The 56,330-nt window shown below is 71.4% G+C and carries 55 protein-coding genes and 1 pseudogene (1 of these 56 running past the window's edge); 21 read left to right on the plus strand and 35 right to left on the minus strand.

Annotation, left to right across the window (positions count from 1 at the left end; translation table 11 throughout):
* Positions 1–20: 20 nt before the first annotated feature.
* The 15 genes from ABD127_RS17640 to ABD127_RS17710 form a co-directional block, all read right to left on the minus strand.
* Complete coding sequence (locus ABD127_RS17640) at positions 21–599, minus strand: hypothetical protein (RefSeq protein WP_344203913.1); 579 nt, start codon at positions 597–599, stop codon at positions 21–23.
* A 218-nt stretch (positions 600–817) separates the two neighbouring features.
* On the minus strand, positions 818–1,948 hold the full coding sequence (locus tag ABD127_RS17645; protein ID WP_344203915.1) for an adenosine deaminase: 1,131 nt from the start codon (positions 1,946–1,948) through the stop codon (positions 818–820).
* Positions 1,945–2,409: a MaoC family dehydratase gene (locus tag ABD127_RS17650; RefSeq protein ID WP_344203917.1), complete on the minus strand. Its 465-nt coding sequence runs from the start codon at positions 2,407–2,409 to the stop codon at positions 1,945–1,947. The genes ABD127_RS17645 and ABD127_RS17650 overlap by 4 nt, the downstream gene beginning before the upstream one ends.
* A 97-nt stretch (positions 2,410–2,506) precedes the next feature.
* A complete protein-coding gene (locus ABD127_RS17655; RefSeq protein ID WP_344203919.1) occupies positions 2,507–3,793 on the minus strand; it encodes a thymidine phosphorylase in 1,287 nt (428 codons plus the stop codon).
* A complete protein-coding gene (locus tag ABD127_RS17660) occupies positions 3,790–4,875 on the minus strand; it encodes a CPBP family intramembrane glutamic endopeptidase (RefSeq protein WP_344203921.1) in 1,086 nt (361 codons plus the stop codon). The genes ABD127_RS17655 and ABD127_RS17660 overlap by 4 nt, the downstream gene beginning before the upstream one ends.
* Positions 4,872–6,056 (minus strand): cytochrome P450, encoded by a 1,185-nt coding sequence (locus tag ABD127_RS17665; protein WP_344203922.1) that lies wholly within the window; start codon positions 6,054–6,056, stop codon positions 4,872–4,874. Before ABD127_RS17665 ends, ABD127_RS17660 begins: the two co-directional genes overlap by 4 nt.
* Positions 6,053–6,496 carry a cytidine deaminase gene (locus ABD127_RS17670; RefSeq protein ID WP_344203923.1) on the minus strand — a complete coding sequence of 148 codons (444 nt, stop codon included), beginning with the start codon at positions 6,494–6,496 and terminating at the stop codon, positions 6,053–6,055. The genes ABD127_RS17665 and ABD127_RS17670 overlap by 4 nt, the downstream gene beginning before the upstream one ends.
* An 11-nt stretch (positions 6,497–6,507) precedes the next feature.
* On the minus strand, positions 6,508–7,758 hold the full coding sequence (locus ABD127_RS17675) for an ABC transporter permease (protein ID WP_344203924.1): 1,251 nt from the start codon (positions 7,756–7,758) through the stop codon (positions 6,508–6,510).
* Positions 7,755–8,864, minus strand: a complete 1,110-nt coding sequence (locus ABD127_RS17680) for an ABC transporter permease (RefSeq protein ID WP_344203926.1) — start codon at positions 8,862–8,864, stop codon at positions 7,755–7,757. Before ABD127_RS17680 ends, ABD127_RS17675 begins: the two co-directional genes overlap by 4 nt.
* Complete coding sequence (locus ABD127_RS17685; protein ID WP_344203928.1) at positions 8,861–10,366, minus strand: ABC transporter ATP-binding protein; 1,506 nt, start codon at positions 10,364–10,366, stop codon at positions 8,861–8,863. The genes ABD127_RS17680 and ABD127_RS17685 overlap by 4 nt, the downstream gene beginning before the upstream one ends.
* Positions 10,367–10,510: 144 nt before the next feature.
* Entirely contained in the window at positions 10,511–11,590 is a 1,080-nt protein-coding gene (locus ABD127_RS17690) for a BMP family lipoprotein (RefSeq protein ID WP_344203929.1), read from the minus strand.
* A gap of 122 nt (positions 11,591–11,712) precedes the next feature.
* Positions 11,713–12,879: an amidohydrolase gene (locus ABD127_RS17695; RefSeq protein WP_344203930.1), complete on the minus strand. Its 1,167-nt coding sequence runs from the start codon at positions 12,877–12,879 to the stop codon at positions 11,713–11,715.
* Positions 12,880–13,047: 168 nt separating this feature from the next.
* Positions 13,048–14,376: an MFS transporter gene (locus ABD127_RS17700; protein ID WP_344203932.1), complete on the minus strand. Its 1,329-nt coding sequence runs from the start codon at positions 14,374–14,376 to the stop codon at positions 13,048–13,050.
* Positions 14,373–14,783 (minus strand): MarR family winged helix-turn-helix transcriptional regulator, encoded by a 411-nt coding sequence (locus ABD127_RS17705; RefSeq protein ID WP_344203933.1) that lies wholly within the window; start codon positions 14,781–14,783, stop codon positions 14,373–14,375. Before ABD127_RS17705 ends, ABD127_RS17700 begins: the two co-directional genes overlap by 4 nt.
* A 175-nt stretch (positions 14,784–14,958) precedes the next feature.
* Positions 14,959–15,387 (minus strand): SRPBCC family protein, encoded by a 429-nt coding sequence (locus tag ABD127_RS17710; RefSeq protein WP_344203934.1) that lies wholly within the window; start codon positions 15,385–15,387, stop codon positions 14,959–14,961.
* A gap of 61 nt (positions 15,388–15,448) precedes the next feature.
* On the opposite strand from ABD127_RS17710, the gene ABD127_RS17715 reads away from it, so the two are divergent.
* Positions 15,449–15,784: a nuclear transport factor 2 family protein gene (locus tag ABD127_RS17715; RefSeq protein ID WP_344203936.1), complete on the plus strand. Its 336-nt coding sequence runs from the start codon at positions 15,449–15,451 to the stop codon at positions 15,782–15,784.
* A gap of 28 nt (positions 15,785–15,812) precedes the next feature.
* Here the strand turns inward: ABD127_RS17715 and ABD127_RS17720 are convergent, their stop codons facing one another.
* Positions 15,813–16,349 (minus strand): CGNR zinc finger domain-containing protein, encoded by a 537-nt coding sequence (locus tag ABD127_RS17720; RefSeq protein ID WP_344203938.1) that lies wholly within the window; start codon positions 16,347–16,349, stop codon positions 15,813–15,815.
* Between the two features lie 39 nt (positions 16,350–16,388).
* Between ABD127_RS17720 and ABD127_RS17725 the strand changes: the two genes are divergently transcribed.
* Positions 16,389–17,390, plus strand: a complete 1,002-nt coding sequence (locus ABD127_RS17725) for an EamA family transporter (RefSeq protein ID WP_344203940.1) — start codon at positions 16,389–16,391, stop codon at positions 17,388–17,390.
* Positions 17,391–17,481: 91 nt separating this feature from the next.
* Here the strand turns inward: ABD127_RS17725 and ABD127_RS17730 are convergent, their stop codons facing one another.
* From ABD127_RS17730 to ABD127_RS17740, 3 genes are read right to left on the minus strand one after another with little or no spacing between them, the layout of a single operon-like run.
* Complete coding sequence (locus ABD127_RS17730) at positions 17,482–18,234, minus strand: succinate dehydrogenase/fumarate reductase iron-sulfur subunit (protein WP_344203942.1); 753 nt, start codon at positions 18,232–18,234, stop codon at positions 17,482–17,484.
* On the minus strand, positions 18,231–20,222 hold the full coding sequence (locus tag ABD127_RS17735; protein WP_425545843.1) for a fumarate reductase/succinate dehydrogenase flavoprotein subunit: 1,992 nt from the start codon (positions 20,220–20,222) through the stop codon (positions 18,231–18,233). The genes ABD127_RS17730 and ABD127_RS17735 overlap by 4 nt, the downstream gene beginning before the upstream one ends.
* On the minus strand, positions 20,219–20,938 hold the full coding sequence (locus ABD127_RS17740) for a succinate dehydrogenase cytochrome b subunit (protein ID WP_344203943.1): 720 nt from the start codon (positions 20,936–20,938) through the stop codon (positions 20,219–20,221). Before ABD127_RS17740 ends, ABD127_RS17735 begins: the two co-directional genes overlap by 4 nt.
* 87 nt (positions 20,939–21,025) lie before the next feature.
* Here ABD127_RS17740 and ABD127_RS17745 point away from each other — a divergent pair, with 87 nt between their 5' ends.
* A complete protein-coding gene (locus ABD127_RS17745; protein ID WP_344203945.1) occupies positions 21,026–21,898 on the plus strand; it encodes a LysR family transcriptional regulator in 873 nt (290 codons plus the stop codon).
* Positions 21,899–21,930: 32 nt separating this feature from the next.
* On the opposite strand, the gene ABD127_RS17750 is transcribed toward ABD127_RS17745, so the two are convergent.
* A complete protein-coding gene (locus ABD127_RS17750) occupies positions 21,931–22,461 on the minus strand; it encodes a 2'-5' RNA ligase family protein (protein WP_344203947.1) in 531 nt (176 codons plus the stop codon).
* Positions 22,462–22,469: 8 nt separating this feature from the next.
* Positions 22,470–23,507: a tryptophan--tRNA ligase gene (gene trpS / locus ABD127_RS17755; protein WP_344203948.1), complete on the minus strand. Its 1,038-nt coding sequence runs from the start codon at positions 23,505–23,507 to the stop codon at positions 22,470–22,472.
* A 130-nt stretch (positions 23,508–23,637) separates the two neighbouring features.
* On the opposite strand from trpS, the gene galK reads away from it, so the two are divergent.
* From galK to ABD127_RS19115, 10 genes and pseudogenes are all read left to right on the plus strand, one after another.
* A complete protein-coding gene (gene galK / locus ABD127_RS17760) occupies positions 23,638–24,738 on the plus strand; it encodes a galactokinase (protein WP_344203949.1) in 1,101 nt (366 codons plus the stop codon).
* Positions 24,735–25,592 (plus strand): prephenate dehydratase, encoded by an 858-nt coding sequence (locus ABD127_RS17765; protein ID WP_344203951.1) that lies wholly within the window; start codon positions 24,735–24,737, stop codon positions 25,590–25,592. Before galK ends, ABD127_RS17765 begins: the two co-directional genes overlap by 4 nt.
* A 10-nt stretch (positions 25,593–25,602) precedes the next feature.
* Entirely contained in the window at positions 25,603–26,748 is a 1,146-nt protein-coding gene (locus tag ABD127_RS17770; RefSeq protein ID WP_344203952.1) for a GNAT family N-acetyltransferase, read from the plus strand.
* Positions 26,749–26,805: 57 nt separating this feature from the next.
* Positions 26,806–28,329 carry a DHA2 family efflux MFS transporter permease subunit gene (locus tag ABD127_RS17775; RefSeq protein WP_344203954.1) on the plus strand — a complete coding sequence of 508 codons (1,524 nt, stop codon included), beginning with the start codon at positions 26,806–26,808 and terminating at the stop codon, positions 28,327–28,329.
* Positions 28,330–28,365: 36 nt separating this feature from the next.
* Positions 28,366–29,001, plus strand: a complete 636-nt coding sequence (locus tag ABD127_RS17780) for a DedA family protein (RefSeq protein ID WP_344203956.1) — start codon at positions 28,366–28,368, stop codon at positions 28,999–29,001.
* 146 nt (positions 29,002–29,147) lie between these two features.
* A complete protein-coding gene (locus tag ABD127_RS17785) occupies positions 29,148–30,185 on the plus strand; it encodes an extracellular solute-binding protein (RefSeq protein ID WP_344203957.1) in 1,038 nt (345 codons plus the stop codon).
* Entirely contained in the window at positions 30,182–31,042 is an 861-nt protein-coding gene (gene cysT, locus ABD127_RS17790; protein ID WP_344203959.1) for a sulfate ABC transporter permease subunit CysT, read from the plus strand. Before ABD127_RS17785 ends, cysT begins: the two co-directional genes overlap by 4 nt.
* Positions 31,035–31,928: a sulfate ABC transporter permease subunit gene (locus tag ABD127_RS17795; RefSeq protein ID WP_344203960.1), complete on the plus strand. Its 894-nt coding sequence runs from the start codon at positions 31,035–31,037 to the stop codon at positions 31,926–31,928. The genes cysT and ABD127_RS17795 overlap by 8 nt, the downstream gene beginning before the upstream one ends.
* Positions 31,929–31,938: 10 nt before the next feature.
* Positions 31,939–32,595 (plus strand): annotated as a pseudogene (locus ABD127_RS17800) (sulfate/molybdate ABC transporter ATP-binding protein); the annotation flags it as partial.
* Positions 32,596–32,622: 27 nt separating this feature from the next.
* On the plus strand, positions 32,623–32,907 hold the full coding sequence (locus ABD127_RS19115) for a TOBE-like domain-containing protein (protein ID WP_425545844.1): 285 nt from the start codon (positions 32,623–32,625) through the stop codon (positions 32,905–32,907).
* Between the two features lie 12 nt (positions 32,908–32,919).
* Here ABD127_RS19115 and ABD127_RS17805 read toward each other — a convergent pair whose 3' ends face one another.
* Positions 32,920–34,152, minus strand: a complete 1,233-nt coding sequence (locus ABD127_RS17805) for an MFS transporter (protein ID WP_344203964.1) — start codon at positions 34,150–34,152, stop codon at positions 32,920–32,922.
* Positions 34,153–34,300: 148 nt separating this feature from the next.
* Here ABD127_RS17805 and nhaA point away from each other — a divergent pair, with 148 nt between their 5' ends.
* Together nhaA and ABD127_RS17815 are read left to right on the plus strand one after the other, a co-directional pair.
* Positions 34,301–35,524, plus strand: coding sequence for a Na+/H+ antiporter NhaA (nhaA, locus tag ABD127_RS17810; protein ID WP_344203965.1), 1,224 nt, complete (start codon positions 34,301–34,303; stop codon positions 35,522–35,524).
* 79 nt (positions 35,525–35,603) lie between these two features.
* Entirely contained in the window at positions 35,604–36,593 is a 990-nt protein-coding gene (locus tag ABD127_RS17815; RefSeq protein WP_344203967.1) for a malate dehydrogenase, read from the plus strand.
* 34 nt (positions 36,594–36,627) lie between these two features.
* Here ABD127_RS17815 and ABD127_RS17820 read toward each other — a convergent pair whose 3' ends face one another.
* A complete protein-coding gene (locus ABD127_RS17820; protein WP_344203969.1) occupies positions 36,628–36,918 on the minus strand; it encodes a DUF3017 domain-containing protein in 291 nt (96 codons plus the stop codon).
* Positions 36,915–37,781: a bifunctional methylenetetrahydrofolate dehydrogenase/methenyltetrahydrofolate cyclohydrolase gene (locus ABD127_RS17825; RefSeq protein ID WP_344203971.1), complete on the minus strand. Its 867-nt coding sequence runs from the start codon at positions 37,779–37,781 to the stop codon at positions 36,915–36,917. Before ABD127_RS17825 ends, ABD127_RS17820 begins: the two co-directional genes overlap by 4 nt.
* Positions 37,782–37,928: 147 nt before the next feature.
* On the opposite strand from ABD127_RS17825, the gene ABD127_RS17830 reads away from it, so the two are divergent.
* The gene (locus tag ABD127_RS17830; RefSeq protein WP_344203972.1) at positions 37,929–38,558 is read left to right on the plus strand and encodes a TetR/AcrR family transcriptional regulator; all 630 of its coding nucleotides are present in this window, start codon (positions 37,929–37,931) and stop codon (positions 38,556–38,558) included.
* A gap of 50 nt (positions 38,559–38,608) precedes the next feature.
* A complete protein-coding gene (locus ABD127_RS17835; RefSeq protein WP_344203973.1) occupies positions 38,609–39,619 on the plus strand; it encodes a DNA topoisomerase IB in 1,011 nt (336 codons plus the stop codon).
* 122 nt (positions 39,620–39,741) lie between these two features.
* Here ABD127_RS17835 and purH read toward each other — a convergent pair whose 3' ends face one another.
* From purH to ABD127_RS17850, 3 genes are read right to left on the minus strand one after another with little or no spacing between them, the layout of a single operon-like run.
* The gene (gene purH, locus ABD127_RS17840) at positions 39,742–41,319 is read right to left on the minus strand and encodes a bifunctional phosphoribosylaminoimidazolecarboxamide formyltransferase/IMP cyclohydrolase (protein WP_344203975.1); all 1,578 of its coding nucleotides are present in this window, start codon (positions 41,317–41,319) and stop codon (positions 39,742–39,744) included.
* Positions 41,316–41,963 (minus strand): phosphoribosylglycinamide formyltransferase, encoded by a 648-nt coding sequence (gene purN, locus ABD127_RS17845; RefSeq protein ID WP_344203977.1) that lies wholly within the window; start codon positions 41,961–41,963, stop codon positions 41,316–41,318. The genes purH and purN overlap by 4 nt, the downstream gene beginning before the upstream one ends.
* Positions 41,938–43,098: a cell division protein PerM gene (locus tag ABD127_RS17850; RefSeq protein WP_344203979.1), complete on the minus strand. Its 1,161-nt coding sequence runs from the start codon at positions 43,096–43,098 to the stop codon at positions 41,938–41,940. Before ABD127_RS17850 ends, purN begins: the two co-directional genes overlap by 26 nt.
* A gap of 68 nt (positions 43,099–43,166) precedes the next feature.
* Here ABD127_RS17850 and ABD127_RS17855 point away from each other — a divergent pair, with 68 nt between their 5' ends.
* A complete protein-coding gene (locus ABD127_RS17855; RefSeq protein WP_344203981.1) occupies positions 43,167–44,990 on the plus strand; it encodes a sensor domain-containing protein in 1,824 nt (607 codons plus the stop codon).
* 200 nt (positions 44,991–45,190) lie between these two features.
* Here ABD127_RS17855 and sucD read toward each other — a convergent pair whose 3' ends face one another.
* The 3 genes from sucD to ABD127_RS17870 form a co-directional block, all read right to left on the minus strand.
* Positions 45,191–46,087 carry a succinate--CoA ligase subunit alpha gene (sucD, locus tag ABD127_RS17860; RefSeq protein ID WP_344203983.1) on the minus strand — a complete coding sequence of 299 codons (897 nt, stop codon included), beginning with the start codon at positions 46,085–46,087 and terminating at the stop codon, positions 45,191–45,193.
* A 14-nt stretch (positions 46,088–46,101) separates the two neighbouring features.
* Positions 46,102–47,268 carry an ADP-forming succinate--CoA ligase subunit beta gene (gene sucC, locus ABD127_RS17865; protein ID WP_344203985.1) on the minus strand — a complete coding sequence of 389 codons (1,167 nt, stop codon included), beginning with the start codon at positions 47,266–47,268 and terminating at the stop codon, positions 46,102–46,104.
* Between the two features lie 120 nt (positions 47,269–47,388).
* Entirely contained in the window at positions 47,389–47,679 is a 291-nt protein-coding gene (locus tag ABD127_RS17870) for a hypothetical protein (protein ID WP_344203987.1), read from the minus strand.
* A gap of 197 nt (positions 47,680–47,876) precedes the next feature.
* Between ABD127_RS17870 and ABD127_RS17875 the strand changes: the two genes are divergently transcribed.
* The gene (locus ABD127_RS17875) at positions 47,877–48,662 is read left to right on the plus strand and encodes a M23 family metallopeptidase (protein WP_344203988.1); all 786 of its coding nucleotides are present in this window, start codon (positions 47,877–47,879) and stop codon (positions 48,660–48,662) included.
* Positions 48,663–48,883: 221 nt separating this feature from the next.
* On the opposite strand, the gene pcrA is transcribed toward ABD127_RS17875, so the two are convergent.
* The gene (gene pcrA / locus ABD127_RS17880; protein ID WP_344203989.1) at positions 48,884–51,211 is read right to left on the minus strand and encodes a DNA helicase PcrA; all 2,328 of its coding nucleotides are present in this window, start codon (positions 51,209–51,211) and stop codon (positions 48,884–48,886) included.
* A gap of 102 nt (positions 51,212–51,313) precedes the next feature.
* Between pcrA and ABD127_RS17885 the strand changes: the two genes are divergently transcribed.
* Positions 51,314–51,688 carry a GntR family transcriptional regulator gene (locus tag ABD127_RS17885; protein WP_344203990.1) on the plus strand — a complete coding sequence of 125 codons (375 nt, stop codon included), beginning with the start codon at positions 51,314–51,316 and terminating at the stop codon, positions 51,686–51,688.
* Between the two features lie 122 nt (positions 51,689–51,810).
* Here ABD127_RS17885 and ABD127_RS17890 read toward each other — a convergent pair whose 3' ends face one another.
* Positions 51,811–52,389 carry a TetR family transcriptional regulator gene (locus ABD127_RS17890; RefSeq protein WP_344203991.1) on the minus strand — a complete coding sequence of 193 codons (579 nt, stop codon included), beginning with the start codon at positions 52,387–52,389 and terminating at the stop codon, positions 51,811–51,813.
* 89 nt (positions 52,390–52,478) lie between these two features.
* Between ABD127_RS17890 and ABD127_RS17895 the strand changes: the two genes are divergently transcribed.
* Positions 52,479–52,877 (plus strand): VOC family protein, encoded by a 399-nt coding sequence (locus ABD127_RS17895; RefSeq protein ID WP_344203992.1) that lies wholly within the window; start codon positions 52,479–52,481, stop codon positions 52,875–52,877.
* A gap of 98 nt (positions 52,878–52,975) precedes the next feature.
* Here the strand turns inward: ABD127_RS17895 and zwf are convergent, their stop codons facing one another.
* The 3 genes from zwf to ABD127_RS17910 form a co-directional block, all read right to left on the minus strand.
* Complete coding sequence (gene zwf, locus ABD127_RS17900; protein ID WP_344203993.1) at positions 52,976–54,394, minus strand: glucose-6-phosphate dehydrogenase; 1,419 nt, start codon at positions 54,392–54,394, stop codon at positions 52,976–52,978.
* A 46-nt stretch (positions 54,395–54,440) separates the two neighbouring features.
* Complete coding sequence (locus ABD127_RS17905) at positions 54,441–55,670, minus strand: DUF7373 family lipoprotein (RefSeq protein ID WP_344203994.1); 1,230 nt, start codon at positions 55,668–55,670, stop codon at positions 54,441–54,443.
* A gap of 128 nt (positions 55,671–55,798) precedes the next feature.
* Positions 55,799–56,330 carry the 3' portion of a response regulator gene (locus ABD127_RS17910; protein WP_344203995.1) on the minus strand. The gene runs 134 nt beyond the window's last position, so the window shows 532 of its 666 coding nt (coding positions 135–666); its start codon lies beyond the right edge, outside the window — the gene reads right to left on this strand; it ends in the stop codon at positions 55,799–55,801.

The following is a 56,330-nucleotide window of genomic DNA, read 5'->3' on the forward strand; positions in this document are numbered from 1 at the left end:
ACTCCGTAACTCGACGCGGGTTACTCCTGGTGCAGCTCGGCCTCGGGGAACGTGGGCCGGAGCGCTTCGGGGTGAAGGCTGTGGACCTGGCCGTCCTTGAGGTAGCGCAGCGAGTGGTCCCAGGCCACGCCCGCGTAGACGCCGTCCTCGGGCTCGCCGAGGTACAGCACCCACGAGTCCGGCTGCAGCTCAGCCAGCATCGCTGCGCTGGTCACGTTCAGCCCGTAGTTCTCGGCCTTCGGCCCCGGGTCGCGGCCCTCGAGATCGCGTGGGCCGAGCCTCAGCTCGTACTGCCCCAGCTCGTCGACCGCGGCGGTGTACTCCGCCAGCGGCACCGCACCGCCCGACAGGTCCACGCGGATCACCTCCGCGTCCTCCCCGCCCTTGTAGACGTCCTGCACCTGGACCATGTACGTGGTGACGATGAAGCCGCCCGAGTCGACGTGTGACCCCTCCACTCCGACGACCCGTCCGGACACGACGAGACTCGAGAGCTCGCGCAGCCCGGCCGGGTCGTACACATCCACCGACCAGTCAGCGATGCTGTGAATGGGAGGCACCGCCTCCGCACCCGTGTCGGCGACGAAGTGCTCAGGCATCGGAGGCTTCTCGGTGGCCACGACCGCATCCCCCGCCGGCGGAGTGCCCTGCGGACCGCAGCCGGCCACAGCGGCTAGGACGGCGAGCACCACCGCAGCGCCTGCCAGCCGACCACGTCCCGTCATCCTCGGAACCTAGGCCTGCCGTCCGAGACTTCGCAAGCGCCTGCGCCGCCGTCCCATGACGGCGCCCAGCCCTCCGGCGCCCGAGCGAGCCCTCAGAGCGCGGCGTAGGCCGGCTTGATGACGTCGTCGATCAGGGCGAGACGCTGGTCGAACGGCAGGAACGCGCTCTTCATCGCGTTGATCGTGAGCCAGCGCAGGTCGTCGGTGCCGTAGCCGAAGGAGTCGGCCAGGAGCTGCATCTCGCGGCTCATCGAGGTGTCGCTCATGAGCCGGTTGTCGCAGTTGACCGTGACGCGGAAGCCGAGGTCGGCGAGCGGGCCGATGGGGTGGTCGGCGACCGTGCTCATGCCGGGCACCGCGTCGGTCTGCAGGTTCGACGACGGGCACATCTCGAGCGGGATGCGACGGTCGCGCACGTACGAGGCGAGCCGGCCGAGGCGCGGACCGCCGGGGGCGTCGAAGTCGATGTCGTCGACGATGCGGACGCCGTGACCCAGGCGGTCGGCGCCGCAGCGCTGGACGGCCTGCCAGATCGACGGGAGACCGAACGCCTCGCCGGCGTGGATCGTGAAGTGCGCGTTCTCGCGGCGCAGGTACTCGAAGGCCTCCAGGTGCAGGATCGGCGGGAACCCGTCCTCCGCGCCCGCGATGTCGAAGCCGGCGACGCCGCGGTCGCGGTACTCCACCACGAGCTCGGCGATCTCCTGGCCGCGGTCGGCGTGCCGCATCGCGGTGAGCAGCTGGCCCACGGCGATGCTGCGGCCCTCGGCCTGCGCCTCGGTGCGCCCCTGCTCGATGCCGACCTGCACGGCCTCGACCGCACCGGCCAGGTCGAGGCCCGCCTCGAGGTGCTGCTCGGGCGCCCAGCGCAGCTCGGCGTAGACGACGCCGTCGCGGGCCAGGTCGAGCACCGACTCGCGGGCCACGCGCGCCAGGTCCTCCGGGCGCTGCATGACCGCGACGGTGTGCACGAAGGTCTCGAGGTAGCGCGGCAGCGAGCCCGAGGACGAGGAGTCGCGGAACCAGGTCGCCAGCCCCTCCACGGAGTCGGCCGGGAGCGCGTGCCCGATCTCGTCGGCGATCTCGGCGACCGTGGCCGGACGGATGCCGCCGTCGAGGTGCTCGTGCAGCGCCACCTTGGGCGCCGCAGCGACCTGCTCGGGGGTGGCGGGCGTGCCGCCGCCGCGCTTGGTGACCTTCAGCTCGGGGGTCTCCGCCGTCACAACGCTCCACCTTCCATGAGCAGCGAGACCGTCTCGGCGACGCACGCCGGACGCTCCTCGCCGCGGATCTCTACCGTGTGGCGCAAGGTGGCACGCTGGCCCTTCTCGATCTTCTCGACCGAGAGCAGGTCGACCGTGTTGCGCACCTTCGAGCCGACCCGGACCGGTGTGATGAAACGTACCGTGTTGAGTCCGTAGTTCACCCGGGCGACGTTGCCGGCGAAGGCGAACACCTGGGCACCCAGGAACGGCAGCAACGACAGGGTCAGGTAGCCGTGGGCGACGGTCGCCCCGAAGGGTCCGTCCGTCGCCCGCTCGGGGTCGACGTGGATCCACTGCCGGTCGCCGGTGGCATCGGCGAACAGGTCGATCCGGTCCTGCGTGATCGTGAGCCACTCGCTGGAACCTAGCGTCGAGCCGGCCGCGGCGACGATCTCCGCGGCGTCGTTGAAGACCTTCATCATCCACTTCCGAGGTATCGCTGCATGACCTCTCGACCCTAACCGAGACGCGATGCGATCCCGGTCACATCCCCCGCATCCCGCGGTTTCCCACGGGTCAGTCGACGCGCCCCAGCACGACGGAGGCCGGGAGGTCGGGGGCGTCTGCGCCGATGTCGAAGGCACCCTCCAGCGCGGCCTCCGCCCGGGCGAAGCGCTCGGGAGTGTCGGTGTGGAGCTCGATCAGCGGCTGCCCCGCGCGGACCGTGTCGCCCGGCTTGGCGTGCAGCACGACGCCCGCGGCGGCCTGCACCTGCTCGCCGGGACGCGAGCGACCGGCACCGAGGCGCCAGGCCGCGACGCCGACGGCCAGCGCGTCCAGTCGACCGAGGACGCCGTCGGACGGCGCCATGATCACGTGGGTCTCCTTCGGCGCGGGCAGCGCCGCGTCCGGGTCGCCCCCCTGGGCCGCGATCATGCGGCGCCAGACGTCCATCGCCCGACCGTCGGCCAGCGCCTCGGCCGGGTCGACGTCGGAGCGACCCGCCGCGGCGACCATCTCACGGGCCAGCGCGACGGTCAGGTCGACGACGTCCTGCGGTCCGCCGCCGGCGAGCACCTCGACCGACTCCGCGACCTCGACCGCGTTGCCGGCCGTCAGGCCCAGCGGCGTCGACATGTCGGTGAGCAGCGCGACCGTGTGGACCCCCGCGTCCTTGCCGAGCGCGACCATCGTCTCGGCGAGCTCGGTGGCCTGGGCCAGCTCCTTCATGAAGGCACCCGATCCCGCCTTCACGTCCAGCACGAGCGAGCCCGTGCCCTCGGCGATCTTCTTGCTCATGATCGAGCTCGCGATGAGCGGGATGGCCTCGACCGTTCCCGTCACGTCCCGGAGCGCGTAGAGCTTCTTGTCGGCCGGGGCGAGGCCCGAGCCCGCCGCGCAGATCACGGCGCCGACGTCCTCGAGCTGGGCCAGGATCTCGGCGTTCGAGAGGTCGGCGCGCCAGCCCGGGATCGCCTCGAGCTTGTCGAGCGTGCCACCGGTGTGCCCGAGGCCGCGCCCGGAGAGCTGGGGCACGGCGATGCCGCACGCCGCGACGAGCGGGGCGAGCGGCAGCGTGATCTTGTCGCCCACGCCGCCGGTGGAGTGCTTGTCGGAGGTGGGCCGGCTCAGGCTCGAGAAGTCCATCCGCTCGCCCGAGGCGATCATCGCGGCGGTCCAGCGGCTGATCTCGGAGCGGTCCATCCCGTTCAGCAGGATCGCCATCGCCAGGGCCGACATCTGCTCCGGAGCGACGACCCCGCGGGTGTAGGCGTCGACGACCCAGTCGATCTGCTCCGGGGACAGCCGGTGTCGGTCACGCTTCGCGGCGATGACGTCGACGGCGTCGAAGGGTTCGGTCATGGGGTGCCTCCTGGAGGTGGCGGGACGGGCGGGTACGACGGAGCAGGTGCAGGCGGGTGCGCCTGCGGCGGGGAGGGGTACGGGTAGTACCCCGGATGCACAGGCGGGTAGGCCTGGGGCGGGTAGGGATACGGGTACGGGTGCGGGTACGCCGGGATCCACACGGGCGGCGGCGGGGGCTTCGGGGGCAGGGGTGGGCGGGTGCGTTGCAGCCCCGACCTGCGGACCATCCACTCCACGAGCAGCGCGAACAGGATCGAGGTCACGACCGTGGGCAGCACGTCGACCGCGCCGTACTCGTCGCTCGTCAGGGCGAACATGTTGAAGGCCTCGAGGGTCGAGAGCACGACGTTGTTCGCCACGTGCGCCGCGATGGCCGCCTCCAACCCGCCCGTGCGGATGACGAGCCAGCAGGCCAGGAGGCCGAACACCCCGACGTCGACCAGGCCCCAGAACTCGTAGACGTGGCCGGCGACGAACAACGGCGTGCTGACCAGGACGGGGATGATCGCCCAGCGGGTCCAGGACCCGATGAGCTGGAGCAGGTAGCCGCGGAAGACGTACTCCTCGGCAGCCGCCTGCGTCGGCGTCAGGAGCAGCGCCACGAGGAAGACGGCGACAGCGTCGTTCTCGAGGCTGGGCGCCGTGATCTCGCCCCCCAGGCCCATCGCGAGGCTACCCAGGATCATCGCGGTGTAGACCAGGAACGCCACGGCGCTCAGGCGCGCGAGCCATCCCCAGCGCAGGCGACCCTCCACCGACGACAGGTAGCCGACCGGTCTCGGCCCCGTCGCCAGGACGCCGAGCACGACGGCCGGCAGCATCAGTCCGATGAAGATCAGCAGGAAGGCGAGCTCCCCCGGGGAGCCCAGCGTCGTGGAGCCGGCGCCGTCGAGCCAGGAGTCGACGGCCTCCAGGTCACCGTCCGAGGCGATCAGCACGGCGATGACCCCGACCAGCACCAGGCAGACGACGGCGACGCCGTAGCCCGCCACGCCGATCACACCGGCCACGGGGAGCTTCCACCACGCGTGGTCGGGGTGCTCGCGGGCGAGCCGGTGGTACGGGGTGCTGACGCTCACGACGTCTCGGTCAGGTCGCACACGAGGCTCTCGTAGCCGCGCAGGACCCACGTGGGGCGGCGCGGCGACTCCCGGAGCTCGATCGTGCCGAACCGCGCCAGCAGGGCACGCAGGCTGATCTGCAGCTCGAGCCGCGCCAGCGGGGCGCCGAGGCAGAAGTGCAGGCCCATGCCGAAGCCGACGTGCGGGTTCGGGTCGCGCGAGACGACGAAGGCGTCGGCGTCCTCGAACGCAGCCGGGTCGCGGTTGGCCGAGCCCATGAGGCACGCCACGACCTCCCCCGCCCGCACGGCCTGCCCGTCGACCTCGACGTCGGTCGTGGCGGTGCGCTCGAACAGCTGCAGCGGGGCGTCGAAGCGGATGAGCTCCTCGAGCGCCGTCGCCACCTCGACCTCGCCCGAGCGCACGCGGGCCTCCTGCTCGGGGTGCGCCAGGAGCGCGACCAGCCCGTTGCCGAAGGTGTTGACGGAGGCCTCGTGCCCGGCGTTGAGCAGCAGCACGACGGTCGCGACGAGCTCGTCGTCGGAGAGCTTCTCGCCCTCGTCGCGGGCAGCGATGAGGTCGGTCACGAGGTCGTCGCCGGGGCTGGTGCGGCGGTGCTCGACGATCTCGCGGACGTAGGCCGCGAAGTCGGTGCTGGCCTGCACCGCGGCGGCACGGGTGGCCGCGTCGACGTCGGACTCGTACATGTGCACGATCGCCTGCGACCAGTCGCGCAGCAGCACGTGGTCGGTGCGCGGGAACCCCAGCAGGTCGGCGATCACGAAGACCGGGAACGGTTCGGCGAAGTCGGCCAGCAGGTCGCTGCGCGGCTGGAGCCGCTCGACCATCTCGGCGGCGAGCGACTCGATGCCCGGCCGCAGGCGCTCGACGTGACCGCGCCCGAACGCGCCGGCCAGCAGGCGGCGCATGCGGGTGTGCTCGGGCGGCTCGTTCTCCATGAGCTGGTTGCGGTGGAGGGTGTTGAACGGCTCCATCTCGTCGGCCGGCTCCAGGTCGGTCCAGAGGCGGCCGAAGGCCCGGTTGCGCAGGACCTGCGTGACCGAGCCGTGCGTCGTGGCGAGCCAGCGGCCCGACGGCTCGTGCCACTGCACGCTGCCGCCGGCCCGCAGGTCGGCGAGCGCCGGGTACGGGTCGGCGACGAAGCCGGGGTCGGTCAGGTCGAGGTGGCTCACGCTCACGCGGGCGGCTCCGGGGCCGCCGCGCCGGCCTGCAGGTCGGTGACGTCGAACGCGTCGGGCAGGACCTGGTCCATCGTGCGGATGCCCGCGGGGGTCTGCAGCTGCATCGTCGGGCCACCGTTCTCCCACAGCAGCTGGCGGCACCGGCCGCACGGCATCAGCGGACGCCCCTCGGAGTCGACGCAGGCGACCGCGATGAGCCGGCCGCCACCGGTCGCGTGCAGGGCCGAGACCATGCCGCACTCGGCGCACAGCGCCACCCCGTAGGCCGCGTTCTCGACGTTGCAGCCCAGCACGACCCGGCCGTCGTCGACGAGGCCCGCCACGCCCACCTTGTAGTGCGAGTACGGCGCGTAGGCGCGGCCCATGACCTCGGTCGCGTAGCGCGTCAGGGTCTCCCAGTCGATCGGGTCGTCGGCACCCTTGATGCCGAGCGACATCGTCGGCGCCACTAGCCCGCTCCCCCGCGTCTGTACGGTTTCCCGTCGGCCGCGGGCATGCGGAGGCGTTGACTGAACACCGCCAGGACGAAGAGCGTCACGACGTACGGCGTCATGCCGGTGAAGGAGGCGTCGACGGTCTCGGAGAGGAAGTACCAGACGAACGCGCCGACCGAGATGCCCGCGATCACGAATCCGGTGACCCGTTCGCCCCCGCGGACCTTCAGCACCGCGAACACCGCGAGCAGGATCGCGACGAGCAGCAGCAGCGCGTGCACGATCGCGCCACTGTTGGAGAGCAGCGAGACGCCGTCGGTGTAGCCGAACATCAGCGCGCCCGTGAGCACGCCGCTCGGGCGCCAGTTGCCGAAGATCATGGTGGCCAGGCCGATGTAGCCGCGACCGCCGGTCTGACCGACCGTGAACGACGACGACGCGACCATCGCGAGGTACGCACCGCCGAGGCCCGCGAAGGCGCCGGAGATCAGCACGGCGACGTACTTGTAGCGGTAGACGTTGATGCCGAGGGTCTCGGCGGCCTGCGGATTCTCGCCGCAGGAGCGCAGGCGCAGGCCAAACGACGTGCGCCACAGGACCCATGCCGTCACCGCGACGAGCACGAACGCCAGCACCGTGAGCACCGAGAGACGGGTCGTGACACCCGCGACCGCACCCGCCACGTCGGAGATGACGAACCAGTGCTTGTCGGCGAGCGATCGCGCTCCGTCGGCGATCAGCGGGACGGTGAACTCCGGGGGCGTCGAGTAGCCCGACAGGTTGCGCGGTCCGCCGCCGTCGAGGTCGTCGAAGGTCGTCTTGGCGAGGAAGCCCACCGCTCCGAGGCCGACGATGTTGATCGCGACGCCCGAGATGATGTGGTCCACGCCGAAGCTGACCGTCGCGATCGCGTGGAGGAGACCGCCGATCAGGCCCATGAGGGCCGCGCCGAGCACGCCTGCCAGCGGACCGTAGTGGTAGGCGAAGAACGCCGCCCCCCAGGTGCCGAGCAGCATCTGGCCCTCGAGGCCGATGTTGACGATGCCCGCGCGCTCGGCCCACAGGCCACCGAGGCCGGCGAGCAGGATCGGGCAGGCGCCGATGATCGCGGCGCGCAGCGTGCCGGGGGCCGTGATGCGGTCGGTGCCGGTGTAGAGCCGGACGGTCGAGATGACGACGATGACCGCGAGTGCAGCCAGCCACCACGTGTACCGGAAGGTGCGGGCGCGCACGACCTCGGCGCTGACGCTCTGCTGCGTGCTCATGCCGCGGCCCCCTCTCGCTCGGCGTCGAGCTGTCGGGCAACCCGCTCCGCCTCGGTCTTGGCGCGGCGGCGGCCCACGACCTCGTAGGCGACGACGACCGCCAGCACCGTGATGCCCTGGGTGATGTCGATGACGTCCTTGGCGATGCCGGCCGACTGCAGGTTGTTCGACTGTCCGGACAGGAAGGCGAACAGGGCCGCGGCGAAGAAGATCCCGAGCGTGCGGTTGCGACCCAGCAGCGCGACAGCGAGGCCGATGAAGCCCAGACCCGCCTGGAAGTTCTCGGGCGTGCCGAAGGTGTGGACCGAGCCGAAGTAGGCGGGCATCCAGACCAGGCCCGCGACCGCGCCCGAGAGCGCCATGACGAGCAGCGTCATCTTCTTGGTGTTGACACCGCTCGCGCGGGCTGCCGTCTCCGACTCGCCCGTCACGCGCAGCTCGAAGCCGAACCGGGTGCGCGAAATCAGGAACCAGTACCCGATGCCGAGGATGATCGCGAGGCTCGACAGGGCCCACACGTCACCCGGGGCGTCGGGGAAGATCTTGAACCCGAGCGGCTGCGCGTCGAGCGGGAGACGCTCGGTCGTGAAGGTGTAGCCGCTCGCCTGGCCGTACTTCGTGACGAGGTAGCCGGCCATCGTGAGCGCGATGTAGTTCAGCATGATCGCGCTGATGACCTCGCTGACGCCGCGGAACACCCTGAGCAGACCCGCGATCGACGCGTACGCCGCGCCTGCAGCCGCGGCCACGACGAGCGTGGCCAGGATGTTGAGCGGACCCGGCACCAGGCCGCTGCCGGCGAAGAACGCCCCTGCGCAGGAGCCGACGATGTACTGGCCCTCGACGCCGATGTTGAACAGGCCCATGCGGAACCCGATGGCCGCCGCGATGCCCGAGATGGAGAGCATCGCCGACTGGTTGATGATCGAGAGCAGGACCCGATCGTTCGGCACCGAGAAGATCACCTCGAGGAAGCTGCCGGGCGACCCTCCGAAGGCGGCGATGAGCACGCTGGTCGCGACCATCGCCGCGACCACGGCCACGAGGGGCGGGAGCAAGGAGCCGACGACCGTGTCGAGGACGCGGCGCGGGGTCAGGCCCTTCATGCCGCCTCCCCGCCCGTCATCGCTTCGCCCAGGTCGCTCGCGGTGACCGAGGACGGGTCGAACCGGGCCGTGAGACGACTACGCAGGATGACCTCTAGGCGGTCGGACAGGCCGATCAGCTCGTCCAGGTCGGCCGAGACCAGCAGCACGCCGAGCCCCTCTCGTCGCGCGGCGCGGATGTGGTCCCAGATCGCGGCCTGGGCGCCCACGTCGACGCCTCGGGTGGGGTGCGAGGCGATCAGCAACCGGGGGTTGCCACTCATCTCGCGGCCCACGATGAACTTCTGCTGGTTGCCGCCGGACAGCGCGCGGGCCGACGTGTCGACGCCCGGCGTGCGCACGTCGAACTGGTCGATGATGCGCTGGGCGTCGGCCCGCGCCCCCTTGCGGCTCACGAGTCCGCGGCGGACCGCGGGGGCCGACGTCTGGTGACCGAGGACGCGGTTCTCCCAGAGCGGGTAGTCGAGCACGAGGCCGTGGCGGTGGCGGTCCTCCGGCACGAACCCGACCCCCAGGTCGCGCACGGCCCGCGTGCTGAGTCGCGTGATGTCGTCGTCGCCCAGGCGGATCGTGCCGGCGTTCGCGCGCAGCATGCCCATCACGACCTCGACGAGCTCGGACTGGCCGTTGCCCTCGACGCCGGCGATGCCGACGACCTCGCCGGCGTGCACGGTCAGGGAGATGTCGTGCAGCAGGTCGCGTCCGGACTCGTCGGCGACCGTGACGCCGTCGAGCCGCAGCACGGGCCGGTCGGTCACGGTGGACTCCGACGTCGCGGGCGACGGCAGCTCGGCACCGACCATGAGCTCGGCGAGCTCGCGCTTCGTGGCGGTCTTCGGGTCGGCCGTGCCGACCGTCGTGCCCCGGCGCATGACCGTGATGTCGTCAGCGATCTGGCGGACCTCGTCGAGCTTGTGCGAGATGAACAGGACCGACCGGCCCTGGCCGACGAGCTCGCGCAGGTTGGCGAACAGGGCGTCGACCTCCTGCGGCACGAGCACCGCGGTGGGCTCGTCGAGGATGATCAGGCGGGCGCCGCGGTAGAGGACCTTGAGGATCTCGACGCGCTGGCGGTCGGCCACGCCGAGGCGCTCGACCAGGGTGTCGGGGTCGAGCCCGAACCCGAAGCGCTCGGAGATCGCCCGGATCTCCTTCTTCGCGCCGTCGCCGATGCCGTGGAGCTTCTCGGCGCCCAGGACGATGTTCTCGGCGACCGTCAGGTTGTCGGCCAGCATGAAGTGCTGGAAGACCATGCCGATGCCGGCGGCGATCGCGTCGGTCGGCGAGGTGAAGGAGACCGGCGAGCCGTCGATGACGATCTGGCCGTCGTCGGCGGGCTGGACGCCGTAGAGGATCTTCATCAGCGTGGACTTGCCCGCGCCGTTCTCGCCGATCAGCGCGTGGACGCGCTCCGGACGGATGTGCAGGGAGACATCGTGGTTGGCGACGACGCCGGGGAACCGTTTGCCGATCCCGCGCGCCTCGACGTCGATGGTCGTCACGCGGTCATCCTCTCGCAGGTGGGGGTGCAGGGCCAGGTCAGGGGCAGGTCAGGGGCAGGCCGAGCAGGAGTTCACGCACGGCAAACAGCGAGTGGGTCCGGGAGCTGGCTCCCGGACCCACTCATCGTCCGTCGGTGAGACGCCTCACGGCGCCGTCGGGACCTCGATGTCACCGTCGATGATCTGCTGCTTGTAGTCCTCGAGGGTCGCGATCGTCTCGGGCGTCAGGAAGTTGCCCGAGGTCGAGTAGCCCACGCCGTCGTCGGCCAGGGTGAAGGTCGTGAAGCCCTGGTCCGGCTCGCCGTCGACGACCGACTGGATGAAGCCGTACGTCGCGGTGTCGACGCGCTTGAGCATCGAGGTGATGATGTGCTGCGCCTGCTCCGGACCCGCGGTCAGGAACTGGTCGGAGTCGACACCGATCGCGAGCTTGTCGGCGGCGACGGCCGCGTCGAACACGCCCGTGCCGGAGAAGCCGGCCGCGTGGAACACGATGTCGGCGCCGTCGGCGTACTGGCCCTCTGCGGCCGCCTGGCCACCGGCCGGGTCGCCGAAGCCCGCGGGATCGGACTCCTCGATGTAGGTCGTGAGGACCTCGATGTCGGGGTTCACCGCCTCCGCGCCCGCGGTGTAGCCGGCCTCGAACTTCTGGATCAGGGTGTTGTTGACACCGCCGACGAAGCCGATCGTGCCGGTCTCCGACTGCGAGGCAGCCGCGGCACCGACGAGGTAGGAGCCCTCGTTCTCGGCGAAGCCCAGGTAGGCGACGTTGCAGTTGACGTCGTCCTCGGTCGGGTCGAAGCCGTCGATCACGGCGAACGCGACGTTCGGGTAGTCCGGCGCGACCGTGTCGACGGCCTCGCTGTAGGCGAAGCCGACGCCGACGATGACGTTGTGGCCGGTGTCGGCGAAGTTGCGCAGGCGCTCCTCGCGGACGTCCTCGGACTCGTCCTGGCCGGCCTCGCCCTCGCTGGTGTCGGTCAGGCCGAACTCGGTGGCAGCCTTCTGCAGGCCTGCGTAGGCGGAGTCGTTGAACGACTGGTCGCCACGTCCGCCCACGTCGTACGCCAGGCTGACCTTGGCGTCTCCCTCGATCTGCACGGGATCGCACTCGGGGGCCGCGTCGGACCCCGAGTCGCTGTCGTTGTCAGCGGCGGTGCCGCAGGCGGTCAGGATGAGACCGCACGTCGCCAGGGCGACGCCGTACGTCGAGAAACGGCGCACATTTCCTCCTCGGTGATCGGCTCGGCCTTCTGCCGGCCTGCGGCAGACTCTAGGTCGCGCCAGGCCCGCCCGGAAGCGTTGTGACAACCCGTAACCGTTTTGTCACCGGCGGGCAGGACCCGTCAGCTCAGCGCCGCGGCCGCGAGGACGCGTGCGGCGACACCGATCGCGCGCTCGTCGACTCGCAAGTTCCCCTGGTGCAGGTCGTACGTGGGTCCGTCGGGGGTGCGGGTGCCGAGCCGGCCCATCGCACCGGGCACGGCCTCGACGTACCAGGCGAAGTCCTCGCCACCCAGGCTCTGCGAGGTCGTGGCCACGGCGCTGGGGCCGATGACCTCGGTGACGGCCCGCCGCATCGACTGGGTCGCCGCGAAGTCGTTGACCACGGGCGGGACGCCACGGACGTAGAGGACGTCGGCGCTGACGCCGAACGGCTCGATGATGTCGGCGATCAGGCCGCGCACGAGGTGCTCGGCCTGGTGCCAGGCGTTCGCGTCGAGCATGCGCAACGTGCCGGCCAGCTCGCCGGTGGCCGGGATGACGTTGGCGGCGTGCCCCGCGGCGATCTGGCCCCACACCATCGAGACGCCGGCGCGGGGGTCGAAGCGGCGCGACAGCACGGCGGGGAGCTGGGTCACGAGGCTGCCGAGCGCGTAGGTCAGGTCCTCGGTCAGGTGGGGCCGCGAGGTGTGACCGCCGCGGCCGCTGAGCGTGACCTGGATGCGGTCGGAGGCGCCCGTGATGGGGCCCTCGCGCAGACCCACCTGTCCGACGTCGAGCGACGGGTCGCAGTGCAGCGCGAAGATGCGCGAGACACCCTTGAGCACGCCCTGCGAGAGCAGCCGCAGCGCGCCGCCGGGCATGACCTCCTCGGCCGGCTGGAAGAGGAACCGCACCCGCACCGGCAGCGGCTCGAGCCGGTGCGCCTCCGCCAGGGCGACCGCAGCGCCGACGAGGCCGGAGACGTGCACGTCGTGCCCGCACGCGTGGGCGACGCCCGCGACCGTCGAGCGCCAGGTGTCCTGGGTCGTGTCGGGGATCGGCAGGGCGTCGAGGTCGGCGCGCAGCGCGACGATCGGGCCCTCCTCGCGGCCGACCTCGGCGACGAGGCCCGTGCCGGGCAGCAGCTCGTAGGAGATGCCGTGCTTGTCCATCCAGCGGGCGACGAGGTCGGTCGTGCGCTCCTCCTGCCAGGACAGCTCGGGATGGGCGTGCACGTCGCGGCGCAGGTCGATGAGATCAGGGGTGATCTCGTCGATCGTGCGCGTCACGACGTCGAGGGAGCCCATCGGGCCAGGATACGCGCGGCGCGCGTCACCGCTCGTCCCTCGCCCGAAGGACGGACCGCTCGCGAGTGGATTCCCGCCCCGCCGCGAGTGGATTCCCGCCCCGCCGCGAGTGGATTCCCGCCCCGCCGCGAGTGGATTCCCGCCCCGCCGCGAGTGGATTCCCGCCCCTCAGACCAGGTCGAGGGCGTCCTCGGTCGGGGCCGAGGCGGGTCGCGACCGGCGGCGGGTCCGGCGCTGGGCCAGCGCGTCACGCAGCGCGGCGTCGTGCTGCAGGAAGTACAGCGCCGACGCGATGACGCCGAGACCCACCACGATGCCGCTCGTCGCGAGCGCCCACCGCGCGCCGAACGCCTCGGCGAGCCAGCCGATGACCGGCGCGCCGAGCGGCACGCTGCCGAGGAACACCATGAGGTAGAGCGAGGCGACGCGACCCCGCATGGCCGGGTCGGTCGACATCTGGATCAGGGCGTTGGCGGTCGTGACGGCCGTCAGCACCGACAGCCCCACGAGCGGCAGCACCGCCGCATAGGTGACGTACGTCGGCATGACCGCCGAGAGCAGCTGCACCGCGGCGAAGACCAGGGCCGCACCGACGATGAACCGCAGCCGTGGCGACGGCCGGCGTGCGGCGAGCAAGGCGCCCGCGAGGGAACCGATCGCCATGATCGAGCCGAGCAGGCCGAACTCCCCCGCCCCCTTGCCGAACTCCTCGGTGGCCATCAGCGCGCTGGTGACGGCGAAGTTCATCCCGAACGAGCCCAGGAAGAACACGACCGAGAACAGCAGCACGAGGTCGGGACGCGAGCGGACGTACCGGACCCCGGCGCGCACCGCGCCTCGGCGGTCGCCCGTCAGCGGGGCGGGGTGCAGCAGGGTCGGGTCCATGAGCTGCAGCGCGAGGATCACGAAGCCGTAGCTGATCGCGTTGGCCAGGATGACCCAGCCCGTCGCCTCGACGCCCGACCCGAAGGCCGCGATCAGCACGCCAGCCAGCGCGGGACCGACGAGTCGCCCGGAGTTGAAGGACGCCGAGTTGAGCGAGACCGCGTTGCTGAGGTGCTCCTGACCGACCATCTCGGCCACGAACGACTGGCGGGCCGGCGCCTCGAGCGCCCTCGCGGCTCCGAACAGCAGGGTCAGCACGAAGACCTGCCACACCTGCACCACTCCGGTGATCGCGAGGACGCCGAGGAGGGCCGACGGCACGGCCATGCCGAGCTGGAGCCACCGGAGCAGGGTGCGCTTGGGGACCCGGTCGGCGAGCACGCCGGCGAACGGCGACAGCAGCAGGGACGGGACGAGCTGCAGCGCGACCGTCAGGCCGAGCGCGGCACCGCTGCCGGTGAGCTGCAGCACGAGCCAGGCCTGGGCCGTGCTCTGCAGCCAGGTGCCGACGTTGGAGAGCAGGGCGCCCGAGGCGTAGATCCGGTAGTTGCGGACCTGCAGGGAGGTGAAGGTGCCGGAGCGGGGCGCGGTCGAGGGGCCGCCGCGCCTCACGACTCGGCCAGGCGTGTCAGGATGCGCGCCGCCTCCGTCAGGACCTCGCGGTCGTGGGGCTCGAGCTCCTGCAGCCGCAGGTACAGCCACGCGTCGCGGCGCTCCCGCTCCTCGGTGAGGACCTTCTCACCGAGGTCGGACACGCTGACCACCACCTGGCGCCCGTCGTCGGGGTGCGGCTGGCGGTCGACCAGGCCGAGCTCGACCAGGCCGTTCAGCGTGCGGGTGATCGAGGGCGGGCTGACCTTCTCGCGTGCAGCGAGGGCACCGGGCGTCGTCGGGCCCGCGACGCGCAGGGCTCCGAGGATCGCGAGCTGGGTCGGTGTGAGCTCGGAGTGCCGCTCCTGCCGCAGCCGCCGGTTGATGCGCGCCACCGCGATGGCGATCTCCTCAGCGTGGGCGGGCATGTCATGAGCCTAGTTCATTAACCATGCAAAGCAAAATGCGCACCCCTTCCCGGTGGGCGGTGAGCCAGGAACCTGTCGCCGCCCTTGGCGGTGAGATAGAGACCTGTCAGAGGCTCCGACACGTCCCTCACTCACCGCCCGAGGGGCGGACACGTCCCTCACTCACCGCCCAGGGTCAGGAGGAGAAGGCGGCCTGGATCTGCGCGACGGTCTCGTCGGCGAGCTTCTCGACGGGGCGGCGCAGTACGATCCCGGCGAGCCAGCCCCAGGACCTCGGGAAGTCGAACACGGCGCGGTAGTGCACCAGCGTGCGGTCGCCGTCGCGGGTGAACGTCAGGTGGTCGGTCGCCGTGGTCCTGCCGTTGACCCCGCGGCACACGAAGTGCGTGGGACGGTCGTGCGCGATGGTCTCGTAGTCCAGCTCGACCGTGCGGCCCATGAACGACGAGCGGTTCCGGTAGGTCGTGCCGAGGCCGCCGTCACCGGAGGTGCGCCGGGTCCATACCGTGCCCGGGTCCCAGACCTGCGTGTTCTCGAAGTCCGCGATGAAGTCGAAGACCTCCTCGACCGGACGGTCCACGACGAAGCTGCGCTCGACATCCATGCCTCCACGGTAGGCCGGAAGCACGCGTGCGGCTCGCCAACGGCGGCGTACCGTCGAGCCCATGAGCAGCGACACGCACGTCCCCGCACCCGTGGCCACCCTGGTCGACGCGATCAACGCCGGCGACACGGACGCCTTCGTCGAGGCGTTCACCGAGAACGGCAGCGTCGACGACTGGGGCCGGGTGCTGACCGGTCCCGACGGCGTGCGCAGCTGGGCCGAGACCGACGCGATCGGCATGGACGCGCAGATGACCGTCCTGTCCGCCACGTCCGAGGGCGACACCACGACGGTCGAGTTCTCGTGGAGCAGCAGGAAGTTCAACGGCACCTCGACCGCGATCGTGACGGTCGACGGCGACCGCGTCAGCAGCTTCCAGATTCCTCCAGCGCACTAGTCCTCCGGCGCACTAGCCCTCCGGTGCACTAGTCCTGACGCTGGCGCGCCCGGTACGCCGCAGCCGCCACCCGGTTGCCGCAGGCCGTGCTGCAGAAGCGTCGCGAGCGGTTGCGCGACAGGTCCACCACGACGCCCTCACACTCGGGGTCGTCGCAGCGCGAGAGACGTGACATCTCGTCGGCGCGGATGACGTCGATCATCGCCATCGCGGTCTCGACGAGGATGCGCTCGGCGAACGGCCGGTCGTCGGCGACGGCGTGCAGGTGCCAGTCCCACTGGTCGTGACGGACCAGGCGCGGCAGCGCCCGCCCCTCCTGGAGCATCGCGTTGACCAGCTCGACCGCGTCGTCGCGCGAGGCCAGCATGACCTCGCGCAGCCGTGGCCGCAGCGCCCGCACCTCGGCGAGCTCGGTCGCGTCGTGGGCCCGGGCACCCGTGAACCGGTGCTCCTCGGCGAACGCGTCGAGCTCGTCGACGGTCGTCAGCGTGTCGGGCTCGAGCGCACTGTTCGCGAGCCAGGCGGCCGAGCCGAGCGACATCTCGACGTCATGGGCGAAGACCATGTTGACACCTTACGGCATGCGCCCGTAGCGTCATGCTCCATGACGCAGTTGACTCATGACGCGCGCACGACACAGACCTCGCAGCGCCACCTCGGCGCCGGCCTGCTGCTCGCCGTGACGAGCGCGACGGCGTTCGGCACCTCGGGCGCCCTGGCCCGAGGCCTGATCGACGCTGGCTGGTCGCCCAGCGCCGCCGTGACGGTGCGCATCCTGGTCGCGGCTGCCGTGCTCGCGGTCCCCGTCCTGCTGACGCTCCGCGGGCGCTGGGGCCTCGTCGTCGAGCACGCCCGGCTCGTGACGCTCTACGGCATCGGCGCCGTCGCGGCCGCGCAGCTGTGCTACTTCCAGGCCGTCGCGCGCATGGACGTCGGCATGGCGCTGCTGATCGAGTACACCGCCCCCGTGGCGATCGTGGGCTGGCTGTGGTTGCGACGCGGCGAGCGCCCGAGCCGCCTCACGATCGCCGGCGCGATGGTCGCTGCGGTCGGTCTGGTGCTCGTGCTCGACCTCGTGGCGGGCGGGAGCCTCGACGTCATCGGCGTCCTCTGGGCCCTGGCCGCGATGGTCGGCATCGCCTCGTACTTCCTGCTCTCGGCCGACGACAGCTCGGGCGTCCCGCCGCTCGTGCTCGTGGGCGGCGGGCTCGTCGTGGCCGGGATCGGCCTGGTGCTGGCCGCCGTCGTCGGCATCCTGCCCTGGACGTCATCGACGGACGACGTCGTCTACGCCGTGGGCACGGTCCCGTGGTGGGTCCCGCTCCTGGCGATCGGCGTGATCGCCGGGGCGTTCGCCTACATGACGGGCGTCGCCGCCGCGCGCCGGCTGGGCTCCCGCCTCGCGTCGTTCGTGGCCCTGACCGAGGTCCTTGCGGCGCTCGTGTTCGCCGCGATCCTGCTCGACCAGGTGCCCTCACCCCTGCAGGTGCTCGGCGCACTCGCCGTCGTGGGCGGCGTGGTGCTCGTGAAGCTCGGCGAGCCGCGTCCGGCCGGCGAGCCCGAAGCGATGCCGGCGGTCGCGGGCCTCGACGCCGACGGGCGGTGAGCCAGCAACCTCCGGGGAGTCCCTGGAGGTTGCGTGCTCACCGCCCGACGGGTGGAGAGGTTGCCTGCTCACCGCCTCGCGGCGGGGCCGATCAGCTGCCGATGGCCTCGCGCGAGAGGGCACCGAGCAGGTCGCGGTTGAGCCGGCTGATGACGTCGAGCGGGATGCCCTTGGGGCAGGCCGCCGTGCACTCGCCGATGTTGGTGCAGCCGCCGAAGCCCTCGGCGTCGTGCTGCTCGACCATGCCGAGCACGCGCGAGTCGCGCTCGGGCTGACCCTGCGGCAGCAGGCCCAGGTGGGTGATCTTGGCCGCGGTGAAGAGCATCGCCGAGCCGTTGGGGCACGCCGCGACGCAGGCGCCGCAGCCGATGCAGGTGGCGGCCTCGAACGCGTGGTCCGCGTCGACCTTGGGCACCGGGATGTTGTTGGCCTCGACCGCGGCACCCGTGGGGGCGCTGATGTAGCCGCCGGCCTGGATGATGCGGTCGAACGCGCCGCGGTCGACGACGAGGTCCTTGACGACCGGGAACGCACCCGCGCGCCACGGCTCGATGTCGATGACGTCGCCGTCGGAGAACGTGCGCATGTGCAGCTGGCAGGTCGTGGTGACCTCCGGGCCGTGCGGGATGCCGTTGATCACGACGCCACACGTTCCGCAGATGCCCTCGCGGCAGTCCGAGTCGAACGCGACCGGGTCCTCGCCGTCGATCGTGAGCTGCTCGTTGAGGACGTCGAGCATCTCGAGGAACGACATGTGCTCGTCGACGGACTCGAGCGGGTACGTGACCATCGCGCCCTTCGCGGTCGCGTCCTTCTGGCGCCAGACGTTGACGGTGATCTTCACTTGTAGCTCCTGGCCTTCATCTCGACGTACTCGTACTCGAGCGGTTCCTTGTGCAGGATCGGGGTCTTGCCCTCACCCGCCGTGTCGTACTCCCAGGCCGCGACGTACGCGAACTGGTCGTCGTGACGCAGCGCCTCGCCGTCCTCGGTCTGGCTCTCGGCGCGGAAGTGACCGCCGCACGACTCGGCGCGGTTGAGCGCGTCGATGCACATGAGCTCACCGAGCTCGAGGAAGTCGGCCACGCGGCCGGCCCGCTCGAGGGTCTGGTTGAGCTCCTCGTTCTCGCCCGTGACCTTGACGTTGGTCCAGAACTCGTTCTTGAGCTCGCGGATCAGGCCGACGGCCTTGGTGAGGCCCTCCGCCGTGCGCTCCATGCCGCAGTACTCCCACATGATGTGGCCGAGCTCCTTGTGGATGGAGTCGACCGTGCGGGTGCCGTTGATCTTGAGCAGCGTCGAGATGCGCTCCTCGACCTCCTGGCGGGCCTCGACGACCCGCGGGTGGTCGTCGGCGACCTTCTCGAACGGGCTGGCCGCGAGGTAGTCGGCCAGCGTGTTCGGCAGGACGAAGTAGCCGTCGGCCAGGCCCTGCATCAGCGCCGAGGCACCGAGGCGGTTCGCGCCGTGGTCGGAGAAGTTCGCCTCGCCCGTGCAGAACAGGCCCGTGATGTTGGTCTGCAGGTCGTAGTCGACCCACAGGCCGCCCATGACGTAGTGGACCGCCGGGTAGATGCGCATCGGCTCGGAGTACGGGTCCTCGCCCGTGATCCGGGCGTACATGTCGAAGAGGTTGCCGTACTTGGCCTCGACCGCCGGACGACCGAGTCGCGCGATGGCGTCCTGGAAGTCGAGGTAGACGCCCAGGCCGCCGGGTCCGACACCCTTGCCGTCGTCGCACTGGTACTTCGCGGCGCGCGAGGCGATGTCGCGGGGCACCAGGTTGCCGAACGAGGGGTAGATGCGCTCGAGGTAGTAGTCGCGCTCGTCCTCGGGGATCTGCGAGGCGGGGCGGTCGTCGCCCTCCTTCTTCGGCACCCAGATGCGACCGTCGTTGCGCAGCGACTCCGACATCAGGGTCAGCTTGCTCTGGTACTCGCCCGAGACCGGGATGCAGGTCGGGTGGATCTGCGTGTAGCAGGGGTTCGCGAAGTACGCGCCCTTCTTGTGCGCGCGCCACGTGGCCGTGGTGTTCGAGCCCATCGCGTTGGTCGACAGGAAGAACACGTTGCCGTAGCCGCCCGAGGCCAGCACGACGGCGTCGGCCGTGTGGGTCTCGATCTCGCCCGTGACCATGTCGCGCACGACGATGCCGCGCGCACGCTCGGTGCCGTCGGCGTCGGGCACGAGGATGACCTCGAGCATCTCGTGGCGGGTGTTCATCTCGACCGTGCCGGCGCCGATCTGGCGCTCGAGGGCCTGGTAGGCGCCGATCAGCAGCTGCTGACCCGTCTGGCCACGCGCGTAGAACGTGCGCGAGACCTGGACGCCGCCGAAGGAGCGGTTGTCGAGCAGGCCGCCGTACTCACGGGCGAAGGGCACGCCCTGCGCGACGCACTGGTCGATGATGTTCACCGAGACCTGGGCGAGGCGGTAGACGTTCGACTCGCGCGAGCGGAAGTCGCCGCCCTTCACGGTGTCGTAGAACAGGCGGTAGATGCTGTCGCCGTCGTTGCGGTAGTTCTTGGCTGCGTTGATGCCGCCCTGGGCGGCGATCGAGTGGGCGCGGCGCGGGCTGTCCTGGTAGCAGAAGCTGACGACCTGGTAGCCGGCCTCGCCGAGCGTGGCCGCGGCCGAGGCGCCGGCCAGGCCGGTGCCGACGACGATGACCTTGATCTTGCGGCGGTTGGCCGGGTTGACGAGCTTCGCGTTGAACTTGCGGTCGTCCCAGCGGCGCTCGATCGGGCCGGTCGGGGCGGCCTCGTCGCGGATGTCGTCGCCGACGACGTGGAACTCGCCGGGTGCGGGGGTGGTCGTGGTCACGGGGTTCAGCCCTCCAGTCCGAGCAGGATCGCCCACGGCGGCAGCAGGAAGCCGATGATGATGACGAGGGTCACCACGACGGCGATGCCGGTGAGGCGGGAGTCGATGCGGGTCGCGCTGCGGTTGCCACCGAGGGTCGTGAGCGCGCTCCAGATGCCGTGCCACAGGTGCAGGCCGACGGCGAGCATCGCGACGGTGTAGCCGACGACGACCCACCAGATCTCGAAGCCGTTGACGACGCGCTGGTACGGGCTGTCGGACTCGCCACCGGGGTGGATCACGTTGGCCGTCAGGTGCAGCAGGTGGTAGACGATGAACGCCAGGATCACGACGCCGCCCCAGCGCAGGGTGAACGAGGCGTAGCTGCGCTGGATGCCCGTCCGGTTCTGCTTGGAGTGGTACCGCTTGCCGCCGGCGTAGCCGGCCGCCTTGCGGTTGCGGACCGTCAGGACCACCACGGCGTAGATGTGCACCAGGATCGCGACGAGGAGCACCACGCGCACGATCCAGAGCAGGCCCTCGTAGGGGAGCATGGGCTCGCCGAAGGTGCGCAGGTGGTGGGCGTACTCGTCGAACGCCTCCTGGCCAGCGAAGACCTTCAGGTTGCCGTACATGTGCAGGAGCAGGTACCCGATCATGATCAGACCGGACACTGCCATCGCGTACTTGAGCGCCACCGTCGACCGCGTCGCGGGGGTGCGCTTCGTCGGAGCAGAAGTCACCACGAAGGTCACAGTAGGCCGCTTCGACGATTCTGTCGCAGTCAGACTGAGGCTGAACTTCATAGACGACGGGCATGCAAGACTTGACCTGTGCAGATACAGCAGCTCCGGTACTTCGTGACCGTCGCCCAGACCCGTCACTTCACCCGTGCCGCCGAGCTCACGGGGGTCTCTCAGCCCAGCATGTCCAAGCAGATCCGCGTGCTCGAGAACTCGCTCGGGACGCCGCTGTTTGTCCGCAACCGCGGGGCGATCGAGCTGACCAGTGCTGGCGAGGCGCTGCTCCCCCACGCCGAGCGCATCATCATCGACGTCGAGGCCGCCGAGGAGTCGGTGCGCGAGGTCGCCGGGCTGCGCCGGGGCCGCGTGCGCCTGGGCGCCACCCCGTCGTTGTGCGACGGCGTCCTGCCCGAGGTGCTGACCGCGTTCCACCGGCGTCATCCGGGCGTCGACCTCGAGGTGCACGAGTCGGGGTCGCGGCTACTGATGCGCGACCTGGCTCGCGGACGGCTCGACCTGGCCCTCAACATCGTCTCGGCCGGGACCGAGCACGAGGACATCGTGACGACCGAGCTGCTGACCGAGCAGCTCGTCCTGGTCGGGCCGCCGCACCACGACCTCGCCGCCGAGGTGCCGGTGCGCGACCTGCGGGACGTCCCCCTCGTGATGGCCCGCGACGGCTACGACCTGCGCGAGCGCACCAACGCCGCCTGCCGCCAGGCCGGCTTCGAGCCGCGCGTCGCGGTCGAGGGCGGCGAGATGAGCTCCGTGCTGCGCTTCGTGGAGGCCGGGCTCGGCCACGCGATCGTGCCGCAGATGGTCGTCGCGACACGCCCGCAGCTCACCGTCGCCCGCCTCTCCCCCCGGCTCACGCGCACCGTCGGCATCTCGCACCGCCCCGAGGAGGCCATGTCGCTGGCCGCCCGCGCGTTCCGTGACGAGCTCGTCAGCCAGCTCGGCTAGAGGCGCGCCAGGGCACGGCAGCTCGTGGCGGCTCAGCCCAGGGGGAAGCGGGTGTCGACGTGCCAGCCGGCGCCGTCGTGGCAGAACAGGACGAACTCGGCGACCTGGAACTCGGCCGAGAACTCCGCGAGGTCCTCGCACGCGTGGTCGAGCGAGGACGCGTCGAGGTGGTGCGCGACGGTGACGTGCGGGTGGAACGGGAAGTCCGGCTCGCCCGCGGACAGGCAGTCACGGACAGCACCTGCGAGCCGGGTCGTCTCCTCGGTGCCGTCGGCGACCGCGACGAACGCGACGGGCGAGACCGGGTGGAACGTGTCGGTGCCGTCGAGCCGCATCGTGAACGGCCGGTGCGACGGACCGACCGCGGCGAGCGCGGCGCGCACCGCGTCGATCTCGGCCGCCGAGGTCGACGTCGGGGGCACGAGCGTGACGTGCGTCGGCACGATCTCGCCCTCCGGGTCGCCGAACTCGCAGCGCTTGCCACGCAGGTGCGAGGCGTGGGGCTCGGGCACCGCGATCGCGACGCCGTAGGTCGTCGTGTCCCCCACCTCCGCCGTCGTCATCGTGCGCCTCAGACCGGCCGGACGAAGCCGGAGCGCTCGTAGACGAGCTCCAGGGTCGGGGCGGCGACCTCGCGGGCGCGCTCGGCACCCGCGGCCAGGATGCGGTCGAGCTCGGCGCGGTCGTCCAGCAGCTCGCGGGTGCGGTCGCCGAACGTGCCGACGAACTCGGCCAGCAGGTCCCCGAGTGCGACCTTGAGGTGGCCGTACTGCTGGCCCTCGTACTCGGCGACGATCTCGGCGATCTCGCGCCCGGTCAGCGCCGAGTAGATCGAGAGCAGGTTCGCGATGCCGGGCTTGGCGGCCAGGTCGTAGACGATCTCCGTGCCGGAGTCGGTGACGGCCGAGCGCACCTTCTTCGCGACCTGCTTGGGGGTGTCGGTCAGGTCGACGACGCCCGCGTGGGACGCGTTCGATCCGCTCATCTTCGACGTCGGGTCCTGCAGGTCGTAGATCTTCGCGGTCGCCTTGACGATGTGCGCCTCGGGCACCGTGAACGTGGGCCCGAAGCGGTGGTTGAAGCGCTGCGCGAGGTTGCGCGTCAGCTCGACGTGCTGGCGCTGGTCCTCGCCCACCGGCACCTTGTCGGCCTGGTAGATCAGGATGTCGGCGGCCATCAGGATCGGGTAGGTGAAGAGCCCGACGCTGGCGTTGTCGGATCCGTTCTTGGCCGACTTGTCCTTGAACTGCGTCATCCGCCCGGCCTCGCCGAAGCCCGTGATGCCGTTGAGGATCCAGGCGAGCTGGGCGTGCTCGGGCACGTGGCTCTGCACGAACAGCGCGCTGCGGGCCGGGTCGACGCCCGAGGCCAGCATCTGCGCGGCGGCGATGTAGGTGCGCTCCCGCAGCAGCGCCGGGTCGTAGTCGACCGTGATCGCGTGCAGGTCGGGGATGAAGTAGAACGCCTCGAACTCGTCCTGGAGCGCGACCCACTGCCGGAAGGCACCGAAGTAGTTGCCCAGGTGGTACGAGTCGGCGGTCGGCTGCGCGCCCGAGAGCGCGCGGGGGCGCCGACCTGTGCCAGACCGAAGGGGGGAGGCGTCGGACATGGCCAGCATCATGCCAGTCGCCCGCCTGGCACCCGCTCCGGCACCTCCCTCCTGGACACCTGTCCCAGACCGGGCCGAACCTGTGGACGAGGTCCCCCGCCCAGGCGTGGGACTCCCCTAGGCTCGCCCGGTGGCGAGTTCAACGGGGGACATCAAGCAGTGGCACGTGCCGGGTCGGGTCAACCTGATCGGCGAGCACCTCGACCACAACGGCGGCCTCACGCTGCCGTTCGCGATCGACCGCGGCACGACCGTCAAGGTCCGCCGCCGCGCCGACGACCGCGTCCTCGTCTGGAGCGGCGGCGAGCGCGCCGAGATCGCCACGACGGTCGCCCCGGGTGACGCCGACGGATGGGCCGCCTACGTTGCGGGCGTCGTCTGGGCCCTCGGCCAGGCCGGCCACCGCGTGCCCGGCGCCGACGTCGTCGTCGAGTCGAACCTCCCGCAGGGCGCGGGCCTGGCGTCCTCGGCGGCGCTGACCTGCGGCGTCGCGCTGGGGCTGGCCGACCTCGCCGACCTCGGCCTCGACCGTCCCGCGCTGGCCGCCGTCGCCCAGCACGCCGAGACGGGGTTCGTCGGAGTTCCCGTCGGTCGGATGGACCAGCTCGCGGTGCTGCTCGGCCAGCCGGGGCGCGCCGTGCTGATCGACCACCGCGCCGACCCGCCTACCACCAGCGAGGTCGCGCTCGACCCCGCCGCCGACGGACTCGCCCTCGCCCTGATCGACACCCGCGTCCACCACGCGCTCGCGGCGGGCGAGTACGCCGCGCGCCGGGAGGAGTGCGCCGCAGCCTGCGCCGAGCTCGGGCTCGACCACCTCGCCGCGGCGCCCCTCGACGCCGTGTTCCGGCTGACCGACCCCACGCTGGTCCAGCGCACCCGCCACGTCATCACCGAGACCACCCGCGTGCGCGGCGCGGTGCGGGCCCTCGGCTCCGGGTCCTGGAACCAGCTCGGCACGATCCTCAGCTCGTCGCACGAGTCGCTGCGCGACGACTTCGAGGTCAGCTGTCCCGAGCTCGACCTCGCCGTCGAGGTCGCCCTCGAGCACGGCGCCCTGGGGGCCCGGATGACCGGCGGTGGGTTCGGCGGGAGCGTCGTCGCCCTCGTGCCCACCGACCGCGCCCCCGCGATGGCCGCCGCGGTCAAGGAAGCCTTCGCGGGACGCACGTGGGCCGAGCCGGTCGTGGCTCCGGTCCGCCCCTCGGCAGGTGCCAGACTGGTGCCGTGACCTCCACTGCCGCGACGGCCCGGATCGCCTACCAGGGCGAGCCCGGAGCCAACTCCCACATCGTCTGCCAGCAGCACTACCCCGAGCTCGAGGCCGTCGCGTGCGCCTCGTTCGAGGACGTGTTCGCGACGGTGCGCGCGGGCGAGGCCGACCTCGCGATGATCCCGATCGACAACTCGATCGCCGGCCGGGTCGCCGACATCCACCACTTCCTGCCGGACTCGGGACTCCACATCGTCGCCGAGCACTTCCTGCGCATCCGGTTCCACCTGATGGCGGCCCCCGGGGCGACCCTCGAGTCGATCCGCACCGTGCACAGCCACGTGCACGCGCTCGGCCAGTGCCGGCGGATCATCGGTCGGCTGGGACTCACGACCGTGATCTCCGGCGACACCGCTGGTGCCGCCCGCGAGATCGCCGAGGCCCAGGACCCCACCCAGGCGGCGATCTCACCGCCCATGGCGGCCGAGATCTACGGCTTGGAGGTCCTGGCCACCGACGTCGAGGACGAGGACCACAACACGACCCGCTTCGTGGTGCTCTCCCGCGAGCCCGAGCGGGCACCCGCGGGCCAGGGTCCCGTGGTCACGAGCTTCGTGTTCAACGTCCGCAACCTGCCGGCCGCGCTGTACAAGGCCCTCGGCGGGTTCGCGACGAACGGGGTCAACATGACCAAGCTCGAGAGCTACATGGTCGACGGCACGTTCTCGGGCGCGACCCAGTTCCTCGCGGAGGTCGACGGGCACCCCGACGACCTCGGGCTCGCGCGCGCCCTGGAGGAGCTCGCGTTCTTCACGACCGACGTCACGATGCTCGGCGTGTACCCGGCCGACGCCTACCGCGCGAACCGCTGAGACGCGCGCCATGAGCGACCTCGGCTGGCCCCTCTCGGTGCCGGTGCTGACCGACGGCACCGTGACCCTGCGCGCCCACACCCCGGCCGACCTCGAGCTGATGGTCGAGACCGCGACCGATCCCGAGCTCGTGCGCTGGACCTCGGTGCCCAGCCCGTACGACCGCGACGACGCCGAGCGGTTCATGACCGACGTCGTCGCTGCCGGGTGGGACGCCGGGACGCACCAGATGTGGGCGATCGAGGTGCTCGACGCGCAGGGTCGTCCGCACTTCGCGGGCGACGTCGCGATCCGGGGACGCGGCGTCTCCACGATCGGCTTCGCGCTGCACCCCGACGCCCGAGGCCGCGGAGCGATGGCCGCGGCCGTGCGGCTCGCGGTCGGCGAAGCCTTCTCGAGCGGCTACACCGAGGCGGTCCACTGGCACGCCCACGTCGGCAACCTGGCCTCGCTGCGGGTCGCTCACGCGTGCGGGTTCCGGCTCGTCGCCGAGGTGCCGGCCCTGCTCTTCGAGAAGGGCCGCGCGATCGACGGCTGGCACGCCGTCCTCCTGTTCGGCGACCTGATGTTCGCGCGCCGCCCCTGGCGCGGCGACACCGTGCTGGAGACCCGCACCGCTGCGGGACGGCCGATCAGGCTGCGGCCACCGGTCGAGACGGACGTGCCGCGCCTGACGGAGGCCTTCGCCGACCCCGACACCCAGCACTGGCTCGTGCAGACGCCGACCGACAGCAGCGCCACGCACACCGCCGTGCACCGCTGGTGGTGGCGCAACGCGACGGGCCAGCAGGCCACGTGGGTCGTGGCCGACGGCGAGGTCGACGAGCTGCTCGGGCAGATCAGCGTGCTCGACATGCTCGGCGTCGACCCGGCCTGCGGCGAGATCGGCTACCTGCTGCACCCCGACGCCCGGGGCCAGGGCGTGCTGCAGGCCGTGCTCGCCACCCTGGTCGAGCACGCCTTCGCGCCCGACGGTCTCGCGCGACGCCGCCTCACCGCGGCGGCTGCGGAGGGCAACGGCGCGAGCCTCGCCCTGCTGCGGGGAGCGGGATTCGTGCCGACGGGCCGGCAGAGCGCGGCCGAGCCGCTCGGCGACGGCACCTTTGCCGACCTCCACGAGCTCGAGCTGTTCCCGGGGTCCTCGCGGGGGCTGTGACGAGGACAACTGGTTGCCGATGGCAATCATGTCGGTGCGGCGCGCCACTATGGAGCCATGACTTCCTCCGCTCCCGCCACGACGACGTCGGGCCTCCCGGACGACTACCGGCCCTGGCCCGCCCTGTGGGCCATGGTCATCGGCTTCTTCATGATCCTGCTCGACAACACGATCGTCTCGGTCGCGACGCCCGACATCATCCGTGAGCTCGGCACCGACTTCACGAACGGCATCTGGGTCACCAGCGCGTACCTCCTCGCGTACGCCGTGCCGCTGCTCATCACCGGACGCCTCGGCGACCGCTTCGGCCCGAAGAACGTCTACCTGATCGGTCTCGTGGTCTTCACGCTCGCGTCCCTGTGGTGCGGCCTGACCGGCTCGATCGAGGGCCTCATCGTCGCCCGCGTCGTGCAGGGATTCGGCGCCGCGCTCATGACGCCGCAGACGATGGCGGTCATCACCCGCACCTTCCCCGCCGCCAAGCGCGGCAGCGCGATGGCGCTCTGGGGCGCCACGGCCGGCGTCGCGACCCTCGTCGGGCCGATCCTCGGCGGCGTGCTGGTCGACCTGGCCGGCTGGGAGTGGATCTTCATCATCAACGTGCCGGTCGGCGTCGTGGCCTTCGTCCTGGCCGTCCGGCTCGTGCCGGTGCTGCCGACGCACAGCCACAGCTTCGACCTCGTCGGAGTCGCGCTCAGCGCGATCGGCATGTTCCTGCTGGTCTTCGGCATCCAGGAGGGCGAGAAGTACGACTGGGGCCAGATCGACGGCTTCCTCAGCGTGCCGCTGCTGATCGGGGCCGGCGTCGTCGTGCTGGCGATCTTCCTGTGGTGGCAGACCCGGGTGCGCACCGAGCCGCTCGTGCCGCTGAGCCTGTTCCGCGACCGCAACTTCGCGGTCGCCAACATCGGCATCGCGCTGGTCTCGGCCGCCATCACCGCGATGGCGCTGCCGTTCATGTTCTACGCGCAGGGCGCGCGCGGGTGGAGCCCCATCCAGGCCGGCCTGTTCATGCTGCCGATGGCCGTGGTCCTCATGGGGCTGTCGCCCTTCGTCGGCCGCCTCGTCGACACGGTCCACCCGCGCAACATCACGCTCGTCGGGTTCTCGACCGCGGCGGTCGCGATGGCGTGGACGGGCCTGCTGATCGACGTCGACACTCCCCCGTGGCAGCTGCTGATCCCGATGGCACTGTTCGGCGTCTCCAACGCGTGCCTGTGGGCGCCGCACGGCGCCACCGCCACGCGCAACCTGCCGATGTCCTCCGCCGGTGCGGGTGCCGGCGTCTACAACACGACCCGTCAGGTCGCGGCTGCGCTCGGCAGCGCGGCCATCGCCTCGCTCATCGGGGCGCGACTGTCGGCCAACGGGCTCGAGGGCGGTGCCGAGTCGTTCCAGGGCTCGTCCGGGCCCATGCCGGAGGCCATCCAGGGCCCGTTCGCCCAGGCGATGGCCGAGGCGTACTGGCTGCCGGTGCTGTGCTTCGTGCTCGGCATCGTCGTGGTGCTGTTCTTCCGCGCGCCGAACCACGACCGCGAGCCCGCCGTCGACACCGAGAAGGCGGTGCCCGTCGCCGAGTAGCCCCTCGGGTGCACAGCGACCCCCTAGGCTGCGTGCGTGGGGGAGCTACTAGAGCAGATCAACGACTTCGCGGTCGACCTCGGGGCGTCGCCCTGGGTGTTCCTGGCGGTGTTCGCCTTCGCCGCGATCGACGCGTTCTTCCCGCCGATCCCCAGCGAGTCGGTCGTCGTGGCGCTCGCCGCGATCGGGGCGAGCTCGGGTGAGCCGAACCTGGTCCTGCTGGCCCTCGCGGCCGGGCTCGGCGCGTTCGTCGGCGACAACATCGCCTACCGGATCGGGCGGGCGGTCGGGGTCGATCGGTTCTCCCCGGAGCGCAGGCCGCGTCTGGGCAGGGCGATCGAGCGCGCGAGGTACGAGCTCGACCGCCGCGCCGCCGTCCTGATACTCACGGCCCGCTACATCCCGGTCGGCCGCGTCGCGGTCAACATGACCGCCGGCGCCACCGGGTTCCCGTACCGCCGATTCCTGCCGCTGTGCGCGCTCGGGGCGATCTCGTGGTCGGTCTACTCGGTCCTGATCGGCGTCGTGGCGGGCACCTGGGTCAAGGAGCACCCGCTCGTCGGCGCGGTCGTCGCCGTCGTGATCGCCGCGATCGTCGGCTTCGTGATCGACCACCTGCTGCAGCGCAAGCGCCGCAAGGACGACGAGAAGGACCTCGACCCCCTGCCGTGACGGCGGCTCCGTCCGACACGGCGGCGTCCCACATGCTGTCGACCTGTCCCACATCGTGAGATCTGTCAGCGCGCGCTTCTGAGCCGCCTAGATTGCTTCGCGAGCCGACGCCGATCCGACGCGCCGACGACCGAAGGACGACGACCATGAGCCTGACCCGACGCAACCGACGCATCGCCGTCGCAGCCGCCACCGCGGCCCTGCTGACGCTCGGTGCCTGCGCCAGCGCCGGCGGCAACGGCGGCAGCGGCGACAAGGAAGTCGTCGACCTCGTCGGCTTCGCCGTCCCCGAGGCCGCCAACGAGGCCATCGAGGCCAAGTTCAACGAGACCTCCGAGGGCGAGAACATCGACATCCGCGGCTCGTACGGCCCGTCGGGCGACCAGAGCCGCAAGGTCGAGGCCGACCCGGAGATCGCCGACTACGTGCACTTCTCGCTCGAGGGCGACGTGCAGCGCCTCGTGAAGGCCGGGCTCGTCGCCGAGGACTGGAAGGACAACGAGAACGAGGGCATCGTCTCGCGCTCGGTCGTGGTCCTGGTGGTGCCCGAGGGCAACCCCGGCAACATCCAGGGCTGGGACGACCTCGCCCGCGAGGACGTCTCGATCGTGACGCCCGACCCCGACTCCTCCGGCGCCGCGCGCTGGAACATCCTCGGCGCCTACGGCCACGCGATCGCCGAGGGCAAGACCGAGCAGGAGGCGAACGACTTCCTCGTCAGCGTCTTCAAGAACGTCGACCAGTGGGCCGCCAGCGGCCGCGAGGCCACGACGGCCTTCGACACGGGCGAGTACGACGTCCTGATCAGCTACGAGAACGAGGCCATCCTGGCCCGCCAGAACGGCAAGGCCTACGACTACATCGTCCCGGACGACACGCTGCTGATCGAGAACCCCGGCACGGTCCTGATCGACGCGCCCGAGGCGGCCACGACCTGGCTCGACTTCGTCCTGTCGGACGAGGGCCAGACCGAGTTCGTCAAGAAGGGCTTCCGCTCGATCAACGACGACCTGGACGGCATCGAGGTCGAGGGCGCCAACGACCCGAGCGACCCGTTCCCGACGCCCACGACGCTGCTCACGATCGCCGACGACTTCGGCGGCTGGGACGCGGCCAACGCGAAGTTCTTCGCCGAGGAGAACGGCCTCATCAAGCAGCTGCGTGACCAGGCCAACCAGGGGTGAGCACGCTCGACACCGAACGCCCTGATCCGGCGCCTGCACAGCCTCGGCTGCGCAAGCGCCGGTCTCGGCGTTCCACCCTGACCCGCGCCTCCGGGGTCGGCCTCGGCCTCGCCGTCGTCTGGTTCAGCCTGCTGGTGCTGATCCCGCTCGCGGCGGTCGTGATCGCGGCGGCCGACGGCGGCTGGAGCACCTTCGTCAACACCATCACCGACGGCGACACCGCCGCCGCGATCCGCCTCACGGTCGCCGAGGCCGCCCTGGTCACGGTCGTCAACGTCGTGATGGGCACCGTGATCGCCTGGGTGCTGGTGCGCGACCGGTTCTGGGGCAAGCGCGTGCTGGAGGTCGTCATCGACCTGCCGTTCGCGCTGCCCACGATCGTCGCGGGTCTCGTGCTGCTGAGCCTGTACGGCCCGGACAGCCCCGTCGGCGTCAACGTCGTCAACACCCGCCAGGGCATCTTCCTGGCGCTGCTGTTCGTCACGCTGCCGTTCGTCGTGCGCACCGTCCAACCGGTGCTGCTGGAGCTCGACGCCGAGGTCGAGGAGGCCGCAGCCTCGCTCGGCGCCTCGCGCGCCACGATCTTCCGCCGCATCATCCTGCCGGCCCTGGCCCCTGCCATCACGGCCGGCGCCTCCCTGGCGTTCGCCCGCGCGATCAGCGAGTTCGGCTCGCTGGTGCTCATCGCCGGCAACCAGCCGCGCTACACCGAGGTCGCCTCGCTCAAGATCCTCAAGTACATCGAGGGCGACCAGCAGGCCGCCGCGGCGTCGGTCGCGGTGCTGCTGCTGCTCGTCGCCGTCGTCGTGATCGTGGTGCTCGACATCATCTCGCGGAGGGTGGCGGCCCGTGGCTGACGCGATCCCCACTCCGCTGGACGCCGGGCCCACCCGGGAGGCGAGGCGTCGCGTGCGCAGCAAGCGCGGCCCGCTGGCCTACGTGCTGCGCACGGTCGTCGTGCTGTACCTGTTCTTCCTGGTCGTCTGGCCCGTCTCGGTCGTCGTGCAGCGCGCCTTCGCGCCGACCGACGGCAAGCCCGGTGGCGTCGGCCCGCTCTGGGAGCGCCTGACCGATCCCGCCGCGATCTACGCGTTCAACCTGACGCTCACGATCTCCTTCTGGGCCGTCGTGATCAACACGATCTTCGGCGTCGGCATCTCGCTGCTGCTGGTGCGCCACCGGTTCCCGGGCCGCCGAGCCCTGTCGGTCCTGATCGACCTGCCGATGAGCGTCTCCCCCGTCGTGATCGGTCTGGCGCTCGTGCTGACCTACAGCACGTCCCTCGGCATCTTCGGCGACGTCATGCAGGCCACCGGGCTGCGCATCATCAACTCGACCCCCGGCCTCATCATGGCCACCGCGTTCGTCAGCCTCCCGCTGGTGATCCGCGAGGTCGTGCCCGTGCTCGAGGAGGTCGGCGAGGACTCCGAGACGGCCGCCAAGAGCCTCGGTGCCAACGGGTGGCAGACGTTCTGGCGCATCACGCTGCCCACGATCAAGTGGGCCGTCGTCTACGGCGTCGTGCTGAGCGCCGCCCGCGCCATCGGCGAGTACGGCGCGGTCCGCATCGTCAGCCGGGGTGCCGAGTTCAACGGCGAGACCGCCACCTTGCTGATCCAGAACGAGTACCAGGCCTTCAACGAGGCAGCCGCGTACGCCGCGGCCTTCGTCCTCGTCGTGCTGGCCGTCCTGGCCCTCGTCGTCGTCACCGTCATCCGCCCGCAGGAGAGCCACCGGTCATGAGGAAGCGTTCATGAGCATCGAGATTGAAGGCGTCAACAAGTTCTTCGGGGACTTCGCGGCGCTCACCGACATCAACCTGACGATCCCGACGGGTCAGCTCACCGCGCTGCTCGGCCCGAGCGGCGGCGGGAAGTCGACGCTGCTGCGGGTCATCGCGGGCCTGGAGGAGGCCGACTCCGGCCGCGTGACGATCGAGGGCAACGACGCCACGGCCCTGCCGGTGCAGAAGCGCAACGTCGGCTTCGTGTTCCAGCACTACGCGGCGTTCAAGCACCTGAGCGTGCGTCGCAACATCGCCTTCGGCCTCGAGATCCGCAAGCGCCCCAAGGCCGAGATCGCCGCCAAGGTCGAGGAGCTCCTCGAGCTCGTCCACCTCACCCAGTGGGGCGACCGCAAGCCGGCGCAGCTCTCCGGCGGCCAGCGCCAGCGCATGGCCCTCGCCCGCGCCCTCGCGATCGAGCCGACCGTGCTGCTGCTGGACGAGCCGTTCGGTGCGCTCGACGCGAAGGTCCGCAAGGAGCTGCGCGACTGGCTGCGTCGCCTGCACGACGAGGTGCACGTGACCACGGTGTTCGTGACGCACGACCAGGAGGAGGCCCTCGAGGTCGCCGACCAGATCGTCGTGATCAACGACGGGAAGATCGAGCAGATCGGCTCCCCCGACGACCTCTACGACCGCCCGGCCAGCGAGTTCGTGCTGAGCTTCCTCGGTCCGGTCACGCGCCTCGGCGGCAACTTGATCCGCCCGCACGACATCGAGATCTCGCGCTACGAGCAGGCCGCCACGGCGTCCGGCTCGATCACGCGGTGGACGCGGGTCGGCTTCGAGGTGCGCCTCGAGGTCACGCCCGAGGACGCGCTCCACCCGGAGCCGGTCCAGGTCGCACTGACCCGCACCGAGGCGAGGGCGCTCGACCTGCACGTGGGCGACCGCGTGTGGCTGCGCCCGGCGGTGGGCGCGCAGTCGGTCAACGCCTGACCGCTCCCGCGGTCAGGCGCGCTCGCGGGCGCGGATCACGCGGGTGCCGATCACGAAGATCAGCACGCCGAGCAGGGCCAGGCCCGCACCCACGAGGCTCGGCGCACGGTAGCCGTGGCCGGCCGCGATGACCATCGAGCCGAACCAGGCGCCGAGGCCGTTGCCAACGTTCAGCGCGGAGTGGTTCAGCGCGGCACCGAGCATCTCGGCGTCGCCCGCCTCGTGCATCAGCCGCACCTGCAGGTTGATCGCGACGACCGAGCCGAGGCCGCCGATCGCGAACGAGATCAGCGCCAGCGCCAGCGGCACGCCGGCCAGCGGCAGCACGAGCAGCAGGGTCACGACGGTCGCGACGAAGCCCAGCACGATCGAGCGCTCGACGTCCCAGTCGGCCATGCGGCCCGCGATCCAGGTGCCCGCGACCGACCCGACGCCGAACGCCAGCAGGAACAGGGGCACGGCCGCCTCGGCCAGGCCTGACTCGTCGGTCACGAGCTTGGCGATGTAGGTGTACATCGCGAACAGGCCGCCGAAGCCCACCATGCCCGCGACCGCCGCCACCACGACCTGGGGGCGCTTGAGCGCCGAGAGCTCCTGGCGCACCGTCGCGTCCGGGTTGCCGGGCGTGGCCGGCACGAACGCGAGGATCATGAGCGCTGCGAGGACGGCGATCGCCAGGACGACCCAGTAGGCGCTGCGCCAGCCGAGGTTCTGGCCGAACCAGGTGCTGGCGGGCACGCCGGCCACCGTCGCGACCGACAGGCCGAGCATGACCGAGCTGATCGCGCGGCCGCGGTGCTGCGGCGGCACCATCGAGGCGGCGATGAGCGAGGCCACGCCGAAGTACGCCCCGTGCGGCAGGCCGGCGACGAAGCGGGCGAGCATGACCGGGCCGTAGGTCGACGCGATCGCGGTGAAGGCGTTGCCGATGCCGAGGGCCAGCACGAGGGCGACGGCCAGGCCGCGGCGCGGCAGGCGGGCCCCGAGCGAGACCAGCAGCGGTGCACCCACGACGACACCGAAGGCGTAGGCCGTGATCACGTGGCCCGTGGTGGGCACCGACTCGCCGATGCCCCGCGCGATGTCCGGCAGCAGACCCATCGACATGAACTCGGTCGTGCCGATCGCGAAACCGCCCATCGCCAGCGCCAGCAGCGCCAGCCCGAGGTGCGCGGGCCTCACCGCAGGCGTCGTCGACGGGTCGGTCGGACGGGCGGCGGTCGCGGCGGGGCTGTCGGAGGTCACCCCTCATTCAAGCCGACGCATCGCCGAGACATTCCGCGGCAGGGCGCCGTCTCGCGGTGTCACCCGTCACAGCCACGACCGATACACTTGGGACTGGTGTGCCGGGAAGTCTGGTCGGCGATCCTGCCGCCGACCCCGAAGGGGCCTCATGACCCGCCTGCGCCGCATCGTCACCGACGACACGACCTCCGGTATCGTCCTGCTGACCGCCGCCGTCGTGGCCGTCGTCTGGGCGAACTCCCCCGCCGGCGACCTCTACCGCGACCTGACGAGCGCCGTCGTGGGGCCGTCGGCGCTCCACCTCGACCTGAGCGTCTCGACCTGGGCGGCCGACGGCCTGCTCGCGGTGTTCTTCCTCGTCGTCGGGCTCGAGATCAAGCACGAGCTCGTCGCGGGCAGCCTGCGCGACCCGCGCGAGGCCGCCGTGCCGATGCTCGCGGCCGTCGGGGGCGTCATCGCCCCGGCGCTGATCTACACGGCGATCGTCGGCGCGCAGGGAGCGCCGGGCGAGCTGCGCGGCTGGGCGATCCCCGCCGCGACCGACATCGCGTTCGCCGTCGCGGTGCTGATGGTCGCCGGTCGAGGCCTGCCGCTGGCGCTGCGCACGTTCCTGCTGACGCTCGCCGTCGTCGACGACCTCATCGCGATCACGATCATCGCGGTGTTCTACACCTCGGCGGTCGACCTGGCCCTCCTGGCCGGGGCGATCGCGGCGGTCGCGGTGTTCGCGGTGCTGGCCCGGTCGCGGGTCACCCGCCTGTGGCTCCTCGTGCCGGTCGGTCTCGTCGCGTGGTGGCTCATGCACGAGTCGGGCGTGCACGCGACGGTCGCCGGGGTGCTGCTCGGGCTGACGGTGCCGGCCACCCCGCCCGACGACGGCAGCGACTCCCGGGCGGTGCGCTGGGCTCACGCCGTCCAGCCCTGGTCCGCCGGCATCGCGCTGCCGGTCTTCGCCTTCTGCGCGGCCGGGGTTCACCTGCCCGACGGGATCGCCGCACCGCTGGCCTCCCCCGTCGCGATCGGCGTGATCGCCGGTCTGCTCGCGGGCAAGGTCGTCGGGGTGCTCGGCGTGACCGCCGTCGTCACCCGGGTGACGCCGCTGCGCCTCCCGTCCGGGATCGGAGTGCGCGACCTGCTCGGCGTGGGTCTGCTGACCGCGATCGGCTTCACGGTCGCGCTGCTCGTCTCCGAGCTGTCGTTCGCGTCCGAGGCATCCGTGGAGACCGCGAAGGCGGCGGTGCTGGTGGCCTCACTCCTCGCTGCGGTCCTGGGCTCGATCGTGCTGCGCCTGGAGGCCCGACGCGCCCGCTCCGACGACATGAACGAGGACGGCGTCCCCGACGGTCCGCTGGCCCGCATCGGGGACGCCTGACCAGCACGCGTTGGACGGGTACGTCGTCTGCGATACGTTGGCGATGTCGCGCAGGTCACACTCTTCGCAAGGAGCCTCGATGAGCCCCACCCCGGTCAAGATCGCCGTCACCGGAGCCGCAGGACAGATCGGCTACAGCCTGCTGTTCCGCATCGCCGGCGGTGACCTCCTCGGTCCCGACACTCCCGTGCAGCTGCAGCTGCTGGAGATCGAGCCGGCGCTGAAGTCGCTCGAGGGCGTCGTGATGGAGCTCGACGACTGCGCGTTCCCGCTGCTCGAGTCGGTCGAGATCGGCTCCGACCCGAACGTCGTGTTCGAGGGCGTCAACCTGGCCCTGCTCGTGGGCGCCCGTCCCCGCTCGGCGGGCATGGAGCGCGGCGACCTGCTGGAGGCCAACGGCGCGATCTTCACCGCTCAGGGCAAGGCGCTCAACGCCGTCGCCGCCGACGACGTCCGCATCGGCGTCACGGGCAACCCGGCCAACACCAACGCACTGATCGCGATGAGCAACGCCCCCGACATCCCGCGCGACCGCTTCAGCGCCCTGACGCGCCTCGACCACAACCGGGCACTGAGCCAGCTGCACGGTCGCACCGGCGTCCCGGTGGCCGACATCCGCAAGGTCACGATCTGGGGCAACCACTCAGCCACGCAGTACCCCGACATCTTCCACGCGGAGATCGACGGACGCCCGGCGGTCGACGTGATCGACGACCTCGAGTGGGTCGAGAACACGTTCATCCCGACCGTCGCCAAGCGTGGCTCCGCGATCATCGACGCCCGCGGCGCCTCGTCGGCCGCCTCTGCCGCGTCAGCCACGATCGACGCCGCGCACGACTGGCTGCTCGGCTCGCAGACCGACGACTGGGTCTCGATGGCGGTGGCCTCCGACGGGTCCTACGGCATCCCCGAGGGACTCATCTACTCGTTCCCGGTCCGGACCTCGGACGGCTCGTGGAGCATCGTGCAGGACCTCGAGATCAACGACTTCAGCCGGGCGCGCATGGACGCGACCGCCGCCGAGCTCGTCGAGGAGCGCGACGCCGTCACGAAGCTCGGCCTGATCTGACAGCAGCCGCCTGACCGCTGCGACGTCGGAGCGGTCAGGCGTCGGGGCCCGGGGGCACGACGAAGCCGAGCACCACGAGGGAGATGCCGAGGAACGCCGTCCACGCGACGTCGAAGCCGCGGCCACGCACGGCCAGCAGGCCCTTCTGCTCCTCCGGCACGACGGCGCGCAGCCCCGCCGAGACGATGAAGGCACCTCCGACCACGACGATGCCCCGACGCCAGTGACCCGAGGCCACCAGGCCGAGGCCGACCAGCACGACGAGCAGCAGGACGATGTACGCCTGCGTCCCGCGCGAGCGGGGCATCTTCAGGAACGGGCTCACGCGCCGGCCGACTCGAGGGCCTGCTCGGTCGCGTCGACGACGTTGGCCAGGAGCATCGCGCGGGTCATCGGACCGACGCCGCCAGGGTTCGGCGCCACCCAGCCCGCGACGTCGTGCACGCTGGGGTGCAGGTCGCCCACGATCTTGTTGTTCTCGTCGCGGCTGACGCCGACGTCGAGCAGCGCTGCACCGGGCTTGACCATGTCGGCGGTGATGATGCCGGGCACGCCCGCCGCCGCGATCACGATGTCGGCGCGGCTGACCTCGGCCGCGAGGTCGCGCGTGCCGGTGTGGCACAGCGTCACCGTGGCGTTCTCGCTGCGGCGCGTGAGCATCAGGCCCATCGGACGACCGACCGTGATGCCACGGCCGACGACGGCGACGTTGGCGCCCGCGATGGGCACCTCGTGGCGCCGGAGGAGCTCGATGATGCCGCGCGGCGTGCACGGCAGCGGGGCGGGCTCACCCAGGACGAGCCATCCGAGGTTGGTGGGGTGCAGGCCGTCGGCGTCCTTGGACGGGTCGATCCGGCCGATCACGGCGTTCTCGTCCAGGCCCTTCGGCAGCGGCAGCTGCACGATGTAGAGGGTGCACTCGGGGTCGGCGTTGAGCTGGTCGACCGCGGCCTCGACCTCGGCCTGCGTGGCGGTGGCCGGCAGGTCGATGCGGATCGAGCGGATGCCGATCTCGGCGCAGTCCTTGTGCTTGGCACCGACGTACCAGTGGCTGCCCGGATCGTCGCCGACCAGGATCGTGCCGAGACCGGGGACGACCCCCCGCTCGGCGAGCGCCGCGACCCGCGTCGCCAGCTCGGACTTGATGTCGGCGGCGGCAGCCTTGCCGTCCAGGATCTGCGCAGTCACGGGGACGAGTCTGTCACGCGGCGCCCTCGGCGGGTCACGCGGAATCCCCGCGCCGTTCACAGGGTCGGCGCATAGACTCGAGGACGCTGCACGGACCGGGCTTCCCGACGCGCACGGCACGAGCAGAACTTCGGACGAGGAGCGTCAATGGCGTCGCGAGCACAACTCAGTCAGGCCAGGAGCCGGGCCCGGCGTGACGAGCTGCTGATCGCCGCGATCGACCTGTTCGCGGAGGGCGGAGCACGCGCCGTCACGCACCGCGCGGTCGCGGCCCGTGCCGGGCTCCCGCCGGCCACGACGACGTACTACTTCTCCTCGATCGAGGAGCTCGTGCGCGAGGCCCTCTCGACGCACATCGCCAGCTGGGTCGCCACGCTCGAGGCCCTCGCGGACGTCGAGATCGACGCCCGGCTGGACCTCGGCACCGCCAGTGACTTCGTGACCGGCATCTTCGCGACCCGCAGCCCCGCGAAGGCCGGCACCGAGCTGGCGATCTACCTCGCCGCCGCGCGCGACCCCGAGCTGCGCGCGACGGCGGCCGAGGCGCTGCAAGCCCTGGAGGACCTGGCCGTCCGCTTCTTCGAGCGCCTGGGGATCGGCACCGCACGCGACGTCGCCGCCCAGGCGGTCGCGCTGATCGCCGGGGTGGCGCTGCGACGGCAGAGCGGGCAGTACGACGACGTCGAGGAGGCACGGCTCCTGACGTCGGCGATCGGCCACCTCGTCGCCGCCCACCTGGCGCCGGTCGACGGCAGCCCGGCGCCCGCCGCGACCTGACGCTCGTCGGCCGACGAGCGAGGCCCCGGGACCGCGCCTAGGCTCACCGCATGGTTCGGCTGCGACGCGTCTCCGCCGACGATCCGGGTTGGTCCCGCGTCCGTCACGGTCGAGGATTCCGGTACCTCGGCATCGACGGCGTCTCCCTGACCCCGGTCGACATCGAGCGGTGCAAGCGGCTCGTGATCCCCCCGGCCTGGACCGAGGTCTGGATCTGCCCGTTCGACCACGGACACCTGCAGGCAGTCGGCACCGACGACGCCGGACGGCGCCAGTACCTGTACCACGAGGAGTGGCGGCGCCGCCGTGACGCGGAGAAGTTCGAGGCGATGGAGCAGTTCGCCCGGTCGCTCCTGCGCAACCGCCGCGTGGCGCGCCACGACCTGGGCCGCGACGAGCCCGACCTCACCCGCGCCTGCGCCGTGGCCTTCGGGCTGCTGGACCTGGGCCTGTTCCGCATCGGCAACGAGCAGTACCGGGCGGCGAACGGCAGCCACGGCCTGACGACGCTCGACCGCGACCACGTCACGATCGAGGGGCAGCGCATCGCCCTGCACTACCCGGCCAAGTCGGGCCAGGTCGTCGACGGATCGGTGCGCGACGAGCGCCTGGCCACCGCGGTGCGGGCGATGCTCGAGCGTGACGGCGGGACCGACCGCGCGTTCGCGTGGGCCGACGACGCCGGCTGGCACGACCTCGACTCCGCGACGGTCAACGCCTACGTGGCCGACGTCCTGGGCCCCGGCTTCACCGCGAAGGACTTCCGCACGTGGCGCGGCACCGTGATCGCGGCGCGAGCCCTCGCGCTCGCCGACGCCTCGACGGCCCGGGCCCGGAAGTCAGCCGTCACCGGAGCCATGCGCGAGGTCTCGCAGCACCTCGGCAACACCCCCGCCGTCGCCCGGTCGAGCTACGTCGACCCGCGCGTCGTCGACCTGTTCGAGCAGGGCGTCACGCTGGGCGACACCGCCCTCGGATCGCGCCGCCGCATCTCCCCCGGAGCGCCGGTCCCCCGCGTGCTGGAGCGCTCGGTGCTCCGGCTCCTCAAGCGCAAGCCCTAGCCGGCGGCGAACCGCGACGCGGACCGGGAATGATGCATCGAGGTCGCCCGAGCAGCCGCGATGCCTCATCTCCGGTCGTGCACCGCTCCGCACGGCCCGCGGGAGCGCGCCGCAGGTCGACGTCAGTGGAAGAAGTGGCGCGTCCCCGTGAAGTACATCGTGACGCCGGCGGCCTTGGCGGCCTCGATCGTCTCGTCGTCGCGGACCGAGCCGCCGGGCTGCACGATCGCCTTCACGCCGGCCTCGATCAGGATGCCCGGCCCGTCGGCGAACGGGAAGAAGGCGTCGGACGCGGCGACCGAGCCCCGCACGCGCTCCTCGCCCGCCCGCTCGACCGCGAGGCGGCACGAGTCGACGCGGTTGACCTGGCCCATGCCGATGCCGACCGACGCACCGTCGGCGGCCAGCAGGATCGCGTTGGACTTCACGGCGCGGACCGAGGTCCAGGCGAACGCGAGGTCGGCCAGCGTGGCCTCGTCGGCGGGCTCGCCGGCCGCGAGGGTCCACGTGCTGGGGTCGTCGCCGCCCGTGACGGCGCCGTCAGCCTCCACGACCGCGTCGACCTGGTCACGCATCTGCACCAGCACGCCGCCGCTGACCTGGCGGATCTCCGCCGGCGGGTACTGGCCGAGGTCGTCGGCCCGGAGGATGCGGATGTTCTTCTTGCCCTGCAGGACCTCCACGGCGCCGTCCTCGTAGCCCGGCGCCACGATGACCTCGGTGAAGACCTCGGCGACCTGCTGCGCCATCGCGACGCTGACGGGCCGGTTGGCCGCGATGACGCCACCGAAGGCCGAGACCGGGTCGCACGCGTGGGCGCGGGCGTGCGCCTGGGCGATGTCGTCACCGACTGCGATGCCGCACGGGTTGGCGTGCTTGATGATCGCCACCGCGGGGCGGTCGTGGTCGAACGCCGCGCGGATCGCCGCGTCGGTGTCGACGTAGTTGTTGTAGCTCATCTCCTTGCCGTGCAGCTGCTCGGCGGCGGCCAGGCCACCGGAGCCGTCGGTGTAGAGGGCCGCCTGCTGGTGCGGGTTCTCGCCGTAGCGCAGGACCGCGGACTTGTCCCAGGCCTCGCCCACGAACTCCGGCCAGCCGTCCTCCGAGCCGTCGTACGCCGAGGCGAACCAGGAGGCCACGGTCGCGTCGTAGGACGCGGTGTGCGCGAACGCCTGCGCCGCGAGGTGGCGGCGCTGCTCGAACGTGAAGCCGCCGGACGCCAGCGCGGCGCTCACGTCGCCGTACGCGTCGGGCGAGGTCACGATCGCGACGGTGGGGTGGTTCTTCGCGGCCGCGCGGACCATCGAGGGTCCGCCGATGTCGATCTGCTCGACGCACTCGTCCGGCGTGGCACCCGAGGCGACCGTCTCGCGGAAGGGGTACAGGTTCACGACCACGAGGTCGAAGGGCTCGACCCCGAGGTCGGCCAGCTGCTGCACGTGCGACTCCAGGCGCGAGTCGGCCAGGATGCCGGCGTGCACGCGCGGGTGCAGGGTCTTGACCCGCCCGTCGAGGCACTCGGGGAAGCCCGTGAGCTCCTCGACCGGCGTGACGGGCACGCCCGAGGCCTCGATCGTCTTCGCGGTCGAGCCGGTCGAGACGATGTCGACGCCGGCGTCGCGCAGGGCGAGGGCGAGCTCCTCCAGGCCGGACTTGTCGTACACGGACACGAGGGCGCGCTTGATCGGGCGCTGGGTCATGGGGCTTCCTTCTTCTGGGGTGACGTGACGCGGCGTCCATCGATCGAGTAGCCGTCGCGGGCCAGGCGGCCCACCCACTCGACGAGCATGCCGCGCTCGCTGGTCTTGATGCGTTCGTGGAGGGTGTCGACGGAGTCGTCGTCGAGGACCGGCACGGCGACCTGGGCCACGATGGGCCCGGTGTCGACCCCGGCGTCGACGACGAACAGCGTCGCGCCGGTGATCTTGACGCCGTGCTCGAGGGCGTCGCGCGGGCCGTGCATGCCCGGGAACGCCGGCGAGAGCGCCGGGTGGGCGTTGAGCGTGCGGCCGCCGAAGCGGGCGAGGAACGCGGGACCCGTCAGCTTCATGAAGCCGGCCAGCACGACGAGCTCCGGGGCGTGCGCGGCGACCTGGTCGGCCAGGGCGGCGTCCCACGCGTCGCGGCTCGCGAAGTCGCCCACGGACAGGACGAACGTGGGGATGCCGGCGTGCTCGGCCCGCTCGAGCCCGGCGATGCCGGGACGGTCGGCCCCGACGGCCACGATCCGCACGCCGTAGGCGGGGTCGTCGCACGCGTCGATGAGGGCCTGGAGGTTCGTGCCGCTGCCGGAGACGAGGACGACGACGGGCGTCGCATCAGGCAGCGGTGGCACGGCCTCCACGATAGTGGGCCGCCACCGCACCGACCGCAGCGGCCACGGCCAGGAACGGCAGCACCGCCAGCAGCCCGAGGAGCGACTCCGGCCCGACCTCGGCCATGCGGCCGGGGCCCACTGCGCCGCCGGACATCCAGGTCAGCAGCGCGAGCGCCACGGCCCCGGCCGCGCCCGCCCCCGCAGCGATGCTGACCCCGCGCCAGAAGTCGGTGGCCAGGTCGAGCTGTCCGCGCCGGACGAGACGCCAGCCGGCCCACCCCGCGGCGACGACGGGCACGAGTCCCAACAGTAGGGCCCACGTGGGCAGCTCGCCCGGGGCCGGGAGCGCCGCGAGCACCGGGAGCCCGGGCACCTGTCCGAGGTCGGCGCTCGTCAGGTCGACCGACGTGTTGGTGCCGACCTGGAAACCCGGTCCGAGCAGGGCTGCGGCGGCCCAGAGGGCCAACGTCGGCACGAGCAGCAGACACACCACGGCGAGCGCGATGCCGCCGCCGAGTCCCGGGTCGAGCAGGGCCCACAGGCTGCCGGCCTGCTCGACGTGCCGCGCCAGCAGCAGGGCCACCAGGACCAGGGCGACGCCCAGCACCGTGACCACGATCGAGGCCGCACCACGCAGGACCGCCAGGACCTCGGGCTGGTCCTCGGGCCACCAGGCGGCCGGTGCACCGTGGACGCTGACGTACGCGATCGCCGCACCGACGCCCGCCAGCACGAAGGTCACGAGGGCAGCCCGGATCGTCGGGACCGAGATGGCCGCGTCGTTCGCGACCGAGGTCACGATCGAGGCCAGCACGGCGTAGACGCCGGCCGCGGTCGCGGCGAAGGCCGCCGGCTCGGAGACGGGCTCGCGCGCCTGCCGACGGGCCACGAGCACCACCAGCGTCAGGGCCAGGAGGACCCCGCCCCACGGCACGAGCGTGATGTCAGCGCCGTCAGCACTGATCCCGCTGCCCTGGGCGACGAGCCACACGCGGGCACTGGCACGGATCGTGCCCACGACGCCGTCGCCGGCACCCGCCGCGACGAGCAGCACCACCGTGAGCACCCAGCCCACGACGGCGGCCCAGATCGCGGCGACGGCGCCCGGCCAGACGGCGGACCGCAGGTCGTCGGAGGAGCTGATGCGAGCAGGGGACGGCACCCCTCCATCCTCCCCTGTAGTGTTGCGGCGTCTTCCGGAGCCACGCCGACTCGCGAGGAGGGGTTCGAATGCCGCGGGTCGACGATTTCGACGCGTTCTACGCCTCCACGTCGGAGGACGTCCTTCGGGTCTTCTATGCCCTGACGGGCGATCGTGCCGTCGCGCGCGACGCGACGATCGACGCCTACCGGCACGCCTGGCGCGACTGGTCGAAGATCCGCACCCAGGATCCGCAGCGCTACGTGCGCATCGAGGCCTGGAAGGCCCAGGCCGTCACGCGAGGCACGCACCCGTTGCGCCGGCGCCACGAGGAGGACTCCGACACCGAGCTCCTCGACGCCCTCACCGCGCTGCCCTCGGACGACCGTCGCCTGCTGGTGCTGATGACCCTGGGCGCGACCGACCTCGACGTCGCCGCCCGCGAGATCGGCGTCGGCGACGAGGAGGCGATCGAGCTCGTCACGACCGCCATCACGACCCTCGAGCAGAGCACGGGGCAGACGATCGACGAGCTCGAGCGCCGCCTCAACGCGCTCGGCGCCGTCACGAGCCAGCTTCCGATGCCCGAGGCGGAGCAGATCCGCGAGCGGGCCGCCCGCGGACACCGGTTCAACACCATCGCGGTCGTGCTGGTGGCCGTCGTCGGGATCGTGCTCGGCAGCGTGGCCCTGACCGACGGGCGGCCCCTGACTCAGCTCGCGAGCGACTCCTACCGCGAGAAGATCGGCGCCGAGAGCCACGACCTGGTCCTCGACGCGCAGAAGATCACGACCGACAACCTGCTCACGACCGCCCAGGTCACCGACCTCGCGCCGAGCGCGAGCTGGTCGATCGACGCGACCGAGGAGGACACCGACGAGACCGAGCCGCTCACGACCTGCGCGACCGATCGCTTCGCGACCACGGACCCGCTGAAGGTCTTCGTGCGCACCTTCGAGGCCGGCGGCGACGCCAACGAGCGGGTCACGCAGTCGATCGAGGTCGCGCGGGGCGTCGCCCCGGCGAACGAGGCGTACCTGAAGGCGGTCGACTGGTACGCCGGCTGCGAGCTGCCGCGGGTGCAGCTCACCGAGTCGTACCGCGTGCCGCGGCCGTTCGGCGACGTCCTGATCCTGCGCCTCGTCGACCACAACGACCCGAACCGCACCCTGACGGTCGGCATCGGCTGGTCGGGCACCGTGACCTCCACGATCATCCACCAGACCGACGGAGCCGACGCCCCGACGATCGAGGACTTCGCCCGCACGATCAGCGATTCCTTCGAGAAGGTCTGCAGCGACAGCGGCGGCCAGTGCAGCGAGGACCCGACCGCGCTGCCCGCCGATCCCCCGCCGCTGCCGGAGGACCCCGGGTTCCTCGGCACGATCGACCTGCCGGCCCTGGCGGGCGTCGAGAACCCGTGGGCCAGCACCGAGCCCGACGACACCGCGACCAACCCCGCCTCGACGACGTGCGACCAGGCCGACTTCGCCGCGAGCGGCGGCACGTCCTCCGCGCGGATCTTCCTGGCCCCCGACGCCCAGGGTGCGGCGACGCCGTTCGGCCTGGTCGAGTCGGTCGGGACGTTCCCGACGGCCGAGGCGGCGACCGCCTTCGTCGACCAGGTGCAGGCCGCGATGAACGCGTGCCCGCAGACCAACCTCGCCGCCGCGGTCGGCGAGCAGCTGACCTTCGGCGACACGCCGGACTACCGCGGCGCCACGTGGGCCCTGACGCTCCAGGTCGAGGGCGGCGAGCCCGTCACGCTGCGCTCGGCGATCGTGCAGCGCGGCACGTCGGTGGCCCAGATCCTGTTCACCCCGGCGGCCGGCGTCGACTTCGGGCCCGAGGCGTTCACCGAGACGGCTCAGCGCGCCACCCAGCGCCTGATCTACGCCGCCCCGCCCGCCTGACCCGGCCACCGCGGGCGGAGTGCCCCCTTCGAGGCTCGCTCGTGCCTCGCTCGCACCTCAGGGGGCGGAAGGTTCCCGCCCCCTGAGGTGCGACGAAGGAGCCTCGAAGGGGGCACCGCCACCACGCGAAGGCCCCCGAACGGGCAACGGGCGGTCACCGACCGGAGTCGATGACCGCCCGTGGCGGTGGTGCGTGAGGCTCAGAGACCCTGCAGGATCTCCCGCATCAGAGCGGCGGTCTCGGACGGCGTCTTGCCGACCTTGACCCCGGCGGCCTCGAGGGCCTCCTTCTTGCCCTGCGCGGTGCCCGCGCCGTCGGACACGATGGCGCCGGCGTGGCCCATCGTCTTGCCCTCGGGAGCGGTGAAGCCGGCCACGTAGCCGACGACCGGCTTGGTGACATTCGCCTGGATGTAGGCCGCAGCCTTCTCCTCGGCGTCGCCACCGATCTCGCCGATCATGACGATGGCCTTGGTCTCGGGGTCGGCCTCGAACGCCTCGAGGGCGTCGATGTGGGTGGTGCCCACGATCGGGTCACCACCGATGCCGATGGCCGTCGAGAAGCCGAAGTCACGCAGCTCGAACATCATCTGGTAGGTCAGCGTGCCCGACTTCGAGACGAGACCGATCGGACCCTTGCCGGCGATGTTCGCCGGCGTGATGCCCGCGAGCGCCTCGCCCGGCGTGATGATGCCGGGGCAGTTCGGGCCGATGATCTGCGTCTTCTTGCCCTGGGCGTAGGCCCAGAACTCGGCCGAGTCCTGGACGGGAACGCCCTCGGTGATGATGACGAGCAGACCGATCTCGGCGTCGATGGCCTCGATGACGGCGTCCTTGGTGAACGCCGGCGGGACGAACGCTACGGAGACGTCGGCGCCCGTCTTCTCGATGGCCTCGGAGACCGAGCCGAAGACCGGGAGCTCGACGGCGTTGCCGTCGGCGTCGGTGTGGGACACGGTCGTGCCGGCCTTGCGGGCGTTGACGCCGCCCACGACCTGCGTGCCGGCAGCCAGCATGCGGGCGGTGTGCTTCGAGCCCTCACCGCCGGTGATGCCCTGGACGATGACCTTGGAGTCCTTGGTCAGGAAGATCGACATGTCTAAAGGCCCCTTCAGCCGTTCGCCAGCTCGGCGGCCTTGTCGGCCGCTCCGTCCATCGTGTCCACCTGGGTCACGAGCGGGTGGTTCAGCTCGTCCAGGATCGCGCGACCCTCGTCGACGTTGTTGCCGTCGAGACGCACGACCAGCGGCTTGGTGGCGTCGTCACCGAGGAGCTCGAGAGCACCCTTGATGCCGTTCGCGACCGCGTCGCAGGAGGTGATGCCGCCGAAGACGTTCACGAAGACGCTCTTGACCTGCGGATCGCCCAGGATGACGTCGAGGCCGTTGGCCATGACCTCCGCCGAGGCTCCGCCGCCGATGTCGAGGAAGTTGGCGGGCTTGACGCCGCCGTGCTTCTCGCCGGCGTAGGCGACGACGTCGAGGGTGCTCATGACGAGACCCGCGCCGTTGCCGATGATGCCGACCTCGCCGTCGAGCTTGACGTAGTTGAGGCCCTTCTCCTTGGCCTTCGCCTCGAGCGGGTCGGCCTCCTCGTGGATCACGAAGTCCTCGTGGTGCGGGTGACGGAACTCCGACGCGTTGTCGTCGAGCGACACCTTGCCGTCGAGCGCCTCCAGCTTGTCGCCCTCGAGGCGCGCCAGGGGGTTGACCTCGACGAGCGTCGCGTCCTCCTCGACGAAGACCTTCCAGAGGGCCTGGATCAGCGTGACCGCCTGATCGGCGAGCTCGGCCGGGAACTTGGCCTCCTCGACGATCGCGCGCGCCTTGGCCTCGTCGACACCGGTACCGGCGTCGATCGGGATCTGGCGGACCGCGTCGGGGTTGGTCTTGGCGACCTCCTCGATCTCCACACCACCCTCGACGCTCGCGATGCAGAGGTAGCTGCGGTTCGACCGGTCCAGCAGGAAGGAGAAGTAGTACTCCTCGAGCGGGGGCGTCGCCGGGGTGACCAGCACGCGGTTGACCGGCAGGTCCTTGATCGTCAGGGCCAGGATGTTGGTCGCGTGCTCGAACGCCTCGTCGGGCGTCTTCGCGATCTTGACACCGCCCGCCTTGCCGCGGCCGCCGGCCTTGACCTGCGCCTTGATGACCGTGACGCCGCCGAGCTGCTCGGCAGCCGCCTTGGCCTCCTCGGCCGTCTGGACGACGACGCCGAGCGTCGTCGCTACGCCATGCTTGGCGAAGAGTTCCTTCGCCTGGTATTCCATCAGATCCACGGTGATGACCGTCCTGTGGTGTTGACGAGTGAAATGGGCGCGACGACAGGTCCGCCGAAGGCCGAGGCGACTCTAACCGCGCCGGGATTCCAGAGCGAACCCGGGTGGGTTACCCGTGAGTCAGGTCACCCTCACCGGGACGACGTCGATGTCGGCGGCCTCGCGCTGCGCGAGCGCGCGCTCGACCTCCGGCGCGCCCGTGGTCGGCGCGACCTCGACCGCGTCGGCGTCCTCCGCCACGGCCACCGCGGCGACCTGCTCGGCCTGCAGCCCGCTGCCGACCCAGATCACCTCGACCCCGTCGTCGCGGAGGACGCGGGCGCGGCGCACCAGGGGCAGCTCGTCGGTGTCGCCCAGGCCGGCCACGACGACACGGCGAGGAGCCGCGGCGGGCGGGGTCGGCTCGGTCACCTCGTCATCCTCTCAGGCGTGCCGGCGGGCACTGGCGCGACGACCGTCCCACAGCGTGAGACCCCGCACATCCTGGGGCCCTTGTGCCGCCTGGTGCAGGGGGTAACGTGAAGGAGATCATCCGATCGGCTGTGACGATCTCATCCTGTCGGCTATCCTCGTCGAGGTTTGTGTCGTCCATCAGTCGGAGGTTGTGCGTGAGTTCCCCCGCACCGAAGCGCCGGCTCGACGTCCGTCACCAGTCCAGCGTTCGCGCGTCGGACCCGGCGGCCTCGAGCCGCCGAGCAGCTCCTCGTCGTGCGCGCCGTTCGTTCCGGCCCTCGATGGCGATGGTCGGCGCCGTCGCCCTGGTCATGGCCGGGCTCGGCTCCGCCGTCATCAGCAGCCGCTCCGACTCGGGCACGCTGGGTGGCGACTACCAGGCACTCTCCGCCGACGTCTCCAACGGTGGTTTCGACGTGAGCCGCGACTTCGACCGCGAGCTGCTCGCCGAGCAGACCGACGCGCAGGCCGCACAGCTGCTCCAGTCGCAGCAGGACCTGCAGGCCGCGACGCAGGCCAAGGCCGACGAGCTCAAGGCCAATCAGTGGGTCCTGCCCGTCACGGGCTACCGGATCACGGGCCGCTACGGCGTCACCAACTCGCTCTGGGGCAAGGGCCACTCGGGTCTCGACTTCGCCGGCCCCAGCGGCTCGACGATCTCCTCGATCGCCTCGGGCACCGTCATCGCCGCGAGCTACTCGGGCAACTGCGGCAACATGACGCAGGTCAAGCTCGACGCCGAGGACATCGTCCTCATGTACTGCCACCAGAGCCGCCAGACGGTCACGGTCGGCCAGCACGTGACGGCCGGCGAGACGATCGGCTACACGGGTTCGACGGGCCGCTCGACCGGGCCGCACCTGCACGTGGAGGTCAAGCCGGGAGGCGGCAAGTCCGTCGACCCCGAGCCGTACTTCCACGACCACAACGTCTACCCGTAGACGGCCACCTGACGGCACGCGTCAGCACCGGACGAGCGGCATGGACCAGCAGCGGTCGACCTCCGCGCCCGGTCGCCTGACCGGCGATGATGCTTTCCGGTAGCCAGCGCAGCCCGAATGCATCACCTCGAGCCGCGCGCACCGTCGCGGTCCATGCCGAACGACTCCTGGCGCACCGCCATGGGCAGCACCGCTCCCCCCGGGCCCGCGGGAGCAGAGCCCTACAGCTTCTCGAGCTTCGCGTACCGCAGGATCAGCCGCTTGACCCCGGCCGAGCCGAAGTCGACCGAGGCCTGCATGTTCTGACCGCTGCCGTCGAGCGCGACGACAGTGCCGAGGCCGAAGGTGTCGTGGGTGACCCGGTCGCCCGGCTCGAGCGACGGCACGCCGGTCATGTCGGCCGAGCGGGAGACCGAGCGCGACGTGAAGGTCTCGCTGCGGCGGGTCGTGGCCGACGGCGTGGACGGCGTCCAGGACGTGGGCTCCGGTGCCTCGCGCCGCCAGTCGACGAGCTCGGCCGGGACCTCGTCGAGGAACCGGGAGGCCGGGTTGTAGGCGGGTGCGCCCCAGGCCGAGCGGCTCGTGGCGCGGGTCAGGTAGAGGCGCTCGCGCGCGCGGGTGACGCCGACGTAGGCGAGGCGCCGCTCCTCCGCGAGCTCGTCGGCGTCGCCGATCGACCGCATGTGCGGGAAGATCCCGTCCTCCATGCCGGTCAGGAACACGACGGGGAACTCCAGGCCCTTGGCCGTGTGGAGGGTCATGAGGGTCACGACGCCGTCGCCCTCCTCCGGCAGCGAGTCGGCGTCGGCGACCAGCGCCACCCGCTCGAGGAAGGCGTCGAGCGAGCCGGGCTCGAAGGGCAGGACGTCGTCGGGGTCGACGTCGGGGGCGTCGTCGTCGATCGTGGCGGCGCCGGTGACGAACTCGCGCGCGACGGCCACGAGCTCGGCGAGGTTCTCGACCCGGGTCTCGTCCTGGGGATCGTCGCTGGCCTCGAGCCCGGAGAGGTAGCCCGAACGGGTCAGGGCGGCCTCGAGGACCTGGTCGGCGGGCGCGCCCCCGGACGCCATCTCGCGCAGCTCGTCCATGACCGTCGCGAACTCGCGGACCGCGTTGGCCGAGCGCGTGGCGAGCTCGTTGACCTCGTCGACGCGGCGCATCGCGTCGGCGATGCTGGTGCGCTCGCGGGCCGCGAAGCTCTCGAGGGCGGCCTCGGCCCGGTCGCCGATGCCGCGCTTGGGCTCGTTGATGATGCGCCGCAGCGAGACCGTGTCGCGCTCGTTGGAGATGGCCCGCAGGTACGCCAGCGCGTCGCGGACCTCCTTGCGCTCGTAGAAGCGCACGCCGCCGATGACCTTGTAGGGCATGCCGACGCGGATGAAGACCTCCTCGAACACCCGGCTCTGCGCGTTGGTGCGGTAGAACACCGCGACGCCGGCCGGGGTGACGACGCCGTCGTCGGTGAGGGTGTCGATCTCGTCGGCGATGAACTGCGCCTCGTCGCGCTCGTCGTCGCCGACGTAGCCCACGATCTGCTCGCCCTCGCCCGCCGCGGACCAGAGGTTCTTGGCCGGACGGTTCTCGTTGCGGCTGATGACGGCGTTGGCGGCCGACAGGATCGTCTGCGTGGAGCGGTAGTTCTGCTCGAGCACGATCGTCTCGGCGTTCGGGAAGTCCTTCTCGAACTCCAGGATGTTGCGGATCGTGGCCCCACGAAAGGCGTAGATCGACTGGTCGGAGTCGCCCACGACCATCAGGTCGGTGTGCTCGTCGCTGAGCTCGCGGATCAGCTGGTACTGCGCGTGGTTGGTGTCCTGGTACTCGTCGACCAGGACGTGCCGGAAGCGCCGGCGGTAGCTCTCGGCGATGGCCGGGAACGCCTGGAACAGGTGCACCGTGTGCATGATCAGGTCGTCGAAGTCCATCGCGTTGGCGGCCGCGAGGCGACGCTGGTACTCGCCGTAGATCTCGGCGAACGTCTCCTCGGTGGGCGTGGACGCCTGGCTGCGGGCGGTCTCGTGGTCGACGAGCTCGTTCTTGTGGTTCGAGATCCAGTTGAGGACCGTGCGCGGCGGGACCCGCTTGGGGTCGAGCTGCATGTCGCGGCACACCAGCGTGACGAGCCGCTTGGCGTCGGTCGCGTCGTAGACCGTGAAGGACGACGTGAAGCCCAGCGTGGTGGCCTCACGGCGCAGGATGCGCACGCACGCGGAGTGGAACGTGGAGACCCACATCGCGCGGGCCGCTCCCCCGACGTCGTCGGCGACGCGCTCGCGCATCTCGGCGGCGGCCTTGTTGGTGAACGTGATCGCCAGGATGGAGCCGGGCGGGGCACCGCGGGCGGCCATGAGCCAGGCGATGCGGCGGGTCAGGACCCGCGTCTTGCCCGAGCCGGCGCCGGCGACGACGAGGAGCTGACCCGGCTCGTGTCCGACGGCAGCGCGCTGCGGGTCGTTGAGCCCCTCCAGCAGGGTCTCCGACCGGGGCCGCCGACGGTCACGAGAGGTCGGGGCGGAACGGGCTTCGGGCACGGGGAACGGCAGCGTCATCGTCGTCCCAGCCTAGTCGGCCGGACCGACGCTCCCGCGCCGCCGTGCGTGCCGGGTCTCGCTACAGTGCGGGACACCCCTCGACCCGACCGGAGGCCCGCCGTGGATCCCGTGACCCCGCTCGTGGTCGACCCCTCCAGCGCGGAGCCGCCGTACGAGCAGGTGCGGCGCCAGGTCGCCGCGGGAGCGGCCGGCGGCAGCCTGCCGCCCGGCCACAAGCTGCCGCCGGTGCGCCAGCTGGCCGCCGACCTGGGGCTGGCCGCGAACACGGTCGCGCGGGCCTACCGCGAGCTGGAGGCCGACGGCGTGATCGAGACGCACGGACGCCGTGGCACCTTCATCGCCTCGCCGCACCTGTCCGACCCCGCCGCGGTCGAGGCTGCCGCGGCCTACGTCGAGGTCGCCCGCCGATCCGGCCTCTCCCGCGAGGAAGCCATCCGCCTCGTCGACGACTCCTGGACGACCCCTCGCGAGTGAATTCCCGCCCCGCGAGGAGTGAGTTCCCGCCCTGCCGCGAGTGAGTTCCCGCCCCGCGACGAGTGAGTTCCCGCCCCGCGACGAGTGGATTCCCGCCCCGCGGCGAGTGGATTCCCGCCCTGTCAGCGGAGCTGCGCGTCGATCAGCCGGTCTAGGACGTCGTGGGCCTGCTCACGCGGACCGTCAACGGACGGCTGCTCTGCGATCCAGAGCGCCGCTTCGTTCATCGCGCCGGAGAGCAGCGCAGCGGTCGCCTCCAACCGGTCGATCTCGACGCCGGCATCTGCCAGCGCCTCGCGCAGGTGAACTCCGGAGCTCTTGGCGTCGAGCTGTCGCCACTGGGTCCACCCCATGACCGCGGGGGCATCGACGAGCAGCAAACGCCGAGCCGGCGCGGCAGTGATCGCGTCGAGGAAGGCGTGACAACCAGCCCGCAGCTGCACCGCGGGGTCGCCACCTGCCCGCTCGGCGCTCGCGACGACTGCCGAGGCCACCTCGGCCTGCAGGCGTGCGGCAACAGCCCCGAACAGGCCTGCCTTGTTGCTGAAGTGGTGGTAAATCGCGCCTCGCGTCACTCCGGCCGACTGAGCGACGTCGTCGAGGGACACGGCCGGAAATCCACGCTCGGCGAACGCGTCGGTGGCGGCATCCAGCACCTGGGCCGCAGTGAGCGCTGCGGCGGCCGCAGTGGCACGGGGCATCGTCGGTCCTCTCGTCGGACTGGTTTTACATACTCAGTGTATGTATCGTGGATCTCGATACATACACATCGTACGTAAAGGGGATTCTCATGACCACCACCGCCTTCTACCCCGTGTTGATGTCGGCCGACGTCGGCGCCGCAGCAGACTTCTACCGCGAGGCCTTGGGCTTCACGACGACCTACGACTCGGACTGGTACGTCAGCCTGCGGCTCGGTGCCTTCGAGCTGGGCCTCGTCGCGCACGACCATCCGACCGTGCCGGAGGGCTACCGAGCGCTGCCCCAGGGTGTCATCGTGAATCTCGAGGTCGGCGACGTCGACGCCGTGCACGCTCGCCTCGTTGAGCTGGGGATCGACCCGATCCTGCCGCTGCGCGACGAGGACTTCGGTCAGCGGCACGTCATCGTGGCCGCCCCGGACGGCGTCCTGCTGGACGTCATCACGCCGACCGAGCCGACCTCGGAGTTCGCGCCGGCTTACGCCTGACACCACAAGGGCGGAAACTCACTCGCCGCGGGGCGGGAATCCACTCCTGACAGGGCGGGAATCCACTCGCGACGGGGCGGGAATCCACTCGCGAGGGGTCAGCCGCGCCAGCGGCGCTCGAAGGGGAGGCGCCAGCGGCGGGGGGCGACCAGCTCGAGGGCGGCCTCCGGGCCCCAGGAGCCCTGCGGGTACGACTGCACCGGCGGCGGGTCGTCGAGCAGCGGCTGGCTGACCTCCCAGAGCCGCTCGATGCCCTCGGCCGTCGTGAACAGCGTGCGCTCGCCCAGCATCGCGTCGTGGATGAGCCGCTCGTAGGCCTCGAGCACGTCGCCCGAGCGCCCGGTCTCCTGCATCGCGAACTGCATCGAGAGCTTGTCGAGGGTCATGCCCGGGCCCGGACGCTTGCCGTAGAACGACAGCGACATCCGCGAGGCGTCGGCCAGGTCGAACGTCAGGTGGTCGGGCCCCGAGCGCCCCACGCCGGAGCCCTCCGGGAACATCGACTTCGGCGGCTCGTTGAACGCGATCGAGATGATGCGCGCCCCTTCGGCCATGCGCTTGCCGGTGCGCAGGTAGAACGGCACGCCGGCCCAGCGCCAGTTGTCGATCTCGGCCTTGAGCGCGACGAAGGTCTCGGTCTGGGAGTCCGGATCGACGCCCTCCTCCTCGCGGTACCCCTCGTACTGGCCGCGCACGACCTCCTCGGCCACGAGGGGCTTCATCGAGCGGAATACCTTGTTCTTCTCCTCGCTGATCGAGTCGGAGTCGAGCGAGGTGGGCGGCTCCATCGCCATGAACGCCAGCACCTGGAACAGGTGCGTCACGACCATGTCCTTGAACGCGCCCGTGCCCTCGTAGAACCCGGCCCTGCCCTCGACCGAGAGCGTCTCGGGGATGTCGATCTCGACGTGGTCGATGAAGTTGCGGTTCCAGATCGGCTCGAACAGGCCGTTGGCGAACCGGAAGGCCAGGATGTTGAGCGCCGACTCCTTGCCGAGGAAGTGGTCGATGCGGAAGATCTGCTCCTCGTCGAAGACCTCGTGGATCGCGGCGTTGAGGCTGCGGGCGCTGGTGACGTCGGTGCCGAACGGCTTCTCCATCACGATGCGCGACCGCTCGACCAGGTGGGCCTCGTCGATCAGGTGCACGACGTCGAGCGCCGCCTTGGGCGGGACGCTGAGGTAGTGCAGGCGGCGGGCGTCCTCGCCGAGCTGCGCCTCGAGCCCGGCCGCCTTCTGCTCGAGCGCCTCCGCGCCCTGACCGAGCGAGATGAACGACAGCTTCTGCGCGAAGCTCTCCCAGACGTCGGTGCGGACGGGGCGCGTGCTGAACTCCTTGCACGCCTGCAGCGCGAACTCGCGGAACTCCTCGTCGCTGTAGTCGTGGGTCGAGACACCGAGGATGCGGGCGTCGCCGACGAGGTGAGACTCCACCAGGTGCATGAGCCCCGGCAGCAGCTTGCGTCGGGCCAGGTCACCGGTGGCACCGAACAGGACGATCAGGTGCGGCTGCTTCATGCCTCCAGGCTAGTCCGGTGGCATGACGCGCGCGTGAACGACGAGGTCAGCCCGAGGAGCGCTTCTGGTCGCGCTGCGCCTCGTAGACCAGGACCGCCTGCGCGCTGAGTCGCTGCTGGGCCTCCTCGAGGGAGACGCCGCTGCTCTCGAGCAGGTAGGCGCCGTACGGGTAGAAGCACAGGAACGCGGGCCAGAACGTGAGGTCGGGGTTCTCCTCGTCCTCGTTCGCCAGGCACGACGCCTCGTCGAGGCCCTGGGGCGACTCGGCCTCGACCATGCCGAGCCCCGTGGCCTGCTCGAGGAACGCCTCGACGAGGCTCTTCGCCCCTTCGGCGTTCTCGGCGACGTAGATCGAGGTGAGGTTGGAGGCCACGCGGGAGACACCGGCCTTGGTGAACGCCCGCGAGACGCCGTCGACGTTGATCTGACGGGTCTCGGCGGCGTGGCTGCCGGCGGTGTAGGCGGTCTCGCTCAGGGAGCCGCGCGCGTCGGGCGCCAGCGTGAGGCCCCAGATGCCCGTGGGGTCGAGGTCGCGCAGGCGCGGTGCCTCCGAGATCGTGACGCGCTCGGCGTCCTCGAGCGCGACCTCCTGGTCGGCCAGGAACTCGTCGGCGTGCTCGCGCACGTCGTCCATCGTGCCGTTGATGTCGTAGACCCATGCGTAGGTCAGGAACGAGCCGTAGGCCCGCAGGACGTAGATCTGGTTCGCGACGTCCGGCGTGTTCGTGACGAGCGTGACGGCCGCCTCGTCCGCGGGGTACGGCTCCACCACGAGGTCGACGCCGAACTCGACGTCGGGCGCGGCCATGCTGGCGGCGGCGGTCTGCACCGCGTTCTGCGCGGCGGCCTCGTCGGGGAACTGCACGATCGAGGTCGTGATCCAGGCGTCGGCGTCCTGGTCGGTCCGTCGCGTCAGGTACCCGGTCTCGGCGCCGGCCATGGCCGGGGCGGCGTCGCCGAGCATGTACTCGTAGTCGTTCGGGTCGACCAGGGTGCCGCTCTCGATGCCGTACTTGGTCAGGTCGGAGCGGAGGTCCTGCGGCAGCACGAGGTTGGCCGCCAGCGTGTAGGCCGCGACCAGGCGCGAGCTGGTGCCGGTCAGGGCCGTGGAGAGGTCGGTGCCGGTGGGCTCGATGCGTCCGAGATCGAGGGCCTCGGGGTCGAAGGCCGCCGTGGGCGACGGCTCGGGATCGGGCTCGTCGCCCCCGCCGCAGGCCGTCAGGCCCGAGAGCACGACGACGAGCGACGCTGCCGTCGCGACTGCGCGCCTGAGCATCGTGGAGCCCCCGTTCCTGTCCCGCGGTGGGCGGGACCGTCGCGGCCGCCCGCGAGGGCGACCGGGGCGATTCTATCGAGACGCGGCGACACCCGCTGACGTCGCGTACCGAACCTCGGGACGCGGTGTCAGATCAGGCGGCGGTCGCTCGCCCAGCGCGTCAGCTCGTGCCGGCTCGAGAGCTGGAGCTTGCGCAGCACGCTGGACACGTGGGTCTCGACCGTCTTCGGCGAGATGAACAGCTCCTTCGCCACCTCCTTGTACGCGTACCCGCGGGCGATGAGGCGCATGACCTCGCGCTCGCGCTCGGTCAGGCGGTCGAGGTCGGAGTCGACCTGGGCCACCTCGACGTGGCCCGCGAACGCGTCCAGCACGAACCCGGCGAGACGGGGGCTGAACACCGCGTCACCCGCGGCGACCCGGCCGATCGCGTCGACCAGCTCCTCCCCCGAGATCGTCTTGGTGACGTAGCCGCGGGCCCCGGCACGGATCACGCCGATGACGTCCTCGGCCGCGTCACTGACCGAGAGCGCCAGGCACCGCACCTCCGGCGCCTGGGTGGAGAGCCGCCGCAGCACCTCCGGGCCACCGCCCCCCGGGAGGTGCACGTCGAGCAGCACGACGTCGGGTCGGGTCGCGACGATCACGTCGACCGCGGCG

The sequence above is a fragment of the Aeromicrobium alkaliterrae genome, assembly GCF_039529015.1.
Classification (GTDB): Bacteria; Actinomycetota; Actinomycetes; order Propionibacteriales; family Nocardioidaceae; genus Aeromicrobium; species Aeromicrobium alkaliterrae.

What these genes read in the sequence shown, in the direction of transcription:
- purH (WP_344203975.1), bottom strand. Translation starts at nt 41,319, where the DNA reads ATGACCCAGCGCCCGATCAAGCGCGCCCTCGTGTCCGTGTACGACAAG.
- ABD127_RS17815 (WP_344203967.1), top strand. Translation starts at nt 35,604, where the DNA reads ATGAGCCCCACCCCGGTCAAGATCGCCGTCACCGGAGCCGCAGGACAG.
- ABD127_RS17725 (WP_344203940.1), top strand. Translation starts at nt 16,389, where the DNA reads ATGACGCAGTTGACTCATGACGCGCGCACGACACAGACCTCGCAGCGC.
- ABD127_RS17710 (WP_344203934.1), bottom strand. Translation starts at nt 15,387, where the DNA reads ATGGATGTCGAGCGCAGCTTCGTCGTGGACCGTCCGGTCGAGGAGGTC.
- ABD127_RS17720 (WP_344203938.1), bottom strand. Translation starts at nt 16,349, where the DNA reads ATGGTCTTCGCCCATGACGTCGAGATGTCGCTCGGCTCGGCCGCCTGG.
- ABD127_RS17655 (WP_344203919.1), bottom strand. Translation starts at nt 3,793, where the DNA reads ATGACCGAACCCTTCGACGCCGTCGACGTCATCGCCGCGAAGCGTGAC.
- ABD127_RS17775 (WP_344203954.1), top strand. Translation starts at nt 26,806, where the DNA reads ATGACTTCCTCCGCTCCCGCCACGACGACGTCGGGCCTCCCGGACGAC.
- ABD127_RS17695 (WP_344203930.1), bottom strand. Translation starts at nt 12,879, where the DNA reads ATGGGCTCCCTCGACGTCGTGACGCGCACGATCGACGAGATCACCCCT.
- ABD127_RS17680 (WP_344203926.1), bottom strand. Translation starts at nt 8,864, where the DNA reads ATGAAGGGCCTGACCCCGCGCCGCGTCCTCGACACGGTCGTCGGCTCC.
- trpS (WP_344203948.1), bottom strand. Translation starts at nt 23,507, where the DNA reads ATGTCCGACGCCTCCCCCCTTCGGTCTGGCACAGGTCGGCGCCCCCGC.
- ABD127_RS17675 (WP_344203924.1), bottom strand. Translation starts at nt 7,758, where the DNA reads ATGAGCACGCAGCAGAGCGTCAGCGCCGAGGTCGTGCGCGCCCGCACC.
- ABD127_RS17770 (WP_344203952.1), top strand. Translation starts at nt 25,603, where the DNA reads ATGAGCGACCTCGGCTGGCCCCTCTCGGTGCCGGTGCTGACCGACGGC.
- ABD127_RS17905 (WP_344203994.1), bottom strand. Translation starts at nt 55,670, where the DNA reads ATGCTCAGGCGCGCAGTCGCGACGGCAGCGTCGCTCGTCGTCGTGCTC.
- ABD127_RS17835 (WP_344203973.1), top strand. Translation starts at nt 38,609, where the DNA reads ATGGTTCGGCTGCGACGCGTCTCCGCCGACGATCCGGGTTGGTCCCGC.
- ABD127_RS17895 (WP_344203992.1), top strand. Translation starts at nt 52,479, where the DNA reads ATGACCACCACCGCCTTCTACCCCGTGTTGATGTCGGCCGACGTCGGC.
- ABD127_RS17830 (WP_344203972.1), top strand. Translation starts at nt 37,929, where the DNA reads ATGGCGTCGCGAGCACAACTCAGTCAGGCCAGGAGCCGGGCCCGGCGT.
- ABD127_RS17750 (WP_344203947.1), bottom strand. Translation starts at nt 22,461, where the DNA reads ATGACGACGGCGGAGGTGGGGGACACGACGACCTACGGCGTCGCGATC.
- ABD127_RS17855 (WP_344203981.1), top strand. Translation starts at nt 43,167, where the DNA reads ATGCCGCGGGTCGACGATTTCGACGCGTTCTACGCCTCCACGTCGGAG.
- ABD127_RS17640 (WP_344203913.1), bottom strand. Translation starts at nt 599, where the DNA reads ATGCCTGAGCACTTCGTCGCCGACACGGGTGCGGAGGCGGTGCCTCCC.
- ABD127_RS17705 (WP_344203933.1), bottom strand. Translation starts at nt 14,783, where the DNA reads ATGCCCGCCCACGCTGAGGAGATCGCCATCGCGGTGGCGCGCATCAAC.
- ABD127_RS17670 (WP_344203923.1), bottom strand. Translation starts at nt 6,496, where the DNA reads ATGTCGCTCGGCATCAAGGGTGCCGACGACCCGATCGACTGGGAGACC.
- sucD (WP_344203983.1), bottom strand. Translation starts at nt 46,087, where the DNA reads ATGTCGATCTTCCTGACCAAGGACTCCAAGGTCATCGTCCAGGGCATC.
- ABD127_RS17650 (WP_344203917.1), bottom strand. Translation starts at nt 2,409, where the DNA reads ATGAAGGTCTTCAACGACGCCGCGGAGATCGTCGCCGCGGCCGGCTCG.
- zwf (WP_344203993.1), bottom strand. Translation starts at nt 54,394, where the DNA reads ATGAAGCAGCCGCACCTGATCGTCCTGTTCGGTGCCACCGGTGACCTG.
- nhaA (WP_344203965.1), top strand. Translation starts at nt 34,301, where the DNA reads ATGACCCGCCTGCGCCGCATCGTCACCGACGACACGACCTCCGGTATC.
- ABD127_RS17785 (WP_344203957.1), top strand. Translation starts at nt 29,148, where the DNA reads ATGAGCCTGACCCGACGCAACCGACGCATCGCCGTCGCAGCCGCCACC.
- ABD127_RS17715 (WP_344203936.1), top strand. Translation starts at nt 15,449, where the DNA reads ATGAGCAGCGACACGCACGTCCCCGCACCCGTGGCCACCCTGGTCGAC.
- pcrA (WP_344203989.1), bottom strand. Translation starts at nt 51,211, where the DNA reads ATGACGCTGCCGTTCCCCGTGCCCGAAGCCCGTTCCGCCCCGACCTCT.
- ABD127_RS17890 (WP_344203991.1), bottom strand. Translation starts at nt 52,389, where the DNA reads ATGCCCCGTGCCACTGCGGCCGCCGCAGCGCTCACTGCGGCCCAGGTG.